Consider the following 44,936-nt stretch of genomic DNA (forward strand, 5'->3'; position numbering starts at 1 on the left):
AGAAGCCACCAAGCCTCAGCGCGTCGCAGCCACTACCGGCGGCGACTCTCCGTCCCCTCAAGCACGTAGATCGCGAAGTCGCACTGGAGTACTAGCCGGATGCCGGGCGGACGCCGAAAAGCCGCCGAGCGAGCGCCCGGCAGCCGCGGAGCGGTGGAACCCGATCGGACGCGGCCCTCGTGAGGTTCCCCGCCGCGCCCGACCGGGGGTCTGTGGCGGCCCTCAGGCCTCCGGGAAGTGGCAGGCCGCCTCACGCAGGCCCGTTCCGACCACCCGCAGCAGCGGCCGCTCCGTCCGGCACGCCTCCTGCGCCTTCGGGCAGCGCGGATGGAAGCCGCACCCGGCCGGCGGGTTGGCCGGGCTCGGCGGGTCGCCGAGCAGCACGATCCGCTCCCGGGCCCGCTCGGCGGCCGGGTCCGGCAGCGGTACGGCGGACAGCAGCGCCCGGGTGTACGGGTGCGCCGGGTTGCCGTACACATCGGCCTTGTCGCCGATCTCGACGATCCGGCCCAGGTACATCACCGCGACCCGGTCGCAGACCCGCTTGACCACCGAGAGGTCGTGCGCGATGAACACGTACGCCAGGCCCAGCTCGCGCTGCAACTGCTCCATCAGGTTGACCACTTGGGCCTGGATGGAGACGTCCAGCGCGGACACCGGCTCGTCGGCGATCACCAGCTTCGGCGAGGTGGCCAGCGAGCGCGCGATGCCGATGCGCTGCGCCTGGCCGCCGGAGAACTCGTGCGGGTAGCGGTCCAGATGCTCGGGGATCAGCCCGACCAGCTCGATCAGCTCGGCGGCTCGCTTGCGAGCCTCGGCCGCGCCCGCGCCCTGGACCAGGAGCGGTTCGGAGATGATCCGGGCCACCGTCTGGCGGGGGTTGAGCGAGGAGTACGGGTCCTGGAAGACCATCTGCAAGTGCCTTCGATGAGGGCGCAGTTGGGCCTGGGAGAGGCCGCCGATCCCGATGCCGTCGAGGGTGACGGTGCCCGAGGTCGGGTCGAGCAGCCGGACGATCATCCGCCCGGTGGTGGACTTTCCGCAGCCGGACTCGCCGACCAGGCCGAGCGTCTCGCCCGCGCCGAGGTCGAAGCTGACCCCGTCCACGGCCCGGATCGGCGCCCCGGCCCGCCCGGTGCGGCCGCGCCGCCCGGGGAACGTCTTCACCAAGTCCCGTACGGACAGCAGTGGTTGGTCGGTCACAGCGGTCACAGCGCTCCCTCCGGCACCAGCGGCAGGTGGCAGGCGGCCTGGTGGCCGGGGGCGAGCGGGCCGAGTACCGGGCGCTCGGCCAGGCAGCGGGCGTGCTCCTCGACGGACGCGGCGGTGGTGCGGGCGCAGCGCGGGGCGAAGGAGCAGCCGGGGGCGGGGACGATCAGCGACGGCGGGCTGCCGGGGATGGCCCGCAGCGGGGCGTCGTCGGTGTCGTCCAGGCGCGGCAGCGAGTCCAGCAGGCCGCGGGTGTACGGGTGCGCGGGCTGTGCGAACAGCCTTTCCACCGGGGCCTGTTCGGCCGCCCGGCCGCCGTACATGACGAGCACCTCGTGGGCGACCCGGGCGACCACGCCGAGGTCGTGGGTGATCATCACGACGCCGAGGCCGCGTTCCTGCTGGATCCGGGCGATCAGGTCGAGGATCTGCGCCTGGACGGTCACGTCCAGGGCGGTGGTGGGCTCGTCGGCGATCAGCAGCTCGGGTTCGCAGGCGAGCGCCATGGCGATCATGACGCGCTGGCGCATGCCGCCGGAGAACTGGTGCGGGTACTCGTCGACCCGGCGGGCCGGCTCCGGGATGCCGACCTCGGCCAGCATCTCCACGGCCCTGGCCCGTCCGGCCTTCCGGCCCGCCTTGAAGTGCACCCGGTAGTGCTCGGCGATCTGCTCGCCGACGGTATAGAAGGGGTGCAGGCTGGACAGCGGGTCCTGGAAGATCATCGCGATCCGCCGGCCCCGGACGGCGCCCAATTCCCGCTCCCCCAGCCCGTTCAGCTCCTGCCCGCCGAGCCGGATCGAGCCGGTGACGGCGGCGCCGCGGTGCAGGCCCATGACGGCGAGCGAGGTGACGGACTTGCCGCTGCCGGACTCGCCGACCAGGCCGAGGGTACGCCCGGCCTCGACGGTGAAGGAGATGCCGTCGACGGCCCGGACGGTGCCGCGCGGGGTGTCGAAACGGACCCCGAGGTCCTCGACTTCCAGGAGAGTCATCAGTACCTCACTCTCGGGTCGACGTACGCGTAGAGCAGGTCGACCAGCAGGTTCGCGGCGACGATGAAGGCGGCCGCGAGCAGGGTGACGCCGAGGATGACGGGCTGGTCCGAGCGGACCAGCGCGTCGTAGAAGAGCCGTCCCACCCCGGGCAGTCCGAAGATCGACTCGGTGATGACGGCACCGGCCAGCAGCCCGCCGAGGTCCATCCCGAGGATGGTCAGGATCGGCGTCATCCCGGAGCGCAGCCCGTGCTTGACCGCGACGGTCGTGGCGGGCAGGCCCTTGGCCCGGGCGGTGCGGATGTACGGCTCGGCCATCGCCTCGATCATCGAGTTCCGGCTCTGCCTGGCGTACATGGCCGCGTACAGCAGGGCCAGGGCGATCCACGGCAGCAGCAGGTTGGAGGCCCACTCGACGGGGTTCTCGGTGAACGCGTGGTAGGCCGGGTAGGGCAGCAGACCGGCCGTCCTGACGACGCCCCAGATCAGCATGATCGAGGTGAAGTAGACCGGCAGCGAGGCAGCGCCGACCGAGAGCACCATCAGCGTCTTGTCGGTCGCCCCGCCCTTGCGCAGCGCCGAGGTGACGCCCGCGCCCAGGCCGAGGACCAGCCAGAGCACGGCCGCGCCGACGGCCAGCGAGACGGAGACCGGCAGCCGGTCGGTGAGCAGGTTCCAGACCGGCAGCGAGTACTCGTAGGAGTAGCCGAGGCAGGGGAAGCCGCAGTGGGTGGCGCTGGGACCGCTGCCGTAGTCGCGCCCGGCGAAGATGCCGCCCACGTACGTGGCGAACTGCTCCCAGACCGGCCTGTCGAGCCCCATCGCGGCCTTGACCTCGGCGATCCGCTCGGGGCTGCAGGTCTTGCCGCAGGCGGCCACCGCCGGGTCGGCGGGCAACAGGTAGAAGATGGTGAAGGTGATCGCGCAGATCGCCAGCAGGATGCCGAGCGCGCCGAGCAGCCGACGGCCGAGGTAGAGGATCACGACCGGCCTCCCCGCGGGTCGAGGATGTCGCGCAGCGCGTCGCCGAGCAGGGTGAAGGCGAGCACGGCGAGGAACAGGAAGGCCGTCGGGATCAGGAAGTACGTCGGGTCGGTCTCGTAGAAGCTGATGCTCTCGGCGATCATCTGCCCCCAGGAGGGGGTCGGCGGGCGCACGCCCACGCCGAGGTAGCTGAGCGCGGCCTCGGTGGCGATCATGCCGGGGACCAGCAGCGTGGTGTAGGCGATGATCGGCCCGGAGACGTTGGGCAGGATCTCGCGGGTGAGGATGCGCCAGGAGCGGGCACCGCCGACCTTGGCGGCCTCGACGTACTCGCGGTGCTTGAGCGAGAGGGTCTGCCCCCGCACCACCCGGGCGATGCCGGGCCAGGTGAACATCCCGATCACCAGGGTGATCAGCAGGACCCGGTTGACGTCCTTGGCCACCGACATCATCGAGATCATGAAGATCAGCGACGGGAAGGACATGGTGAGGTCCATCAGCCGGGACAGCACGGTGTCGGTCCGCCCGCCGAAGTAGCCGGCCGCGATGCCGACCAGGGTGCCGGTCACCACGACCACGGCGGTGGCGGTGAAGGCGATCAGCAGCGAGACCTGCCCGCCGTGCAGCACCCGGGCGAACAGGTCGCGCCCGGTGGCGGGTTCGACGCCCAGCCAGTGCCGGGTGCCGATCCCGCCGAAGTCTCCGATCGGCAGTCCGCCCAGGTACGGGTCCACGGCGCGCTTGTCGAACTCCTCGGGGCTCCAGCCGCCGAGCGCGCTCAGCGGCCCGGCCAGGGCGACGAGCAGGACCAGCAGGGCGACGACGACCAGGCCGAAGCGGGCCGACCCCTTGGCCCAGAGCTGGTCCCAGACCAGCCGCCAGGGCCCGCGGCCGGAACGTTTCGCCGGGCCCGCCCCGACCGTGTCGGCCGTGGCCGTTTCGATGGTGGTACTCATCGGACGGTCCCTCAGCCCTGGCTCTTGGAGGGGTCCTTGAGGCCGATCGTGGCGAAGTCCCACTGACCGGTCCACACCGGGTGACCGAAGGCCCCGGCCACGTTCGTCCCGGCCAGCAGCGGGCGGCGCTGCCACAACATCGGCACGGTGGGCGCCTTCTTCATCAGGTCCTCGTTGAGCTGCACCCACGCCTTGTTGGCCTCGTCGACGTCGGTCATCGCGTTGATCTGGTCGATCCGGTCCTCGGTGGCCTGGTCGCGGAACTGCTCGACGTTGCCCTGGTTGCCCTTCTCCTTGATGGTGCGGCCGTCGAAGACCAGCGGCAGGAAGGTGGCACCGGAGGGGTAGTCCGGGCACCAGCCGACGATGGCGAGGTCGGGGGCGTTCTTGGTGTCGCCGATGGTGTCGTAGTAGACGGACGGGTCGGCGGTGGTGATGGTGACCTGGATGCCGACCTTCGCCAGCGACTGCTGCAGGGCCTCGGCCCGGGTCTTGTCGCCGGAGGAGACGGTCAGCGAGACCTTGAGGTCGGTCTTGCCGGCGTCCTTGAGCAGCTGCTTGGCCTTCTCCGGGTCCCCGGTGGCCGGGATCTTCAGCGGGTCCAGCCTGGTTCCGCCGGACAGCGCGGGCGGCAGGTAGGAGGTGGCCACGTCCCCCATCGCCGGGCCGCCGTTCGCGGTCACCTGGGCGTCCCGGTCCACCGCGTACATCAGCGCCTCGCGGACCTTGGGGTCGTCGAACGGTGCCTTGGAGGTGTTGGGGTACAGCATGTCGGTGCAGCCCTGTTGCTCGGCGATCAGCCGGGACTTCACATCCGCCTTGGGCAGCACCTTGGCGACCGACTCGGGCCGCAGGTTCATCCATTCGACCGCGGAGGCGTCCGCGCCCTCGCTGGCGATGATCCGGTCGTCCACCTGGCCGCCCTTGAGGCCCTCGGTGACCACGATCCGGTCCGGGTAGGCCTTGCGAACCGGATCGGTGGACTGGTCCCAGTTGGTGTTGCGGACCAGGACCAGCTGTTTGCCGCGGTCGTAGGTCTCGATCTTGTACGGGCCGGAGGAGAACGGCCGCAGGTCGTACTGGGTGCCCTTGTCCTGGGACTGCGGGACGGGGGCGAAGGTCGGCAGGGTCGCCGTGTACGAGAACTCGGCGACCGGGCGCTTGAGGTGGAAGACGATCGTCCTGTCGTCGGGGGTCTCGATGCTGGCCAGGTGCTCGCCGTTCAGCGGACCCTTGTAGTTCTCGCCGCCGGCCAGGTACTGCTGGGCGTAGTCGGGGCCGCCGGTGAGGTCCGGCGCGAAGGAGCGCTCGACGTTGTACTTGACGTCGGCGGACTTGATCGGCGTGCCGTCCTCGTACTTGACGCCGTCCTTGAGGGTGAAGGTCCAGGTCTTGCCGCCGTCCGAGGACTTGCCGAGGTCGGTGGCGAGGTCGGGGACGATCTCGCTGCCCGCCGCGCCGGGCTCGGCTTTGAAGGTGACCAGGGTGCGGTAGAGCAGCCGGATACCGAAGTCCATGTTCGGCATGGTCCAGTTGCGGGCCGGGTCGAGGTGGGCGAAGTCCTGGTTGGACAGCACGGTCAGGGTGCCGCCCTTGACCGGGGTGCCGCCGACGATCGTCCCCGACGCGGCACCGGGGGCCCTGGTGCTGCCGGCCGCGGCGTTGTCGCCGCCGCTGTCGCTCTTGTCGTTCTTGCAAGCCCCGAGGCCGAGGGTGAGGGTCGCCGCGAGGGCCGCCGCGAGGAGGGCATGGGTGCGCCTGGTCATGTGCAACTCCGCTGTGGGGGGGCCTGCTCTGGCCGCTCCGCTGTGTGACCCGTAACATAGTAATGTGAAATTGCACTGCACAAGAGGTGGCGCCGGTCGTTACCCAGCCGTGTCCGTGCGCCCTCACCTCCCCAGCCCCGCCTAGGAGTTCACCGGTGACCAACCCTCAGACCGGCCTCAACACCGGCAGCCACGACCTCCCGGTCTCCCCCGACCTGGACGCCTTCATGGGCGTTCGCTGGACCCCCACCCCGCTCCCCGCCGACCAGCGCGTCCCCGGCTACGACCGCTTCCCCGGCCGCCGGGACCGGCTCTCCGCCGCCTTCCCCGGCGAGCGGCTGATCGTCCCCGCCGGACGCCTCAAGGTCCGCTGCAACGACCTGGATCACCGCTTCCGCCCGCACAGCGCGTACGCCTGGCTCACCGGACTCACCGGCGAGGACCAGGCCGACCACGTCCTCGTCCTCGAACCGGCCGGCCCCGAGGGCCACGAACCGGTGCTCTACCTGCGCCCGCGCTCCCCGCGCAGCGGCGGCGAGTTCTACCGCGACCGCCGCTACGGCGAGTTCTGGGTCGGCCGCCGGCCCGACCTCGCCGAAGCCGCCCGACTCACCGGGCTGCGCACCGAACACCTCGACGACCTCGGCAAGTTGCTCACCGGACCACAGCCGCCCACCCGGGTACTGGCCGGCACCGACGCCCTCGTCGACTCCGCCACCGGGCGCCCCCGCGCGGACCTGCGCGACGGCGAACTCGCCGCCGTCCTCGCCGAGTTGCGACTGATCAAGGACAGGTGGGAGATCGGGCAGCTGCAACTCGCCGTCGACCACACCGTCACCGGCTTCGAGGACGTCGTCCGCGCCCTGCCCACCGCACTGCGCCACCACCGCGGCGAACGCTGGATCGAGGGCGTCTTCGACCTGCGCGCCCGCGCCGAGGGCAACGGCACCAGCTACACCACCATCGCCGCCTCCGGCGCCCACGCCTGCGTCCTGCACTGGATCCGCAACGACGGCGCCCTCGACCCGAACTCCCTGCTCCTGCTGGACGCCGGCGTCGAGACCGACACCCTCTACGCCGCCGACATCACCCGCACCCTCCCCCTCAGCGGCACCTTCACCCCGATCCAGCGCCAGGCCTACGACCTCGTCCTCGCCGCCCAGAGCGCCGGCATCGCCGCCCTGCGCCCCGGCGCCCGCTTCCGCGACTTCCACCAGGCCGCCATGCGCGTCATCGCCGAAGGCCTCGCCGACTGGGGCGTCCTCCGCGTCCCCGCCGACCAGGCCCTCGCCGAGGACAACGGCCTCCACCGCCGCTACACCCTCTGCGGCAGCGGCCACATGCTCGGCCTCGACTACCACGACTGCTCCCAGGCCCGCGCCGACCGCTACCTCGACGCCACCCTGGAGGAGGGCATGGTCCTCACCGTCGAACCCGGCCTCTACCTCCAGCCCGACGACGAAACCCTCCCCCTGGAGCTGCGCGGCATGGGCATCCGCATCGAGGACGACCTCGTCATCACCGCCGACGGCGCCCACCTGATGTCCGGCGCGCTGCCGAGGACGGCCGAGGCCGTCGAGTCCTGGATGGCGAACCTGCTCAGTTGAGGCCGGGACGGAGCGGACGGTCAGGCGACCTTGATCGTCCGCTCCCCCTGCCTGACGGCCACCTCGACCTCGCCGCCGATCGCGGCGGCGTACGCCCGCAGGTTGTCCAGGCTGTCCACCTGACCATGCTCGATCTGCGACACCCGCGCCTGGCTCACTCCCATCAGCCCGGCCACCTCCTTCTGGGTCAGCCCGGCCGCCTTGCGCAGCTCGGCGAGCTCGTAGCCGCGAATCCGCGCCAGCGTCTCCTGTCGGATCCGGGCTCGGTCCGCCTCCGCTTCCGGTGAGGCCAGCCACGGGTTGATCCGCTGCGCCTCAGCCCACACCTCGGTCCAGCTACGGCCCTTCATGCGCGTGCTCCCTTGTCCTTCTCACTGATGTACTGCTCGTAGCGAGCTTCCGCCAGCGGAATGTTGATGTCGTACCACCGGGACCAGTCCCCGTTCTTGTCGCCGACGTTAAGTTGTGTCTTATGCGTTACCGCGCGCTTCCCGCTCAATCCAGCCCTGCGGGGGACGGAACGCCTCGCCCGGCACGCGCCGGGCGCACTACCCCCGCGCGCTCCTCCACAGCTGCGCCACAATCTCCTCCGCCGGGCCCGTGCGCGCCAGCCGGTGGGCGGTGCCCGCCCAGAGGTGCATGGCATCCGTGTCCCCGCGGCCGGTGGCGGCCGCACGCAGCGGAGCGGTGAGGTGGTGGATCTCGGGGTAGGCGGGCGGGGCGTACGGGCCGTGGCGGTCGATGAAGGCGTTGCGCAGGCCGCGCGCCGGGCGGCCGGTGAAGGCGCGGGTGACGACGGTCTCCGGCAGTTCGGTGAGCGCGGCCCGGTGGGCGGCCGAGGCGCCGGACTCGTCGGAGCGCAGCAGCGCCGTCCCCAACTGCACCGCGATCGCCCCGGCCCGCAGCGCCGCCGCGATCGCCGGGCCGTCGCCCAGCCCGCCGGCGGCGATCAGCGGCATGGCGGTCACCGCCCGTACGGCGGGCAGCAGCTGCAGCAGCGGTGCCTCCCCCGGCAGGTCCGCGACCCGGTGGGTGGCGCGGTGCCCGCCGGCCTCCGGGCCCTGCACGCACAGCGCGTCCATCCCGACCGCCTCCGCCGCCCGCGCCTCCTCCGACGTGGTGACGGTGCCGATCTGCAGCGTCCCCGCCGCCCGCAGCGCCGCCGCCTCCGCGGCCGTCGGCAGCCCGAAGGTGTACGAGACCACCGGCACCGGGTCCGCGAGCAGCACCGCGAGCTTGGCCTCCCAGCCGTCCCGGTCCGGCCCGATCTCCTCCGGCAGCGCCACCCCCCACCGCTCGGCCTCCGGCCGCAGCCGCTCCCGGTAGGCGGCGACCGCCGCCGGATCCCCGGGCGGGGCCGGGACGAAGAGGTTCACCCCGTACGGCCGGTCGGTCGACTTCCGCACGGCGGCGACCTGTTCGGCCATCGCCTCGGCGCTCCGGTAGCCCGCGGCCAGGAACCCGAGCCCACCGGCCCGGTTCACCGCCGCCACCAGCTCCGGCGTCGAGACCCCGCCCGCCATCGGGGAGCCGATCACCGGCACGGCAAGCTCGTCGAGACGGACGGTCATCGGGGCGCTCCTCACACTGCTACGGGCACGGACCGTTCCCACGCTACGCCCAGCGGACCGGCCCCACCCCACGCTCAGCGGATCAGCCCCCGCCCCCGTGCCTCCCGTACCGCCGCCGTGCGCGAGTCGACCCCCAACTTGGTGTAGATGTGCACCAGATGCGACTTCACGGTGGCCTGGCTCAGGTGTAGTTGCTGGCTGATCCGTTGGTTGGTCAGCCCGTCCGCGACCAGCCCCAGCACCTCGGTCTCCCGTGCGCTGAGCGCCGCCGCGGGCGCCCGCATCCGCTCCAGCAGCCGGTCCGCCACGCTCGGCGCCAGCGCGCTGCGCCCGGCCGCGGCGGCCCGTACCGCCTGGGCGAGTTCCTCGGGCGGCGCGTCCTTCAGCAGGTACCCGGTCGCACCGGCCTCCAGCGCCGGCAGGGTGTCCGCGTCGCTGTCGTAGGTGGTGACCACCAGCACCCGCGGCGCGCCCGCCCGGGCGGTGATCGCCGCCGTGGCCTGGGCCCCGTTCATCGCCGAGCCGGGCCCGAACTGCAGGTCCATCAGCACCACGTCGACCCCCGGCTCGGCCGCCAGCTCGACGGCCCGCTCGGCGGTGGCGGCCTCCGCCACGATGGCGAAGTCCGGTTCGCTCTCCAGCACCGCCCGCAGCCCGGCCCGCACCACGGGGTGGTCGTCGGCGATCAGCAGCCGGATCACGGGCCGACCTCCGCGGTGACCGGCAGCAGCACCGCCAGCGCCGTGCCCTCCCCGGGCGCCGACTCGACGGTGAAGCTGCCGCCGAGCGCCCGCGCCCGGGCCCGCATCGAGGGCAGCCCGAAGCCGCCGTCCCCACCCGTACGGCCGGCGACCGCCGCCGGATCGAACCCGGCTCCGTCGTCGAACACGTCCAACGCCACCTCGCCCTCCATGTAGCTGAGTGTCACCTCGGCCCGCGAGGCCTTCGCGTGCCGCACGGTGTTGCCGAGCGCCGACTGCGCTATCCGCAGCAGCGCCACCTCCTGCGCGGCCGGCAGCCGGACCGGATCCCCGGAGACGTGCAGGTGGACGGGCAGACCGCTGTGCGCCGTGGTGGTCGCGCACAGCCGCTCCAGCGCGACCGGCAGCGGATCGCCGTCCAGCGCGGGCGGGGTGAGCGCCCGAACGAAGCGCCGGGCCTCGTCCAGGTTGTCCTGGGCGGCCTGCCGCGCCTGCTCGACGTACCCGGCGGCGGCCTCGGTGCGCTCGGGCAGCGCCCGCTGGGCGGCCCGCAGCAGTAGCTGGATGGAGCTGAGGCTCTGCGCGAGGGTGTCGTGGATCTCCCGGGCGAGGCGCTCGCGCTCGGCCATCACCCCGGCGGTGTGGTGGGCGGCGGCGAGGTCGGCGCGGGCGGCGGTCAGTTCGTCGATCAGCCGGCGCCGCTCCTCGCTCTCCCGGTACAGCGCCTGGTAGCCGAGCACGGTGGCGGTGGCGACGGCCGCGCCGAGCGCGGGCCCGATCGAGGCGGCGAGGCTGAAGCTGTGCTGGTGCCAGGACCAGGCGGCGATCGCCGCGGCCGCGGTCAGTCCGACGGCCACCAGCCCGCTGCGCCGCCCGAGCAGGTGCAGCTCCAGGAAGTACAGCGGGAACGCCAGCCACACCCCGTCCTGGGTGGCGACCAGCAGGCCCGCCCAGGTGCCGCCGAGCAGCGCCAGCCAGAGCCCGGCGGCCCGCCGGGAGGTACGGACGGCGGCCAGCCTCGGCCCGACGGCGTACCCGGCGGCCATCGCGGAGGCCGCGGCGGCGACGGCGGCCGGATCGCCGCCCCGGTCGACGAACACCGAGCGGGCGACGGCGAGCAGCAGCAGGCCCGCCACGAGCAGGTGCAGGCAGACCTGGAGGACGCGGGCGACGGGGGTGGTTCGGGATCGTTCGGTCGCCATCCCTCCAGCCTAAGTTCCGAGCCCGAGACCCGGCATCAATCAAAAGGTTGAACTCCGCTTCTGCCCTTTGATGCCCAGGAAACCATCCCCGGCGCGATGCCCGCGCGGCCCCTTCTCGCAGACCGTAGTGGAGGAAGCACCCGTCATCTGTTGGAAAGGTCCACCGTGTTCGTCGCCTGGAGGGATCTGAGGTTCGCCAAGGGGCGGTTCGCCCTGATGGGAACCGTCATCGTGCTGATCACCGTGCTGGTCGGCCTGCTGTCCGGGCTGACCGCCGGACTGGGCCGGCAGAACATCTCCGCGATCACCGGCCTGCCCGCCGACCACCTGGTCTTCGGCAAGCCCGCCGACGGGCAGAAGCTCTCGTTCACCGACTCCCAGGTCAGCCCCGAGCAGTGGCAGGCCTGGTCCCGTGAGCCCGGCGTCACCTCCGCCCAGCCACTCGGTATCACCACCACCAAGGCCACCGCCGGGCAGCGCACCGCCGCGCTCTCCGCCTTCGGCGTCCCGGACGGCTCCGACCTGGCCCCGCAGGGCGGCCGGATCGCCCCCGGCCAGGCCGTGTTGTCGAAGGCCGCCGCCGAGAACCTGGGCCACCTCGCCCCCGGCGCCGACTTCACCCTCGCCGGACACCGGCTACAGGTCGCCGTCGTCGACGGAGACGCCGCATACAGCCACACCCCGGTGATCTGGACCAGCCTCACCGACTGGCAGCAGTTCGCCCCCGGCGGCGCCGGCCACGCCACGGTCATCGCCCTCCACACCACGAAGGGCGTCGATCTCGCCGCCGCCGACGCCCGCCACGCCACCGTGACCCGCACCCGCGACGACGCCCTGGCCGCGATCGGCTCCTACACCTCCGAGAACGGCTCCCTCCAGCTGATGCGCGGCTTCCTGTTCGCCATCTCCGCGCTGGTCATCGGCGCTTTCTTCACCGTCTGGACGATCCAGCGCAGCGGCGACATCGCGGTACTGAAGGCCCTCGGTGCCTCCACCCGCTACCTGCTGCGCGACGCCCTCGGCCAGGCCGTCCTGCTACTGGCGCTCGGTACGGTCGTCGGCACCGCGATCGCGTCCGGCTTCGGCGCGCTGATCGGGTCCGCCGTGCCCTTCGTCCTGGACGCCCCGACCGTCCTCCTCCCGGCCCTCGTCATGATCGCCCTCGGCGCGATCGGCGCGGCCCTGTCCATCCGCCGGATCACCTCCGTCGACCCGCTGACCGCCCTGGGGAGCGCCCGATGAGCCTGACGCTCGACCGCATCACCCTCACCTACCCGGACGGCGACGGCCGGCTCACCGCCCTGGACGACGTGTCGCTGACCGTCCCCAAGGGCTCGATCACGGCCGTGGTCGGCCCGTCGGGCTCCGGCAAGTCCAGCCTGCTGGCGGTGGCGGCCACCCTGATCACCCCGGACTCCGGCCGGGTGGTGGTCGACGGCACCGACACCGCCGCCCTCAGCCGCGCCGACCTGACCGCCCTGCGCCGCACCAAGATCGGCATCGTCTTCCAGCAGGCCAACCTGCTGCCCTCGCTCACCGCCGTGGAACAGCTCCAGGTGATGGCCCACCTCGACGGCCGCTCCCCGCGCGAAGCCCTCCCCCGCGCCCTGGAACTGCTCGACTCCGTAGGCCTGCGCGACCAGGCGGGCCGCCGCCCCCACCAGCTGTCGGGCGGCCAGCGCCAGCGCGTCAACATCGCCCGCGCGCTGATGAACGACCCCACGGTCCTGCTCGTCGACGAGCCCACCAGCGCCCTCGACCACGAACGCGGCGCAGCGGTACTGGACTTGATCACCGACCTCACCCACCGCCGGGCCACCGCAACCGTCCTGGTCACCCACGACCGCACCCACCTGACGGCCGTCGACCAGATCGCCGAGGTCCACGACGGCCGCCTGACGCTGCCGACGGCGGTCTGAACTACTTCTTTGCGGTGAGCACATCGTCCACCGAAAGCGCCGCTGACACGCCAATCGACTCCGGCAGCGTGAACGACTGTCCAGGATGGTGGACAGCGTGCACCCGGTACTCGCCGTCCTGCGGGTCCGTGAGCACCATGACCCGCTGGTTCGTCCGGTCCACGATCACGTAAACCGGCACCCCGGCAGATGCATAGGCAGCGGGCTTCTTTTTCAGATCGTCGCCGAAATTGGAGGAGGTCACCTCCAGCACAAGGCGAAAGACTGCCGGGTCATAGCAGTTGTATTCGATCAACCGATCATCGCTGTGCGCGTCAAGGATCGCCAGATCGGGGATCGCGAAGTCAGACGGGCCGTCCGGCAGCCAAATGCCCACATTCTGGAAGACTTCGGCATCATCGTCTTCGAGACCGGCGGCGAACAGCAGGCGCATGATCTTGGTCAGCGATCGGCTGTGCTTGATGTTCGGCGGCGGCGTCACGGTGATCTGGCTCCCGATGATCTCGACCCGGTAGCCGGGAAGCTGGTTGGAGATCAGCTCTGCGGCTTCGAGCAGCGTCGGCTGCTGCACGGGCTCTTCCACTGCTGCGGCGGACATGGATTTCCTCCTGGCTGCCGATGTCGAGAGCATCATCGTAGAACGCGAGCGCCGCCCGACGCCCGATCTTCCGCCTTCACCCGAACGAGTGGTTTAGCCCTACCGAGCCCGCAACCGCAGCGCCGGCTGGTCCACCTCCGGCGCCTCGTCCTGCCCCGCCCAGAGCGACCGCACATGGCTGAGGTGCCGCGTCATGCACGCCTCCGCCGCGGCCGCGTCACCGGCCAGCATCAGGTCCAGCAGCTCCAGGTGTTCCTCCGCCGAGGAGACCAGCTCGCCCTTCTCGTCGAGCCGCGTGAGCCCGTAGAGCCGCGAGCGCTTGCGCAGGTCGCCGACCACCTCCACCAGCCGCGCGTTGCCCGCGAGCCCCAGCAGGTCGAGGTGGAACTGCCGGTCCGCCTCCAGGTAGCCGATCAGGTCGTGCTTGCGCGCGGCCGCGACGATCGCCTCGGCCTGGGGGCGCAGCCGCTCCAACTGGTCCTTGGTCGCCGTGCGGGTGACCCGGCCGACGGTCGGGACCTCGATCAGGGCGCGGATCTCGGTGTAGTCGTCCAGGTCGCGCTCGGTGAGCTCGGTGACCCGGAAGCCCTTGTTGCGGACGGCCTCGACCAGGCCCTCCCGGGCGAGGTCGAGCATGGCCTCGCGGACCGGGGTGGCGGAGACGCCGAAGTCAGCGGCGAGCGCGGGGGCGGAGTAGACGACGCCGGGGCGCAGTTCGCCGGAGATCAGGGCCGCCCGGAGTGCGTGGGCGACCTGGTCGCGGAGCCGCTCCTGCACGGAGATCAGGGTGCGGGATTTGAGCTCGGCCATGGTGTTCCTCCGGGTGGGTGCAGAACACCAGCGTACAATGTCACGTTACGTTGAGCGCGCAACAGTCCGCGATCCGAACACCCCGTCAACCCCGCCGAGGCTCATGGTGGCAGCGGCCGCCGGCCGTGGCAACGGCCGACGGCACACGATCTGCCACCGCATCGCTACCGGGCCCGCGACCCCGCCCGGAACCGGCCGACCAGCGTGGTCACGCTCGCCGCCCCGTCCCCGGCCTCGACGCCCCGCCGGAACGCCTCCGCGAGCAGCGCGGGCAGCGCGCCGTCGACCCCGGAGGCCTCCGCGGTCTGTCGGACGTGTTCGACGCTGGCGAGCCCCATCGCCAGCCGGTCGACGTCGCCGCGGTGGTCGCCGGCCGCGATCCGCGGCGCGTAGAAGGCCTGGAAGCCCGGCAGCGAGGCCGCCGTCGAGCTCAGGTACGGCAGGAACTCCTCGGCCGAGATGCCGTTGGCCTCGGCGATCGCGGTGGCGTGCAGGTAGCCCACCATCGAGGACCAGAACAGGTCCATCTGGATCTGGTAGTACAGCTGCGCCAGCCCGGGGTCGTCGCCCCGGTAGTCGGTCCCGGTCAGCACCTCCAGCGCGGTCCGGTGTCGCCGGAACAGCTCGACCGGCCCGCTGTAGAAGGTGGACGACTCCGGGCTGCCGATGCCCGAGGGCGGCACCTGCACCCCGCCCGTCAGATGCCCGGCCCCACGCTCGGCGAGCCACCTCGCCGCCTCCCGGGCCCGCTCAGGGGTGTCCGAGCTGAGGTTCGCGATCACCTTCCCGGCCACCACCGCCTCCACCGACTCCAGTACGGCGAACACCGCGTCGTAGTCGGTGAGGCTGAGCACCACCAGCTCGCCGGCCGCCACCGCCGCCTCCGCACTGGGCGCCAACTCCGCACCCCGGGCGACCAGTTCATCCGCCCGCGCGGCCGTACGGTTCCACACCGTGACGGCGTAGCCGGCGTCCAGGTACACCCCGGCCATGGCCTGTCCCATCGGGCCGAGCCCGATCACCGTCACGGACGCCTTCGACTGCCGCTCGGCGGAAAGCCCCACGGAAAACTCAACGGACATACGGATACCCCCCTAGAACGAACGCTCTATCCAGCGCCGGGGGCGACGCTAGCACAGCTCTGGAACGAACGCTCTATTCAGGAGGTCGACTAGGATGCCCCCGTGAAGACCCCCGAGAAGACCACCCCCGTCGGTACCCGCGAGCGAATCGTCCGGGCCACCTCCCGGCTACTGCAGCGCCAGGGTTACGAGGGCACCGGGATCAAGCAGATCTCCCGCGAGGCGGAGGCCACCCTCGGCTCCGTCTACCACTTCTTCCCGGGCGGGAAGCAGGAGTTGGCCGCCGAGGCGATCCGGCACGGGGACCAGGAGTTCGCCGTGATCCTGCGCGCCGGGCTCGGCTCGTCCGAGGACCTGACCGAGGCGATCACCGCCTGCACCACGCTGCTCGGCCGCGAACTGCGCACCTCCGACTGGCAGGACGGCTGCCCGATCACCACCACCGCGCTGGAGACGGTCGGCCGAGCCCCGGTGATCGAGCAGTCGGTCGCCGCGGCCTTCGCGAACTGGCAGGCCATCGTGGAGGAACGCCTCCGCGCCGCCGGCATCGGCACCGAGGACGCCCGCGAGCTGGCCGGTACCGTCATCAACACCCTGGAGGGCGCCGAACTCTCCGCCCAGGTCGCCCGCAGCGAGGAACCGCTGCACGTCGCCGGCAAGCACCTGGCCCGCCTGCTCTCGACCTACCGCTGAAACACGGAAAGAAGCCGGCCCGACGGGGGATCCCTTCCCGTCGGGCCGACTCCGGCTTCCTCGGCGACTGAACCTCAGGCTCGTCGGAAGTCCCGGTACACCTCCGCCGCCACCGCCAGGTCCTCCCAGGCCATCCCGACGCTCTTGAAGAACCGCGGCCGCCCGCTCGGCACCGGCGCGTCCCCGCGCACCAGCTCGGCCAGGTTCCACACCTGCCGTCCCGCCACGCCCGCCATGACCAGATCCCCGGCTTCCCTGGCCGCCGCCGTCCGCGCCTCGACGTACAGCTCGGCCCGCCCGACCAGCACCTCGTCCACCTCCCGCGCGTCCGGCTCGTGCGAGCCGACCGCCGCGACGGCCGCGTGCGCGGGAACCAGCGCGCCGTCGAACAGCGGCGCCCGCGCGGTGGTGCAGCAGACCACCACGTCGGCACGCCCGACCGCCTCCGGCCCACCCACGCCGGCCGAGAGCCCCAGCCCCCGCCCGTACGCCACCAGAGCGGAAGCCCGCCCGGGATCCCGCGCGACCACGGTGAGCCGACGCAGCGGCCGGACGGCCAGCAGCGCGTCCAGGTGTCCGTACGCCTGCGGCCCGGAGCCGAACACCACCAGGTGCTCGGCCTCCGGCACCGCAAGCCGCGCCAGCGCCGCCGCCGTCACGGCGGGCGTGCGCAGGGCTGTGAGGGCCGCGCCGTCCAGCACGGCCAACGGCTGCAGGGTGGGCCCGTCGAGCAGCAGGTAGCTGCCGGTGATCCGGGGCAGCCCGAGCGCCGGGTTACCGGGCGCGACCCCGGCGATCTTGACGCCCGCGTACGGCCCGGCGGCGGCCGGCATCAGCAACAGCTCCCCCGCCGGCACCGGCACGGCCGACCGGGCGGGCGCCGCCTCCGGGTCGAACCCGTCCAGCAGCACCCGCTCGATCGCCCCCACCGCCCCGGCGGGCCCGACCCCGCCGGTGCCCGGCACGGCGTACTGGAGCGGCTCAGCCGCCGCACCGGACAGCTCGGCACCACGCAGCACGGCACCGCTCACAGCAGGAACCCCGTCCCCAGCGAGTCCCCCGGCTCCAGGACGAACCGGTGCTCCCCCGTGCGGAACGCCGTCCCGCCGACCTCGGTGACCACGCCATCCCCCAGCGGGTCACCCCCGGCGAGGACCCGCCCGGTGAAGACCGTGCCGATGATCGACTCGTGCCGCAGTTCCTCCCCCGGCGCGAGCCGCCCCTCGGCGGCGAGTACGGCGAGCCGGGCGGAGGTGCCGGAGCCGCAGGGCGAGCGGTCGATCTGCCCGTCCGCGAACACGACGACGTTCCGCTGGCTCAACACGTCGTCAGCAGCAGGCAGTTCGTCGTACAGCACCACCCCGTACACGCCCGACAGCCGCGCGTCCGTCGGATGCGCGACCACCTCCGAGCCGGCCAGCAGCGCCCTGATCTCCCTTCCCACGGCCGTGAGTTCGGGCAGCAGACCCGGCTCCACCGCGAGCCCGAGCGCCGCCGCCGAGACGGACGCGTAGCACGCCCCGGAGTGCGCCACCGCGACCTCGACCACCCCGCGCGAGGTGGTCACCGGCAGCTTCAACGCGCTGACCCGGCTGGGCACATTGCGGAAGGTGACCCCGGTGGTACGCCCGCCGGCCCGGTGCACCAGGGCGGTGACCCGCCCGGAGGGCACGTCGATCCGCACCCGGGCCACGCCGTCGGCGGGGGCCGGGACCAGACCGGAGTCCACCGCCCAGGCGCCGAGCGCGATGGTGCCGTGCCCGCAGGCCGTCGAGTAGCCGTCCTTGTGCCAGAACAGCACGCCCAGGTGAGCCTCGTCGTCGTCCGGCGGCACCAGGAACCCGCCGTACATCCCGGCGTGCCCGCGCGGCTCCCGGACGAGCAGCTGCCGGACGGCATCCAGCGCGCTGGGCCGGGGCGCGGTGGCGCCGCCGCCCGCGCCGAGCGCGATGGCCCGGCGCTCGGCGACGCTGTCGCCGGGGATCGTCGGCGCACCGTCCAGCACGATCCGGAACGGCTCACCGGCCGCGTGGTAGTCGACGGCCCGGACGTCCATCAGGTTGCGAACGTCCATCAGGCCGCGGACATCCGTCAGGCCACCGCCGTCCATCAGGCGCCCCCGCCCGGCAGCACGCTGACCGTCCGGCTCACGGTGTAGAAGTCCAGTGCGGCCCGGCCCTGTTCGCGGTCGCCGTGGCTCGCGCCCTTGGTCCCGCCGAAGGGCAGGTGGAAGTCGACGCCGCTGGAGGGGGCGTTGACCCGGATCATGCCCGCGTCCAGCCGGTCGGCGGCGGCCAGCGCCACGTCCAGGCTGCGGGTGTGCACCGAGGTGGCGAGGCTGTGCGGGGTGTCGTTGGCGAGCGCGATCGCCTCGTCCAGGTCGGCCGCCGCGTGCAGCACCGCGATCGGACCGAAGAACTCCTCGCGCGCCAGGGGGTGTTCGCCGGGTACGTCGGTGAGCAGGGTCGGCTCGACGTACCAGCCGGCCCGCTCGGGGATCCGTCCGCCGGTGAGCACGCTCGCCCCGGCCGCGACGGCCGACGAGACCGCCCCCATCACCCGTTCCCGCGCGGCGGCGTTGATCACCGGCCCGCACACCGCGTCGTCCACCACCGCCAGCGCCTTGACCAGGGCCTCGCGCAGCGGCTCATGAGCCGCGCCGACCGCGATCACCCGGCTGGTGGCGGTGCACTTCTGCCCGGCGTACCCGGCGACGGCGGCCGCGATGTGGGCGGCGGCCAGCTCCACATCCGCATCCGGTAGCACCAACGCGGCGTTAAGCCCGCCGAGTTCGGCCTGCACCGGCACCCCGCGCCCGGTCGCCGCCCGCACCACAGCCCGCCCGACCCCGGTGGAGCCGGTGAAGGACACCACGTCCGCCGCGTCGACCAGCGCCGCGCCCTCCTCGGCCCCGCCCGGCAGCACCGTCAACACGTCGGCGGGCAACCCGGCCAGCTCCGCCAGCCGCAGCGCGCACGCCGTCGCCTCAGGCGCGGGCTTGAGCACCGCCGTGTTCCCGACCGCCAGCGCCGGCGCGGCCTTCCAACTGGGGATCGCCAACGGGAAGTTCCACGGCGCGATCAGCCCGGCCACCCCGTACGGGCGCCGCCGGGTGAACAGCAGCCCGGGCCCGGCGGCGGTCTCGTGCACCTCCCCGGACGGCGCGTACGACGCCTGCGCGTAGTACCGCCAGATCGCCGCCGTCCGGGCCACCTCGCCGCGCGCCTCGGCGAGCGGCTTGCCGACCTCCCGCACGATCAGCGCGGCCAGCTCCTGCGCGTGTGCCTCGACGGTCTCGGCGATCCGCCCCAGCGCCGCCGACCGGGCGCCCGCCCCGGACCCGAGCCAGCCGGCCTGCGCGGCCCGGGCCCGTCCGACGGCGGCCCGCACGGCCTCGGCGCCGGGCGCCTCGACGGCGACCACGAGGTCGCTCGGATCGGCCGGATTGTACGAGGTGATGGTCACAACTAACAGCCCTTCGGAGCGGGTTCGGAATGGAGCGTCAGAGCAGGAAACCCGCCGGGAACGGGTCGGCCGGGTCGAGGAAGTACTGGGCGGTGCCGGTGATCCAGGCCCGTCCGGTGACGGTGGGCACCACGGCGGGCCGCCCGGCCACCTCGGTCTCCTCGACCAGCCGCCCGGTGAAGGTCGTCCCGATGAATGAGTCGTTGCGGAAGTCCCGCCCCAGCGGCAGCTCGCCGCGCGCGTGCAGCTGCGCCATCCGCGCCGAGGTACCGGTTCCGCAGGGCGAGCGGTCGAACCAGCCGGGGTGGATGGCCATCGCGTGCCGGGAGTGCTCGGCGGTGGAGCCGGGGGCGAGCAGTTGGACGTGGTGGCAGCTGTGGATGGACGGGTCCTCCGGGTGCACCGGCCGGTCCGGGCCCGCGTTGACGGCGGCCATCAGCGCCAGGCCGGCGTCCAGGATGTCCTGCTTGCGCTCACGCTCGAACGGCAGCCCGAACTCGGCGAGCGGCAGGATGGCGTAGAAGTTGCCGCCGTACGCGAGGTCGTAGCCGACCGCGCCGTACCCGGGCACCTCGATCTTGCGGTCCAGCGCTACGGAGTACGAGGCGACGTTGCGGATGGTCACCGCCTTGGCGGCGCCGTCCTCGACTAGCACCTCGGCGACCACCAGCCCGGCGGGCGTGTCCAGCCGTACCGTGGTGACCGGCTCGACCACCGGCACCATCCCGGTCTCGACCAGCACGGTGGCCACCCCGATGGTGCCGTGCCCGCACATCGGCAGCAGTCCGGAGACCTCGATGTAGAGCACTCCGAAGTCGGCGTCCGGCCGGGTCGGCGGCTGCAGGACGGCACCGCTCATCGCGGCGTGCCCGCGCGGCTCGTACATCAGCAGGGTGCGGAAGTGGTCCAGGTGCCGCTGGAAGTGCACCCGGCGCTCGGCCATGGTGGCGCCGGGGATGACGCCGAAGCCGCCGGTGATCACCCGGGTCGGCATGCCCTCGGTGTGCGAGTCGACGGCGTGGAACACGTGACGGCTGCGCATGGCTCACAACTCCCGTTTGGTAGCAGTTGGTTGAGGCCGGCTGCCGCCGCAGCCGGCCGGGCGGTCACGGACTACGCGAGCCCCTCTGCCAGCGCCTTCTCGGTGGCCGCGCGCACGGCCGCCTCGACCTCCGGCGCCAGCGGCTGCCGGGGCGCCCGGACCGGACCGCCGGGGCGCCCGGCGATGTCCATGGAGAGCTTGATGGCCTGGACGAACTCGGTCTTGGAGTCCCAGCGCAGCAGCGAGTGCAGCGACTTGTACAGCGGCAGCGCGATCTCCAGGTTGTGCTCGACGGCCGCGCGGTAGAGCGCGACCGAGGCCTCCGGCAGCGCGTTCGGGTATCCGGCGATCCAGCCGACCGCACCGGCCAGCGCCAGCTCCAGCAGCACGTCGTCGGCCCCGATCAACAGGTCCAACCCGGGGGCCAGCTCGGCGAGTTCGTACGCCCGGCGGACGTCCCCACTGAACTCCTTGACCGCCACGATCGAGCCCTCGCCGTGCAGTCGGGCGAGCAGCGCGGGCACCAGGTCGACCTTGGTGTCGATCGGGTTGTTGTACGCGACGACGGGCAGGCCCGCCTTGGCGACCTCCGCGTAGTGCGCGCGCACCGAGTCATGGTCGGCCCGGTAGGCGTTCGGCGGCAGCAGCAGGACGGAGCCCGCCCCGGCCTCGGCGGCCTGCTCGGCCCAGCGCCGGGACTCGGCGCTGCCGTACGCGGCGACCCCGGGCATGACCCGGGAGCCGTCGCCGGCCGCCTCGATCGCCACCTCGACGACCCGGGCGCGCTCCTCGGCGGTGAGTGTCTGGTACTCGCCCAGCGAACCGTTGGGGACGACGCCGTCGCAGCCGGACTCGATCAGCCAGCGGACGTGCTCGGCGTAGGCGTCGTAGTCGACGGAGAGGTCCGGGCGCAGCGGGATCGCGGTGGCGACCATGACGCCGCGCCAGGGACGGGTGGTGTCGTGCGGGGTGATGGACACGTTGAGCTCCTTGGTGAGGTGTGACATTTTATAAATGGGAACAGGCCGGAGACAAGAGTCACCGCCCCGCGCGTTCGACGAACTGCCGGACTGCCGGACTAGCCGTCACCCGACGCCGAACCCGAGGCCGACGCCGGTCCCCCCGCCGCCAGCTGCGCCAGCGGCACCGGGCAGGCCAGCGGCCGCCGATCGGCCCCGGGCTCCGCGGCACCCGACAGACAGGCCACCGCCGGACCGCACATCCGCCCCTGACACCAGCCCATCCCCGCCCGGGTGAGCAGCTTGACGGTCCGGGGATCGCCTGCGCCCAGCTCCTCCACCGCCTCCCGGATCCGCGCGACCGGCACCTCCTCGCACCGGCACACATCGGTCTCCGGCCGCAGCCACCCGGTCCAGCCGCCCCCCGGCCGGTGGGCGGTCGCCATCAGTTCGGCGAAGGCCCGCAGCCGTGCCCGCCGGCGCCGCAGCGCGGGCTCCGGCAGCGCCCCGGCGATCGCGTGCGCGGCCAACTCCCCCTCGACCAGCGCGAGGTCCGCGCCGCCGACGCCGTTGGTCTCCCCCGCCGACCACAGCCCCGGCACCGAGGTGCGCAGCTCCGCGTCGACCCGCAGCGCGACCGCCCCGTCCGGCCCGGTCAGGGTGTCGGCGCCCAGCTCGGTGGCGAGGTCGATCTGCGGCAGCAGCCCGTGCCCGACGGCCAGCGCGTCGCAGTCGATCCGCCGCTCGGTGCCGGGGCGCGGCCGCCAGTCGGCGTCCAGCCTGGCCACCGTGACCGCAGTGACCCGGTCCGTCCCGTGTGCTTCCACGACGGCGCTGCGCCGCCGCAGCCGGACCCGGTGCCGCAGCAGCGCGCTGCCGTGCCCGGCGCCCTCGACCAGCTTGGAGGGGACGGCCGCCAGCACGCCGGGGCGCCGGGCGTACCCGAGGTAGTCGCCCGCCTCGACCACCGCCGGGACCTCCGCCCCGGCGCTGACCAGCGAGGAGGCCGCCGCGAGCAGCAGCGGCCCGCTGCCGGCCACCACGATCCGCCGCCCGGGCAGCACCAGCCCGGCCTTGAGCATCGCCTGCGCGCCGCCCGCGGTGACCACCCCGGGCAGGGTCCAGCCGGGGAAGGGCAGCTGCCGCTCGTACGCCCCGGTGGCGAGCAGCACCGTCCGGGCCAGGACGGTGTCCCGGTCGGTGGCCCGCGGCCCACGGGTGACGTGCACCGCGAAGCCGTCCCCGGTCCGTTCCAGCGCCCAGACCTGATGGCCGCCCCGGAACTCGGCCCGCTCGGCGGAGTCGAGCCGCGAGGCCAGCCCGGTGTAGGTCGACCAGCCGTGGTGTAGCCGGTCCGGACGGGCCGCTCCCAGTCCGGGCGCGGGGTGCCGGTAGTACTGCCCGCCGGTGCTCTGCCCGCCGTCCAACAGGACGCAGCTCAGCCCGAGCTCGGCGGCGGTGACGGCGGCGGCCAGACCGGCAGGCCCGGCCCCGACCACCGCGAGGTCGTAGCGGGAGTCCCGGGGGTCACGGGGGTCACGGGGGTCAGACGGCGAGGTCGGCACGGCCGTGGCCCTCCTGGGTGGTGACGACGGTGCCCGGCTCGGCGGGCAGCAGACAGGTGCGCTGGTTGGGGCGGCCGTCCACGGTGGCCAGGCAGTCGAAGCAGGCACCGATCCCGCAGAACGCCCCGCGCGGGCGCCCTCCGATCCGGGTGGTGCGCCAGGCGAGCACGCCGTCGGCCCAGAGCGCGGCGGCGATCGACTGCCCGGACAGGGCGGGGACGGGCCGCCCGTCGAACTCGATGTGGTGGGCGGGCCCGGGCCGGGCCTCGACCAGCCCGGCTGGGGTGCGGGGACGACGGGTCACGGCTTCTCCAAGGAGTCTGACGCGGCCGGGAACCGGTCCGCACGGAACGGCGCGAGGTCCAGCTCCGGCTGCTTGCCGGTCAGCTGCTCGCTGATCAGCAACCCGGTGGCCGGCGCCAGCCCGATCCCGGCGCCCTCGTGCCCGCAGGCGTGGTGGAGCCCCGGCACCCGGGGGTCGGCCCCGACGGCGGGCAGGTGGTCCGGCAGGTACGGGCGGAAGCCCCGGTAGACGCGCATCACGGCGACGTCCGCGAGCACCGGGAACAGCGCCGCGGCCTGGCCGGCCAGTCGGCGCAGCACCTCCTGGGAGAGGGTGCGGTCGAAGCCGACCCGCTCCCGGCTGGCCCCGATCAGCACCGGCCCGCCGGGGGTGCCCTCGACGACGGCGGAGGTCTGCAGCCCGGCCGAGCCGCTGGCGACGTCGGCCACGTAGTCGGCGGCGTAGACCTTGTGCCGGACGATCCTCGGCAGCGGCTCGGTGACCAGCACGAAGCCGCGCCGGGGCAGCACCGGCAGGTGCACTCCGGCGAGGGCGGCCAGCTCGCCGCCCCAGGTGCCGGCCGCGTTGACCACGGCGGGCGCGGCCAGCCGGCGCCGGTCGGTCCGTACGCCGCGCACCGCGCCGTCCGGTCCCCGGTCCACGGCCGTCACGCTCTCCCCGGTGATCAGCTCGGCGCCCATCCCGCGGGCCTCGCGCAGCAGGTGGGCGGCGGCCAGGGCGGGCTGGACCTGGGCGTCCTGGGGGTAGTGGAAGCCGCCGGCCAGCCCGGGGGCGAGGTGCGGCTCCAGTTCGCGCAGCCGCTCGGCCGGGACCTCCTCGGCGGCCACCCCGGCCGCGGCCTGCCCGGCGGCGAAGGTCCGCAGCGCCTGCTGCCCGGCCGCCGTCGAGGCGACCACCACGCCGCCCTTGGGCTCGTACTCCACGGCCGGACCGAGGTCCTCGGCGAGCTCGCGCCAGAGCCGGGTGCTGAGCAGGGCGAGTTCGAGCTCGGGCCCGGGTTCCTTGTCGGAGACCAGCAGGTTGCCCTCGCCCGCCCCGGTGGTGCCCCCGGCCACCGGCCCGCGGTCGACGACGGCGACGGCGAGCCCGGCACGGGCGGCGTAGTAGGCGCAGGCGGCGCCGACGACTCCGGCGCCGACCACGACGACGTCCAGGGGAGGTCTCTGGGTCTTCAGCACGCCAGTAATATGTCACATGCCATCAACGCTGCCAAGACCGCCCCGAGCGACAGGGCGCCAAAAAGCCCCGGCCCGCCGCGGGAGGCGGCGGGCCGGGGCTTCACGAGGCCTACCGGCTCAGGTGATGTCGTCCATCTGCTCGTGCCGCCCGGACGACACCGGCGCGGCACTGGCCGTCGGCGCCGCCGAGGCGCTCACCGACTCCGCACCGTCGACCTCCTGCACCGTGAGGTCCAGGTGCGAGGCCTCCTCGTCGTCCAGGTCGGCGTCCGGGTTGTTGCGCCGCTTGCGCCGGTCGTTGAGCAGCGCGACGGCCACCGCGGCGAAGTACAGCGCCCAGATCGGCATGGCCAGCAGCAGCATGCTGACCGGGTCGGCGCCCGGGGTGGCGAACGCGGTGAACACGGTGATGCCCATGACCATCCCGCGCCACCAGCTGAGCAGCCGCTTGCCGGTCACGATGCCGACCATGTTGAGCATCACCAGCAGCAGCGGGAACTCGAAGCCCAAACCGAAGACCAGCACCATGCGGGTGGCGACGTCGAAGTAGTCCTCGGGCGGCAGGATCGGCGTCGTGTCGCTCGGGGTGAACGAGATCAGCATCTCGACCATGGTCGGCATCACCCAGATGGCGCAGGCCACACCCGTCAGGAACAGCGGGGCGCCGCAGGCCATGAAGATGACCGCGTACTTCTTCTCGTGCCTGTGCAGGCCGGGCGCCACGAAGGCCCACACCTGGTACAGCCAGACCGGGACGGCCGCCACCACGCCCGCGGTCAGCGCGACCTTCAGCATCCAGTTGAAACCGGCGGTGAGGCCGATGTTGGACACCTGGGCGCAGCGCCCGTGGTAGTTGCCCGAGTTCTGCTTGTCGCACTGTGGCAGCGGCTCGAGCAGGAAGTGCTCGATCTGCTTGTGGTAGATCGCCGCGATGATCGCGAACAGCACGATCGCCAGGACCGACTTGACCACGCGGTTGCGCAGTTCCCGCAGGTGGTCGGCGAGGGCCATCCGCCCCTCAGGATCCTTGGGCGCCTTCTTCGGCACCTTGGAGAGCTTGCTCAACCCCGGTCCTCAACTCGTGCGTCGAGGCCCGCCGGTCGACGGGCCTCCATGGTCGTGTACGTCGCGTGCGTCGCGTACACCACGTCCGTCACGTACGTCGTGTACGTCACGTACGCCGCGCTCAGTGCGGGCGGTCGTCGGGCGCGGACGGCCCGGCGCCCGGCTCGGCCACCGGCCGGGCCGTGGCCGACGCGCCCGGAGCCGTCTGGATGGTCTTGGCCGACGACCGCGCCGCACCGTCCACCCGCGGCGCGGCCGGCGGCGCGCTCCCGGCCGGATCGCCGTCCGAGCGCATCGCCTTGGTCTCGCTCCGCAGGATCCGCAGCGACTGCCCCAGCGAACGCGCCAGGTCGGGCAGCCGCTTGGATCCGAACAGCACGATGGCGAACACCACGACCACCACGATCGCGGTCACCGACAAGCGCATGCGCCGACCACCTTCAGCCTCCACGGCCCGACAGGCCGCCCGCCGCGGATGGTAACCGCTGCGGATGACGCCCCGACGACGGCCGCCCGAACAGGACAGCGGCTCCCGGTTCGCAGTTCAGGAGCCACCTGAGAGCGTAACCCGCCCCTACCTCGGTACAGCAGCCCCCGTACCGCCGATGCCCCGGGTGTGCTAACCGACATTCCGCCTAACGGTTCGGAACCGCCGAGGCCAGGTCCTCCGCCGCCTCGGTCAGCGCCCGCGAGGCCGCGTCCACGCCCTTGGCCAGCGCCCGTACGTCCACCCAGAGCCGGATCGCGAGGACCCCGAGGACCAGCAGGCCCGCGGTGGCGAGCAGGACGGCGGCGACGAGCATCCAGGACATGCGCCCCACCCTATCGCCAGGTGCGCGTCACCCCTCGGCCGGGACGAGCCGCATGGTGCGGACCCCCGCCCCGGTGAGCGCCTCGACGATCTTCTCCCCGGCCGGCTTGCGCACCGCCGCCCCGCAGAGCGGGCAGCCGAAGCTGTAGTGCGCCTGCGCCGGGGTCCGACCGAGGGTCAGCCGGAACTCCTCGGCCGGGAGCTCCACCTTCTCCCGGCACTCCGAGCAGTACACCTTGAATCTGGTCCCGGGCTCCACCGGTCAGACCTGCCCCTCCCCGTAGGCGGCCAGCGCCTCCCGCGCGGCCGAGCGCGCCTGCTCGGCCAGCTCGGGCGGCGAGACGATCCGGCCGTCCCGCCCCAGCCGCAGCGCCAGCGGGCGCAGCTGGGAGGGGTCGGCGCTGCGCAGGGTGATCCGCAGCCCGCCGTCGGGCAGCTCCTCGGCACGGTCGTGGGTGTAGTACTCGGCCACCCAGCGTCCGCCGGAGGAGACCTCCACGACCACCTCGGGGTCGTCCGCCGCCGGGTTGACCAGCCCGCCGCTCAGGTCGCGCGGCTCGCGCCGGGGCGGGTCGGCCGGGACGTCCAGGACGCGGATCTCGGCGACCCGGTCCAGCCGGAACATCCGGTGGTCCTCGGAGGTGCGGCACCAGGCCTCGAGGTAGGTGTGGCCCTCGGTGAGCAGCCGGATCGGGTCGACCTCGCGCTCGGTCATCCCACCGCGCCCGTGCGAGTAGTACCGCAGCCAGAGTCGGCGGCCCTCGCTGAGCGCGCGGTCGATGTCGGCGAAGACGTGGCTCTCGGCCTCGAAGGTCACGCCGACCCGGGCACTGCCCTCGGCGCTCTCCCCGGCCGCGTTCTCGATCTTGGCGACGGCCCGGGTGAGCGCCTCCCGGTCCCCGGCCCGCAGGCCCGGCAGCCCGGCCACCGCACGGGCGGCCACCAGCAGCGCGGTGGCCTCGTCGGCGGCCAGCCGCAGCGGCTGGGCCACGTCGTCGACGTTGTGCCACCAGATCCGCTCGCCGTCGGTGTCGATGTCGAGCAGGTCGCCGCCGCGGAAACTGGTGCCGCACATCGGCAGCACGTTGAGGTCCCCGATCAGCTCGCGCTCGCTGATCCCGAAGGCCCGGGCCACCTCGGCGACCTCGGCCCCGGGCCGCTCGCGCAGGTAGGTGACCAGCGACAGCATCCGTCGCGTCTGGTCGATCGCATTACTCATGCCCGTACGTCCTCCGAGTCCAGCCCCGCGACCGCCCGCAGCCGGTCGATCACATCCGCCCGCAGCTCCTCCGGCCCGAGCACCAGCACGTCCGGCCCGAACTCCGCGAGGTCGGCGCCCAGCCCGTTGCCGTACGGGATCTCCAGCTCGTCCCAGCCCTCGTCCACCCGGCTGCTGTTCAGCGCCTTGGTGCGCAGCGGGAAGCCGGCACCCCGGCGGACCCGGACGGTCGCGGTGGCGGTGGCGCCCTCCCCGGCGAACTTGGCCACCGTGGCCCGCACGTCCACGTGCTCGGGCACCGTCCCGAGGAAGGCCCCGCTCTTCGCCTTCACCTTGCCGGTGATCCGGCTGAGCCGGAACACCCGGGCGTCGCCCCGGTCGCGGTCGTACCCGGCCAGGTACCAGTGCCCGCGCCAGCACTCCAGTGCCCACGGCTCGACGCTGCGCTGCTCGACGGCGGCGGCCCCGGCCTTGCGGTACTCGAAGGTCACCGGACGGCGGTCCCGGGCGGCGGTGAGCAGCGGCTCGAACGCGGCCTCCCGGGCGGGGATGCGCGGCTCCAGGGCGGTCCGGCCCTCGGCCTCGCTGAACGGCACCCCGGCCGCGCGCAGCTTCTGCAGCGCGCCGCTGGCCGCACCGGACATCTTGGCCTGCTGCCAGACCCGGGCGGCCAGGGTGAGCGCGGCGGCCTCCTCGGCGTCCAGCGCGATCTCGGGCAACCGGTTGCGGTCGGCGCGGGCGAGGTAGCCGAGCTCGCCGTCCAGGGCGCTCTCGTCGACGTCGATCACCAGGCCGAGCTCGCGCAGGTCGTCCTTGTCCCGCTCGAACATCCGGTTGAAGGCGTCCTCGCTGCTGTTCTGCCAGGCTTCGCGGTACGCCTCGATGGATTCCCGCAGCTCCTTCTTGGAGAGCGGACGTCTGGTGTTCATCAGGCACAGGGCGAGATTCATCAGCCGCTCTGCCTTGGCGATCGCCATCGCTGACCCTTCCGGTGTGCCGCGCCGCGCGCGGGGTGCGCCAACCGGGCGATCCTCACCCGGCGGGACCGACCGTACCGGTAGCGGTACGCACTGCAAAAGCCGCGTCCCACGCCTGATCCCCACGACGTGCCGTTCGGGCCCGGACACGGCCTCGGGCCGGGCCCCCGGAGGGGTCCGGCCCGAGGTCACGGCAGGCTCAGACGGCCAGCAGGTCGACCACGAAGATCAGGGTCGAACCGGCCGGGATGGCCGGGGTCGGCGACTGGTTGCCGTACGCCAGGTGCGAGGGGATGGTCAGCTCGCGGCGGCCGCCGACCTTCATGCCGACGACGCCCTGGTCCCAGCCCTTGATGACGCGGCCGCCGCCCAGCGGGAAGCGGAACTCGTTGGGGCTCCGGTTCCAGCTCGCGTCGAACTCCTCGCCGGTCTCGAAGGTCACGCCGACGTAGCGGACGCTGACGTTCTGGCCCTTCTTGGCCTCCGCGCCGTCGCCCACGACGATGTCACGGATCTGCAGCTCCGTCGGGGCGTCGCCGATCGGGAAGTCGATCTCAGGCTTCTCGTTGAGGTTGACGCTCACAGTCCCTCTTCTCACGTTCGCGTTGCTTACACGACCAAGCGGCAGGCACCCGCACCCGGTCCGTTCCTGGACCACGGTACGGGCGCCCGCCGCCCGTCGGGCTCCGGCCACGCGGCCGGGCCCGAAGGTCACACGCCCTCTATTGTCACCCGAAAGTGGATCAGCCCTGACCGGCGTCCAGAATGTCCACCACGAAGACCAGGGTCGCACCGGGCGGGATGTCGCCCTGGCCCTTGTCCCCGTAGCCCAGCGAGGCCGGGATCACCAGCTCGACCCGGCTGCCGACGGTCTGGCCCACCAGTCCCTGGTCCCAGCCCTGGATGACCTGGCCCCCGCCGACCGGGAAGGAGAACGCCTGGCCCTTGCTCAGCGAGGAGTCGAAGACCTTGCCGTCCTTGAAGAGCGCGCCGGTGTACTGGACGACGACCTTCTCGCCCTTCTCCACCGCCGGCCCGGTGCCCTTGATCAGGACGTGGGTCTTCAGCTCGGTCGGGTCCTTGGCGCCCGCCACCGGGGTGATGTCGGCCGGCTTCTTGCCGTTGTCCTTGACCTGCGGGAAGTCCGCCGGCGGCGGGGTGACGGTACCGCTCACCACGGCGTCGGGCGCATTGGCGTTGCGGACGTCGATCACGAAGATCAGGTCGTCCTTGGCGCCGATCGACATGTCCGGCTTGCCCTGCGAGCCGAAGGCGGCGGCCGGCGGGGCCACCACCAGCAGCCGGCTGCCGGCCTTCTTCCCGACCACGGCCTGGTCCAGCGCCGGGATCAGCGCGTCGGTGCCGGCCTGGAAGATCTGCGGCTTGCCGTTGTTGTCGTACGAGCTCGGGATGTCCTTGCCGGTGTTCCAGTCCTTGGCGGTGTAGTCCACCGAGGTCCAGGAGTTCTTGTCCACCTTGGGGCCGGTGCCCTCGGACAGCACCTTCACCACGAAGGAGCCGTCGGACTTGTCGCCCGGCACCTGGATGTCGGCCTTCTTGCCGAAGTCACCGGTGACCGTCGGCAGCACCTTGGCGCTGTCCTTGATCGGCGGCACCGGCTCGGCGCTCGGCGTGGGCGGCGCGGTCTTGGCCGCGTCCGGCTTGGCGGCCGCGGCGCTGTCCTTGGAGTCGTCCTTGTTCACCAGGTAGAGCGTGATGCCGCTGCCGACCAGCAGCACGGCCAGCACCGTGCCGAGGATCACTCCCAGCCTGCCCACGCTCGGCGGGTTCTCGTCGTACCCGGCCTCCGAGCTGTCGGCCTTGCGCACGTTGCTGGCGAAGATCTGCGGGGCGTCGTCCGTCGTGGTGCCACCCGCGGCGCGCGACTTCTCGCCGGGCTGCGCCCAGCCGGCCTGCTGCGCCAGGATCGCCGGGGGAACGACGATCGACTCGCGATCCCCGGCAACCGGGCCGCCGGGACGAGAGGCGGCCGGGTCACCCGCAGAGCTGTCGTTCGCCGCGGTGCCGGCCCCGCCCGGGCTCGGCGTCTTCTCAGTCATGACTCCCCATCCATCTCGCCACGAGGTCTTCCAGGTCTGCGCCCGGCGTGCTGACCGCCGGCCTGCCGCCGCACCGCCCGCCCCGGACCTCGGCGCCGGGCGGCGCCTGTCACAGTGCGAGGGCAGTATGACAGCTCAGGATGAGGGCGGACGCTTCGTTGTACGAGCGTCCGCCCAAGCGTACGGAATCCTGCGGGTGACTTCCTAGAGCGCCCGCTAGACGGCTTCCAGGATGTCGATCACGAAGACCAGCGTGGAGTTCGCCGGTACCGCGCCCTGCGCCTGGTCCTTGTACCCGAGCGCCGGCGGCACCACCAGCTGGATCCGGCTGCCCACGGTCTGCCCGACCAGGCCCTTGTCCCAGCCCTCGATCACGCTGCCGGTGCCGATCTGCACCGCCTGCGCGCCACCGTGCGTCCAGGAGGCGTCGAACTGCTGCCCGTTGCTCCACAGCACCCCGGTGTACTGCACCACCAGGGTCTGCCCGGTCTTGACCTGCTTGCCCTCGCCCTTGATCAGCACCGCCTGCTGCAGGTCGGTGGGCGCGGCCTGCCCGGGCGGGATGGTGATCGTCACCGGCGCCTTGCCGTTGTCCTTGACCTGCGGCATCGTCGCGGCGGGCTGGGTCATGTTCCCGGTCAGGGTGGAGTCCGGCGGCAGGCTCTCGACGATGTCCAGCACGAACACCACGGTGTCCCCCGAGCCCACGCCCAGCTGGCCGGAGCCCTTGTCCGCGAAGGCCGCCGCCGGCGGGGCCACCACCAGCAGCCGGGTACCCACCTTCTTGCCGATCACGCTCTGGTCCAGCGCCGGCACCAGCTGCCCGCTGCCCGCCTGGTAGAGCTGTGGCTTGCCGTTGTCGTCGTACGAGCTGGGCAGGTCCTTGCCGGTGGTCCAGTCCTTCGCCGAGTAGTTGACGGTCACCCAGTCGCCCTTGTTGACCGTCGACCGATCGCCTTCGACCACCGTGTTCACCACGAACTGGCCGCTCGGCTGCTGACCCTCGGGGATGGTGATGGTGGCCTTGCTGCCGAAGCCGCCACCCGAAAGAGTGGGCATCGGCGAGGCCTCGGAGACCGGCGTGGGCACCGTCGGCGCGGCTGTCGCGGTGGACGGCGTGGCCGGGCCGGCCGCCTTGGTCGAACTACTGCAGGCGACCGCGAGCAGCAGCGGCAGGGTGAGAAGCAAACCGGCGGTGCGGCGCACGGTGGTCCTAACTGTCGATCGAAGTCGGCTCTCGTGACTCGACGGACAGCGTATGCCCGGCACGCGTCCGGCCCCGGTAGACACCACCGGGGCCGGACGCGTCAACGTGATCATGGCGCCTTGATCACGTTCGGGGCTCTACATCCCCGCGATCAGCTTCTCCACCCGCTCGTCCACCGAACGGAACGGGTCCTTGCACAGCACCGTGCGCTGCGCCTGGTCGTTCAGCTTCAGGTGCACCCAGTCCACCGTGAAGTCCCGGCGCTGCTCCTGCGCCCGGCGGATGAAGTCCCCGCGCAGCCGGGCCCGGGTGGTCTGCGGCGGGATCGACTTGGCCTCGAAGGTCTTGAGGTCGGTGGTCACCCGCTGCGCCTGGCCCTTGCCCTGGAGCAGGTAGAACAGGCCGCGGCGGCGGTGGATGTCGTGGTACGCGAGGTCGATCTGGGCCACCCGCGGGTTGGACATGCTCATCTGGTGCTTCTCGCGGTAGCGCTCGATGAGCTTGTACTTCATGATCCAGTCGATCTCGGTGGCCACCCCGTCGAGCCGCTCGGTGCGCACGGCCTCCAGGGTGCGGCCCCACAGGTCGAGCACCCGGGCGATGGTGCCGGTGTTGATCCCCTTGCGGTCGGCGAACTCCAGGGCCTTGGAGTAGTACTCCTCCTGGATGTCCAGCGCGCTCGCCTCGCGGCCGTTGGCCAGGCGCACCTGGTGGGTGCCGGTGAGGTCGTGGCTGACCTCGCGGATCGCCCGGATCGGGTTCTCCAGGGTGAGGTCGCGCATCACCACGCCGGCCTCGATCAGCCGCAGCACCAGGTCGGTGGCACCGACCTTGAGCAGCGTGGTGGTCTCGGACATGTTGGAGTCGCCGACGATCACGTGCAGCCGGCGGTAGCGCTCGGCGTCCGCGTGCGGCTCGTCCCGGGTGTTGATGATCGGACGGGAGCGGGTGGTCGCCGAGCTGACGCCCTCCCAGATGTGCTCGGCCCGCTGGCTGACGCAGTACACCGCGCCGCGCGGGGTCTGCAGCACCTTGCCCGCGCCGCAGATCAGCTGGCGGGTCACCAAGAACGGGATCAGCACGTCGGCCAGCCGGGAGAACTCGCCGTGCCGGGCCACCAGGTAGTTCTCGTGGCAGCCGTAGGAGTTGCCGGCCGAGTCGGTGTTGTTCTTGAAGAGGTAGACGTCCCCCGCGATGCCCTCCTCGTGCAGCCGCCGCTCGGCGTCCACCAGGAGTCCTTCGAGGATGCGCTCGCCCGCCTTGTCGTGCGTCACCAGCTCGACCACGTCGTCACACTCGGGGGTGGCGTACTCGGGGTGGGAGCCGACGTCGAGGTAGAGCCGGGCGCCGTTGCGCAGGAAGACGTTGCTGCTGCGGCCCCAGGAGACGACCCGGCGGAACAGGTACCGCGCCACCTCGTCCGGCGACAGCCGCCGCTGCCCGCGGAACGTGCAGGTCACGCCGTACTCGTTCTCCAGCCCGAAAATCCGGCGGTCCATGAGCACCTTCTTTCGAGGGAAACCACCGACCTCAGCCAGTGGTCGAATCGAATCCTGAAACTGGCATCGCGGAGCGACACAGCGTAGTGGCCTGATCACCTGCCGTCAGGCAGCGGGCAGGGCTTGTCCGGGGCCAGCCGTCGGGCCGGCTTGAAGCCCCACGGCTTCCAGCCGTTGGGGAGGAGCCACGAGCACTCCTATCTGGCCAGTCGGAGTTCTCTCAACCTCCGCAGGCCTCGCAGGCGTTGCGGGGGCATTTGGGTCCCGTACAGCGGCGGGCAGCGCCGCCGTACGGGATCCATCCAGCGCTACTCGTCCGACGGCGGGGTGGCCGCCGGGTTCTCCTCGTCGTCCGCCTCGGCGGACTGGTCCCCGTCGAGCAGCCGGCCGAGCTGGTTGCCGAGGATCCGCTTGAACTTGCGCTGCTGGAACCGCTGGCGGTCGAGGACCGCGACCTCCAGCTGCTCCGGGGTGAGGGTGCGCGGGCTGCCGCCGTTGGGGTCGCGGGCGAGCGAGTCCACGGCCACCTTCACCGCCTCGGTCAGGCCCAGGCCGACGCGGTGGCGCTGGCCCAGGTAGTTGCCGATCGAGTCGGCGTTGCCGCCGACCACGACGTAGTTCTTCTCGTCGACGACCGAGCCGTCCGGGGTGAGCCGGTAGATCTGGTCGTTGTCGGCGGTGCGGCCGACCTCGGCCACGATCAGCTCGACCTCGTACGGCTTCTCGCCGACCGAGGAGAAGATGGTGCCCAGGGTCTGGGCGTACACGTTGGCGAGGCCCCGGGCGGTGACGTCGGCCCGGTCGTAGGAGTAGCCGCGCAGGTCGGCGTAGCGGACGCCCCCGATGCGCAGGTTCTCGAACTCGTTGTAGCGACCGACCGCCGCGAAGGCGATCTTGTCGTAGATCTCGGAGACCTTGTGGAGGGCCCTGGAGGTGTTCTCCGCGACGAAGACGATGCCGTCGGCGTAGGTGAGCACGACCACGCTGCGGCCGCGCGCGATGCCCTTGCGGGCGTACTCCGCGCGGTCCGCCATGGCCTGCTGGGGCGAGACGTAGAACGGTGTCGACACCGGCGGTCGTCCCTTTCCTGTGAGGTGATGGCTAGATCAGCGGGGCCTGCGGGCCGTTGGGGCGGGTCAGGCGCTCGTCGGTGATGGCGACGGCGGTCTGCGCGACCTCCGCCTCGGTGAGCCGGCGGAAGCCGTCCTCGGTGATGAGCGAGACGATCGGGAAGATCTTCCGCGCCAGGTCCGGGCCGCCGGTGGCGGAGTCGTCGTCCGCCGCGTCGTAGAGCGCCTGGACGACCAGGGTGACGGCCTGGTCGGCCGTCAGGTCGTCGCGGTAGAGCTTCTTCATCGAGCCGCGTGCGAAGACCGAGCCCGAGCCGGTGGCGGCGAAGCCGCGTTCCTCGGAACGCCCGCCGGTGACGTCGTAGTTGAAGATCCGGCCGCGGCCGCGGTCCAGGTCGTAGCCCGCGAACAGCGGCACGACCGCGAGGCCCTGCATCGCCATGCCCAGGTTGCCCCGGATCATGGTGGTGAGCCGGTTGGCCTTGCCCTCCAGGGAGAGCGTGGTGCCCTCGATCTTCTCGTAGTGCTCCAGCTCCAGCTGGAACAGCCGGACCATCTCGACCGCGAGGCCTGCGGTGCCGGCGATGCCGACCGCGCTGTACTCGTCGGCCGGGAACACCTTCTCGATGTCGCGCTGGGCGATGACGTTGCCCATGGTCGCCCGGCGGTCACCGGCGATCACCACGCCGCCGTCGAAGACCGCGGCCACGATCGTGGTCCCGTGCGGCGCCTCAACCACGGCGCCCTCGGGGAGCCCGGCCCGGCCGGGGAGCAACTCCGGCTTGTGCTCGGCAAGGAAGTCGAGGAACGAGGATGACCCCGGGGTCAGGAAGGCAGCCGGTAGACGCCCGGTGCCACGAGTGTTGGCTTCCACACGATTCCTTCCAGGTAGCTTGAAGCGCGCAATGCCCGCACCCTACCCGCCGACGATCACTGTCCACGCCTGGAGGGGCCGGTGCCGGGCGGCCGGGCGGCCGATGCCACCCGACCGCCCAGGACGGTCGCGACCGTGAATTCCCGAATACCGGGGACGGGCTATTGCCCACCCTTCTGAACGAATCCCCGCACGAAATCCTCGGCATTCGACTCGAGGACCTCGTCGATTTCGTCCAGCACCGCGTCGACGTCGTCGCTCAGCTTTTCCTGGCGCTCCTTGAGGTCGTCGGAATTCTGGGTTTCCGCGACCTGCTCCTCTACCTCCTCGGAGGAGCGGTTTGCCCGCTGCTGGCCGCCGCCGGTGTCCTTGCTCGCCATTTCCCTCACCCCGCTCGAATCGTCTGGCACGGTTTGGCCGGTCGGTCGTTGCCGGTTGGCACCGACCCTATACACAAGGTGCGACTGCCGCTCCCGGTTTGCTGGTGACGCTTCCTGTCCAACACCCGCTGCCACCCCGGATGATTCCCATTCGGCGGACGTTCACCCATGGTGATCGAAAAGTTACCCGCCGGACAGGACGCGGAGCAGGTCCTCCGCCGTGCGGCAGCGGTCCAGCAGCTCCTTGACGTGGTTCCGGGTGCCGCGCAGCGGCTCCAGCGTGGGCACCCGCTGCAGCGAGTCCCGGCCCGGCAGGTCGAAGATCACCGAGTCCCAGGAGGCCGCCGCGACGTGGTCCGCGTACTGCTCGAGGCAGCGCCCGCGGAAGTACGCCCTGGTGTCCTCCGGGGGCTTGGAGACGGCCCGCTCGACCTCCTCCTCGGACACCAGTCGCTCGAACCGGCCACGGGCCACCAGACGGTTGTAGAGGCCCTTCTCGGGCCGTACGTCGCTGTACTGGAGGTCAACCAGGTGCAGCCGCGGGTTGTCCCACTCCAGTGCGTCCCGGCTGCGGTAGCCCTCCAGGATCTCCCGCTTGGCGATCCAGTCCAGTTGCCGGGAGAGCGACATCGGGTCGCGCTCCAGCCGTCCGAGGACGTCCTCCCAGCGCGTCAGCACGTCCACGGTCTGCTCGTCGGCGTCGGTGCCGAAGCGGTCCTCGACGTACTTGCGGGCCAGTTCGAAGTACTCGAGCTGGAGCTGGACGGCGGTGAGCTTGCGCCCGTTGCGCAGGGTGATCAGGTGCTTGAGCGTCGGGTCGTGGGAGACCCGGTGCAGGGTGCGCACCGGCTGGTCGACGGCGAGGTCGGAGGCGATGAAGGAGTCCTCGATCATCGACAGGACCAGCGAGGTGGTGCCCAGCTTGAGGTAGGTGGAGATCTCGGAGAGGTTGGCGTCCCCGATGATCACGTGCAGCCGGCGGTACTTCTCGGCGTCGGCGTGCGGCTCGTCCCGGGTGTTGATGATCGGCCGCTTGAGGGTGGTCTCCAGGCCGACCTCGACCTCGAAGTAGTCCGCCCGCTGGCTGATCTGGAAGCCGTTCGCCGAGCCGTCCTGGCCGATGCCGACCCGGCCGGCGCCGGCGACCACCTGCCGGGAGACGAAGAACGGGGTGAGGTGGCGGACGATGTCGGCGAACGGCGTCGCCCGCTTCATCAGGTAGTTCTCGTGGGTGCCGTAGGAGGCGCCCTTGTTGTCGGTGTTGTTCTTGTACAGGTGGATGGTCTGCCCGTTGGGCAACTCCAGTGCGCGCTGCGCGGCCGCCGCCATGATCCGCTCGCCGGCCTTGTCCCACAGCACGGCGTCGCGCGGGTTGGTCACCTCGGGCGAGCTGTACTCGGGGTGCGCGTGGTCCACGTAGAACCGGGCCCCGTTGGTGAGGATCACGTTGGCGAGGCCGATGTCCTCGTCGGTCAGCTGGCTGGCGTCCGCCACCTCGCGCGCGAGGTCGAAGCCCCGCGCGTCGCGCAGCGGGTTCTCCTCCTCGAAGTCCCAGCGGGCCCGCCGTGCCCGGTGCATCGCCGCCGCGTAGGCGTTGACGATCTGGGACGAGGTGAGCATGGCGTTGGCGTTGGGGTGCCCGGGCACGGAGATCCCGTACTCGGTCTCGATGCCCATCACGCGCCGTACGGTCATGCGGCCCTCCTTGCCCGGTGCGCCGCCCCCGACGGACGGAACACGCTGACGTACCGCTGAACAACACCGGCGCCGGCGATCTGCCCGCGGACGGTGGGTCGAGCCTAGAACCCGGCGCCGACCGGCGGGCCCCGAGACGCGCCGTCCGGCTGCGGGGCCGCGAGGCGCCACAGCCGGACGGTGTGCGTACAGCTCCGGGGACCGCAGTCGGCCCGGGTAACCGCGTCTTACAGGTACTGCCCCGTGTTGGCGACAGTGTCGATGGAGCGGCCGGACTCGGCGCCCTGCTTGCCGGTGACCAGCGTGCGGATGAAGACGATCCGCTCGCCCTTCTTGCCGGAGATGCGGGCCCAGTCGTCCGGGTTGGTGGTGTTGGGCAGGTCCTCGTTCTCCTTGAACTCGTCCACGCAGGCGGCGAGCAGGTGGGAGACGCGCAGACCGCGCTGACCGTGGTCGAGGAAGTCCTTGATGGCCATCTTCTTCGCGCGGTCGACGATGTTCTGGATCATCGCGCCGGAGTTGAAGTCCTTGAAGTACAGGACCTCCTTGTCACCGTTGGCGTAGGTGACCTCCAGGAAGCGGTTCTCCTCGGTCTCGGAGTACATCCGCTCCACGACCGACTGGATCATCGCGGCCACCGTGGCCTCGACGGAGCCGTCGTGCTCCTTGAGGTCGTCCGGGTGGAACGGCAGCGAGTCCTTGAGGTACTTGGAGAAGATGTCCTTCGCCGCCTCGGCGTCCGGGCGCTCGATCTTGATCTTGACGTCCAGGCGGCCGGGCCGCAGGATCGCCGGGTCGATCATGTCCTCGCGGTTCGAGGCGCCGATGACGATGACGTTCTCCAGGCCCTCCACGCCGTCGATCTCGGCGAGCAGCTGCGGGACGATGGTGTTCTCCACGTCCGAGCTGACGCCCGAACCGCGGGTGCGGAACAGCGACTCCATCTCGTCGAAGAAGACGATGACGGGCGTGCCCTCACCCGCCTTCTCCCGGGCCCGCTGGAAGACCAGGCGGATCTGCCGCTCGGTCTCGCCCACGTACTTGTTGAGCAGTTCGGGGCCCTTGATGTTGAGGAAGTAGCTCTTCCCCTGGGGGCGGCCGGTGACCTCGGCGACCTTCTTGGCCAGCGAGTTGGCGACCGCCTTGGCGATCAGCGTCTTGCCGCAGCCGGGCGGGCCGTAGAGCAGCACACCCTTGGGCGGGCGCAGCTCGTACTCCTTGAAGAGGTCGGCGTGCAGGTAGGGCAGCTCGACCGCGTCGCGGATCAGCTCGATCTGGTTGCTCAGGCCGCCGATCTGGCGGTAGTCGATGTCCGGGACCTCCTCGAGGACCAGCTCCTCGACCTCGGCCTTCGGCACGACCTCGTACACGTAGCCGGAGCGGGGCTCCAGCAACAGGGCGTCCCCCGCCCGGACGGTGGCCCCCCGCAGCGGTTCCGCGAGGCGCACCACGCGCTCCTCGTCGGTGTGGCCGAGGACCAGGGCCCGCTCGCCGTCCTCGAGGATCTCCTTGAGGGTGACGATCTCACCGATGCGCTCGAAGGCCATCGCGTCCACGATGTTGAGAGCCTCGTTGAGCATCACTTCCTGGCCGCGCCGCAGCTCGTCCAGGGCGACGTTCGGGCTGACGTTGACACGGAGCTTGCGCCCGCCGGTGAAGATGTCGGCGGTGCCGTCCTCGTTCGCTTCGAGGAAGGTGCCGAAGCCGGCCGGGGGCTGTGCCAGCCGGTCCACTTCCTCCTTGAGGGCCACGATCTGGTCGCGGGCCTCGCGCAGGGTGGAGGCGAGCCGTTCGTTCTGGGCGGTCACGCCGGCCAGGTTGGTCTGGAGCTCGACGATCCGCTCTTCGAGGATTCTCGAATTGCGCGGCGAGTCGGCGAGCTTGCGGCGCAGCACGGCGATTTCCTGCTCAAGGTACGAGACCTGAGCGGCCTCCTCGGAACCACGAGCGGGCCTGCCGGTGCTGCGGTTGTAGTCGTCATCGTGGGTTGCCACGGTCCTCACCTCCTCCGGGGAGCTGGACGCTTCCAGACCCTACCTGGGACCAGGGGTCCGTAAACCCCTAGATCAAGAAAGATGGAACGGGCGTGTCCGATCTTCGCCCCAGCGTGCTTCCCCTCTGCTAAGGGGATACCCACCGCGCACCTCTCAAAGCAGGCCAGATGTATCGTCGAGCGAAGCGATATCCGATCGCGACCACAGTGTTGGGTCCGATCGTTGTACGAATGGCGGGATTGCTCCAGGAATAGGGGCGACCCGGGACAGAAACGGCAGGGGACCATGTCGGTGACCGAGCAGACGGCGGCGACCGAGGAGCTGGAGGTGTGGATCGACCAGGATCTGTGCACCGGCGACGGCATCTGCGCCCAGTACGCACCCGAGGTCTTCGAGCTGGACATCGACGGGCTGGCGTACGTGAAGGGCCCGGACGACGAGTTGCGCCAGCAGCCCGGGGAGACCGCCCCGGTGCCGCTGACGCTCCTTCAGGACGTGGTGGACTCGGCGAAGGAGTGCCCCGGCGACTGCATCCACGTGCGCCGGGTCGCCGACCGGGTCGAGGTGTACGGCCCGGACGCGGAGTGAGTCGCTAGGCCGGGCCTCAGGTCCGGCTGACCGGGGCGGCGGACTGGGTGCGTTCCCAGCCGCCGCCCTTGTGCGTCCAGCTGAGGTCGAGTGAGATGTCGGGCCGGAAGCGTGGCACGTCCTCGCTCGAATACCCCTGCGCGTGGCCGGTGATGGCGCCGTCGGAACGCACCGCGAGCCGGTTCAGGGTGAGGTTCTCGCGCTCGGTCAGCAGGGTGGCGACCACCGTCGGGCGCTTGTCGGCGCCGAAGCCGAGCAGGTAGACGGAGTCCGGCGGAGTGCCGGTGTCGGTGGCGCAGTGCGCGGCGACGACCGTGCCCGGCCGTCCGTCACCGAGCTCTGCGGGCACGCTGAGCACCGTCTTGACCGGGAACGGGCCGCAGTCCATCGGCAGTTGGGCCTTGGCCGGGTCGGGGGCGGCGCTCGCGGCGAGGGCCTCGGGGGCGCCGCCGCGCACGGGCACCGGGGTGCCGGTCGCCGTGGAGGTGGCGAGGGCGGCGGACACCACCGCGCCGCAGCCGGCCAGGGCGAGGGCCCAGTGCCACGGGCCGGAGCGCGCGTGCCCGGGCCGGGTGCGGTCCTTCGGTGTCTGCTGTCCAGCCGTCGCCGTCGTCCCGACCGCGGTCTCCACCAGGCGTCCCCTCCAGAGTTCCAGGAGCTGGTCTGCGTGCGCGAGCATCGTCCCACACAGTGCCCACGGACTCCCGGCCGGGGAGCCGAAGGGCGTGCCGACCGCAGCAGGAAGGGGTGGTGCGCGCTTCTACGCTCGCACCACCCCTTCTTCAGGTACGGACTCAGCCCAGGTCGGGCTGCTCGGCCTCGGCGTCGCGGGCGGCCTTGCGGGCCGCGGCGCGCTCCTGCAGGGTCGGCTCGGGCGCCCCGCTGTCGTAGTCCTCGCCGTAGGCGCCCTTGGCCGGGCGGCGGCGGCGCAGCGGCGGCTCGACGCCGTCCGCCAGGCGGCGGGCGGTGAGCAGGAAGCCGGTGTGGCCGATCATCCGGTGGTCCGGGCGGACGGCCAGGCCCTCCAGGTGCCAGGTGCGGACCATGGTCTCCCAGGCCTGCGGCTCGGTGAAGGTGCCGTGCTCGCGCAGCGCCTCGACGGTCCGGGACATCTGCGTGGTGGTGGCCACGTAGCAGCAGATGAGGCCGCCGGGCACGAGCGCCTTGGAGGCGACGTCCAGACACTCCCAGGGTGCCAGCATGTCCAGGATGATGCGGTCGACGTCGGTCTCGACCAGGTTGTCCTGGAGGTCGCCGACGGTGAGCTTCCACGCCGGGTGCGGGCCGCCGAAGTAGCGCTCGACATTGCCCTGGGCGATGTCCGCGAAGTCCTGGCGGCGCTCGTAGGAGGCCAGCATGCCCTGCTCGCCGACGGCGCGCAGGAGGTACATGCTGAGCGCGCCGGAGCCGACGCCGGCCTCGACGACGCGGGCGCCGGCGAAGATGTCGGCCATCGCCAGGATCTGCCCCGCGTCCTTGGGGTAGATCACGGCGGCGCCGCGCGGCATGGACAGGACGTAGTCGGGGAGCAGGGGGCGCAGCGCGAGGTACGGGACGTTCCCCGTGGTGCGCACGACCGTGCCCTCGGAGGCGCCGATCAGCTCGTCGTGGGGGAACGCACCCTTGTGGGTGTGGAACTGGTTCCCGGCCTGGAGCGTGAACGTGTAGTGGCGACCCTTGGGGTCGGTCAGCTGGACCTGGTCCCCGACCTGGAAGGGCCCGCGTCGGCGGGCGGCACCGGTCGGTTCGGACATGCGGACAATCCTAAGGGAAGCGCGCCGTCCTGCCTTACCAGGCCCCGAGCTGGGTACGGGTCAGCGGCCGGTGACGGCTGCGGTCAGGCGCTGCTCGATGTCGGTGAGCGCGGCGACGCCGTACACCCGGCCGTCCGGCTCGACCACCAGGTACTCCCCCGCCGGGGTGGCCTGGATGGCCCGCAGCAGGGCCTCGCCGCGCAGGTCGGCGTCGAGTCGCAGCCCGGGTTCGAGATCGCGGGCGAGCGGGCCGACGGCCACCCAGGGGCGGCGGTGCTCGGGTACGGCCCGTACCGCGGACTCGCGGACGATGGCGATCGGCTCGCCCCCGCCGTCCACCACCACCACCGCGCCGGCCTGCGCCTCGCGCGCGCGGCGCATCGCCTCACCGAGCGGGGTGTCGGCGGTGACCTCGACGGCCCGGCGGGCGAAGTCGCGCAGCCGCAGCTCGGGCAGCACCTCCTTGAGCCGGGCGTTGCGCAGGCTGCCGGTGGCGCCGTTCCAGATGATCGCGGCCAGCACGGCGGCCAGCACCGCGTCCACCAGGGTGTCGGTGGTGGTGCGCTCGACCCCGCGGGAGGCGCTGACCAGCGGCAGGCCGAACAGCACGACGACCGCCAGCACCCGGCCGACCCAGGCGGCGGCGACGGTGCCGGTCATCGCCTTCCCGCTGATCGCCCAGACCACGGCGCGCAGCATCCGGCCGCCGTCCAGCGGCAGACCGGGTAGCAGGTTGAAGGCGGCGACGACCAGATTGGAGATCATCAGGCCGGTGAGCAGCACCCCGGGCACGGTGGACAGCTCGACGGCGCGCAGCGCGAGGTAGAAGACCCCGCCGAGGACCAGCGAGAGCAGCGGGCCGACGAAGGCGAGCCAGAACTCGCGCCAGGGGGTCTCGGCCTCGTTCTCGATCTCGGAGACGCCGCCGAAGAACTGCAGCTGGATCCGCCGCACCCCGAGCTTGTAGCGCAGCGCGACCAGGGTGTGGGCCAGCTCGTGCACCAGCACGGAGGCGTAGAAGGCGACCGCGAAGAAGAAGGCCAGCAGGTAGCGGACGCCGCTGCCGAGCTCGGGCAGGACATCGCCGAGCTGTCCGCCGAACACCCACGTGATCAGGGCGGCGATGACGAACCAGGAGGGGGTGACGTAGACGGGCACGCCGAAGGGGCGCCCCATCAGAAGGCCGCCGCCGCGCTCCGGTGGCTGCCCGCCCGGGCGGCCACCGTCCTGCGGTGGCTGGTCGGAGGTCTGCTGCCCCCTGGTGTCGCTCACCGTGTTCCCTTCGGTCGTCCCACCGTCGTGCCCCCGGTGCGCCCACGCTACGTGATCGCGGCCCTCCGGCGCCGCGCGCCCCTCTGTCAGCCTTCATACCCACTGGACCGGCCCCGGATCGGCGGTCTGGCAGCCCGGTGGCAGCGGGATGACAGCAAAGGGCAATAGGGTCGTAGCCATGCAGCAGACCGACACCAGCAGTGCCGCCGAAGCATCGGTGCGCCCGGCGGCGCCCCCGACCGGGCTGTCCCCGTCGCGTGCGGGGGACTTCCTCACCTGTCCCCTGCTGTACCGGCTGCGGGTGATCGACCGGCTGCCCGAGCCGCCGAGCGCGGCGGCGACCAGGGGCACGCTGGTGCACGCGGTGCTGGAGCGGCTGTTCGACAGCCCGGCGACCGAGCGGACGCCGGAGCGGGCGCTGGGCCTGCTGCGCCCGCAGTGGGAGCGGCTGCTGGGCGAGCGCCCGGAGCTGGGCTCGCTGTTCCCGGACGATCCGGACGGCGCGGCACTCACCCGCTGGCTGGCGGACGCCGAGAAGCTGGTCGGCCAGTGGTTCCGGCTGGAGGACCCGACCCGGCTGCACCCCGTGGAACGCGAGCTCTACGTGGAGACGGCCCTGGAGTCGGGGCTGCTGCTGCGCGGCTACATCGACCGGGTGGACGTCGCCCCGACCGGTGAGGTCCGACTGGTGGACTACAAGACCGGCCGGGCGCCCTCGCGGGACTTCGAGGGCAAGGCGATGTTCCAGATGAAGTTCTACGCGCTGGTGGTGTGGCGCTGGAAGGGTGTGATCCCCAAGCGACTCCAGCTGGTCTACCTCGGCGGCGGCGGGGACGTGGTCAGCTACGACCCGGACCAGGCCGACCTGCTCGCGGTGGAGCGCAAGCTGCAGGCGCTGTGGGAGCGGATCAGCCACGCGGTGGCCACCGGGGACTTCCCGGCCACCCGCAACCGCCTCTGCGACTGGTGCGACCACCAGGCCAGCTGCCCGGAGTTCGGCGGCACCCCGCCGCCGTACCCGCTGCCGCTGGCGCGTACATCGGATGAGAGCGATCCCACGGGGGATCCGATGAGCAAGGAGTCCTAGTGACGATCAGGGTGCTGCTGGTCGACGACCAGCCGCTGCTGCGCACCGGTTTCCGGATGATCCTGGAGGCCGAATCCGACCTGGTGGTGGTCGGGGAGGCCGGCGACGGTCAGCAGGCGCTGGACCAGGTCCGGGCGTTGCAGCCCGACGTGGTGCTGATGGACATCCGGATGCCCCGGATGGACGGCGTCGAGGCGACCCGCCGGATCGCCGGCCCGGGGCGGGACGGCCCGGCCAAGGTGCTGGTGCTGACCACCTTCGACCTGGACGAGTACGTGGTGGAGGCGCTGCGCGCGGGCGCCAGCGGCTTCCTGCTGAAGGACGTCCCGGCGGAGGAGCTGGTGCAGGCGATCCGGGTGGTCGCGGACGGCGCGGCGATGCTGGCGCCGAGCATCACCCGCCGACTGCTCGACATGTACGCCACCAAGCTGCCCTCGGGCGACGAGGCGCCGCCGCAGGCGCTGAGCGCGCTGACCGAGCGGGAGTTGGAGGTGCTGAAGCTGGTGGCGCGCGGGCTGTCGAACGCGGAGATCGCGGCCGAGCTGTTCGTCAGCGAGACGACCGTGAAGACCCACGTCGGCCATGTGCTGACCAAGCTGCAGCTGCGCGACCGGGTGCAGGCGGCGGTGTACGCCTATGAGAGCGGGCTGGTGCGGCCCGGCACCCTGTAGCGCCCGGTCGAAGCCTGGGAGAAACGTGACGGCGGCCCGCCCGCTTCCCCCCCCCACCCCCAAGAGAAAAGGAGGGGCACCCCCCCCCTCGGCCTCCCTTCTTTT

The 44,936-nt window shown here is 72.2% G+C and carries 45 protein-coding genes; 7 read left to right on the forward strand and 38 right to left on the reverse strand.

All coding sequences use genetic code 11. The features are described from left to right. Positions 1 to 222: 222 nt before the first annotated feature. The 5 genes from ACFQ87_RS11505 to ACFQ87_RS11525 are packed head-to-tail and all read right to left on the reverse strand — an operon-like array spanning position 223 to position 5,912. Positions 223 to 1,245, reverse strand: coding sequence for an ABC transporter ATP-binding protein (locus ACFQ87_RS11505; protein WP_380610610.1), 1,023 nt, complete (start codon positions 1,243 to 1,245; stop codon positions 223 to 225). Next, entirely contained in the window at positions 1,209 to 2,204 is a 996-nt protein-coding gene (locus tag ACFQ87_RS11510; protein ID WP_380610451.1) for an ABC transporter ATP-binding protein, read from the reverse strand. Before ACFQ87_RS11510 ends, ACFQ87_RS11505 begins: the two co-directional genes overlap by 37 nt. Then, the gene (locus ACFQ87_RS11515; protein ID WP_380610452.1) at positions 2,204 to 3,190 is read right to left on the reverse strand and encodes an ABC transporter permease; all 987 of its coding nucleotides are present in this window, start codon (positions 3,188 to 3,190) and stop codon (positions 2,204 to 2,206) included. Before ACFQ87_RS11515 ends, ACFQ87_RS11510 begins: the two co-directional genes overlap by 1 nt. Further along, on the reverse strand, positions 3,187 to 4,146 hold the full coding sequence (locus ACFQ87_RS11520; RefSeq protein WP_380610453.1) for an ABC transporter permease: 960 nt from the start codon (positions 4,144 to 4,146) through the stop codon (positions 3,187 to 3,189). The genes ACFQ87_RS11515 and ACFQ87_RS11520 overlap by 4 nt, the downstream gene beginning before the upstream one ends. 11 nt (positions 4,147 to 4,157) lie before the next feature. Beyond that, positions 4,158 to 5,912 (reverse strand): ABC transporter substrate-binding protein, encoded by a 1,755-nt coding sequence (locus ACFQ87_RS11525; RefSeq protein ID WP_380610454.1) that lies wholly within the window; start codon positions 5,910 to 5,912, stop codon positions 4,158 to 4,160. Between the two features lie 155 nt (positions 5,913 to 6,067). Between ACFQ87_RS11525 and ACFQ87_RS11530 the strand changes: the two genes are divergently transcribed. Further along, positions 6,068 to 7,519, forward strand: coding sequence for an aminopeptidase P family protein (locus ACFQ87_RS11530; protein ID WP_380610456.1), 1,452 nt, complete (start codon positions 6,068 to 6,070; stop codon positions 7,517 to 7,519). Positions 7,520 to 7,539: 20 nt separating this feature from the next. On the opposite strand, the gene ACFQ87_RS11535 is transcribed toward ACFQ87_RS11530, so the two are convergent. The 4 genes from ACFQ87_RS11535 to ACFQ87_RS11550 form a co-directional block, all read right to left on the reverse strand. After that, positions 7,540 to 7,869, reverse strand: a complete 330-nt coding sequence (locus tag ACFQ87_RS11535; protein WP_380610458.1) for a helix-turn-helix domain-containing protein — start codon at positions 7,867 to 7,869, stop codon at positions 7,540 to 7,542. 198 nt (positions 7,870 to 8,067) lie between these two features. Further along, on the reverse strand, positions 8,068 to 9,090 hold the full coding sequence (locus tag ACFQ87_RS11540) for a nitronate monooxygenase (RefSeq protein ID WP_380610459.1): 1,023 nt from the start codon (positions 9,088 to 9,090) through the stop codon (positions 8,068 to 8,070). A gap of 74 nt (positions 9,091 to 9,164) precedes the next feature. Further along, positions 9,165 to 9,791 carry a response regulator gene (locus ACFQ87_RS11545; protein WP_380610460.1) on the reverse strand — a complete coding sequence of 209 codons (627 nt, stop codon included), beginning with the start codon at positions 9,789 to 9,791 and terminating at the stop codon, positions 9,165 to 9,167. Further along, positions 9,788 to 10,993: a sensor histidine kinase gene (locus ACFQ87_RS11550; RefSeq protein WP_380610461.1), complete on the reverse strand. Its 1,206-nt coding sequence runs from the start codon at positions 10,991 to 10,993 to the stop codon at positions 9,788 to 9,790. Before ACFQ87_RS11550 ends, ACFQ87_RS11545 begins: the two co-directional genes overlap by 4 nt. A gap of 165 nt (positions 10,994 to 11,158) precedes the next feature. On the opposite strand from ACFQ87_RS11550, the gene ACFQ87_RS11555 reads away from it, so the two are divergent. Then, positions 11,159 to 12,235 carry an ABC transporter permease gene (locus ACFQ87_RS11555; RefSeq protein ID WP_380610611.1) on the forward strand — a complete coding sequence of 359 codons (1,077 nt, stop codon included), beginning with the start codon at positions 11,159 to 11,161 and terminating at the stop codon, positions 12,233 to 12,235. After that, positions 12,232 to 12,912, forward strand: coding sequence for an ABC transporter ATP-binding protein (locus ACFQ87_RS11560; RefSeq protein WP_380610462.1), 681 nt, complete (start codon positions 12,232 to 12,234; stop codon positions 12,910 to 12,912). The genes ACFQ87_RS11555 and ACFQ87_RS11560 overlap by 4 nt, the downstream gene beginning before the upstream one ends. Before the next feature lies 1 nt (position 12,913). Here the strand turns inward: ACFQ87_RS11560 and ACFQ87_RS11565 are convergent, their stop codons facing one another. The 3 genes from ACFQ87_RS11565 to ACFQ87_RS11575 form a co-directional block, all read right to left on the reverse strand. Continuing rightward, entirely contained in the window at positions 12,914 to 13,510 is a 597-nt protein-coding gene (locus ACFQ87_RS11565; RefSeq protein ID WP_380610463.1) for a Uma2 family endonuclease, read from the reverse strand. A 99-nt stretch (positions 13,511 to 13,609) separates the two neighbouring features. Further along, entirely contained in the window at positions 13,610 to 14,320 is a 711-nt protein-coding gene (locus tag ACFQ87_RS11570; RefSeq protein ID WP_380610464.1) for a GntR family transcriptional regulator, read from the reverse strand. A 164-nt stretch (positions 14,321 to 14,484) separates the two neighbouring features. Further along, positions 14,485 to 15,402 (reverse strand): NAD(P)-dependent oxidoreductase, encoded by a 918-nt coding sequence (locus tag ACFQ87_RS11575; RefSeq protein ID WP_380610465.1) that lies wholly within the window; start codon positions 15,400 to 15,402, stop codon positions 14,485 to 14,487. Positions 15,403 to 15,504: 102 nt separating this feature from the next. Between ACFQ87_RS11575 and ACFQ87_RS11580 the strand changes: the two genes are divergently transcribed. Further along, positions 15,505 to 16,095, forward strand: a complete 591-nt coding sequence (locus ACFQ87_RS11580; RefSeq protein WP_380610466.1) for a TetR/AcrR family transcriptional regulator — start codon at positions 15,505 to 15,507, stop codon at positions 16,093 to 16,095. Positions 16,096 to 16,169: 74 nt separating this feature from the next. On the opposite strand, the gene ACFQ87_RS11585 is transcribed toward ACFQ87_RS11580, so the two are convergent. The 23 genes from ACFQ87_RS11585 to arc all read right to left on the reverse strand — a co-directional run bounded on the left by ACFQ87_RS11585 (position 16,170) and on the right by arc (position 39,459). Then, on the reverse strand, positions 16,170 to 17,126 hold the full coding sequence (locus ACFQ87_RS11585; RefSeq protein ID WP_380610467.1) for an ornithine cyclodeaminase family protein: 957 nt from the start codon (positions 17,124 to 17,126) through the stop codon (positions 16,170 to 16,172). Beyond that, positions 17,123 to 18,169, reverse strand: coding sequence for a proline racemase family protein (locus ACFQ87_RS11590; protein ID WP_380610468.1), 1,047 nt, complete (start codon positions 18,167 to 18,169; stop codon positions 17,123 to 17,125). Before ACFQ87_RS11590 ends, ACFQ87_RS11585 begins: the two co-directional genes overlap by 4 nt. 35 nt (positions 18,170 to 18,204) lie before the next feature. Further along, entirely contained in the window at positions 18,205 to 19,560 is a 1,356-nt protein-coding gene (locus ACFQ87_RS11595) for an aldehyde dehydrogenase family protein (RefSeq protein WP_380610469.1), read from the reverse strand. A 37-nt stretch (positions 19,561 to 19,597) separates the two neighbouring features. Beyond that, a complete protein-coding gene (locus ACFQ87_RS11600) occupies positions 19,598 to 20,602 on the reverse strand; it encodes a proline racemase family protein (protein ID WP_380610470.1) in 1,005 nt (334 codons plus the stop codon). 71 nt (positions 20,603 to 20,673) lie between these two features. Further along, entirely contained in the window at positions 20,674 to 21,609 is a 936-nt protein-coding gene (locus ACFQ87_RS11605) for a dihydrodipicolinate synthase family protein (protein ID WP_380610471.1), read from the reverse strand. A gap of 71 nt (positions 21,610 to 21,680) precedes the next feature. Then, entirely contained in the window at positions 21,681 to 23,126 is a 1,446-nt protein-coding gene (locus ACFQ87_RS11610) for an NAD(P)/FAD-dependent oxidoreductase (RefSeq protein WP_380610472.1), read from the reverse strand. Beyond that, a complete protein-coding gene (locus tag ACFQ87_RS11615) occupies positions 23,107 to 23,430 on the reverse strand; it encodes a (2Fe-2S)-binding protein (RefSeq protein ID WP_380610473.1) in 324 nt (107 codons plus the stop codon). The genes ACFQ87_RS11610 and ACFQ87_RS11615 overlap by 20 nt, the downstream gene beginning before the upstream one ends. Continuing rightward, positions 23,427 to 24,608, reverse strand: a complete 1,182-nt coding sequence (locus ACFQ87_RS11620; protein ID WP_380610474.1) for an NAD(P)/FAD-dependent oxidoreductase — start codon at positions 24,606 to 24,608, stop codon at positions 23,427 to 23,429. Before ACFQ87_RS11620 ends, ACFQ87_RS11615 begins: the two co-directional genes overlap by 4 nt. 117 nt (positions 24,609 to 24,725) lie before the next feature. After that, complete coding sequence (gene tatC / locus ACFQ87_RS11625; protein WP_380610612.1) at positions 24,726 to 25,619, reverse strand: twin-arginine translocase subunit TatC; 894 nt, start codon at positions 25,617 to 25,619, stop codon at positions 24,726 to 24,728. A 175-nt stretch (positions 25,620 to 25,794) separates the two neighbouring features. Beyond that, positions 25,795 to 26,100: a Sec-independent protein translocase subunit TatA gene (tatA, locus tag ACFQ87_RS11630; RefSeq protein WP_380610475.1), complete on the reverse strand. Its 306-nt coding sequence runs from the start codon at positions 26,098 to 26,100 to the stop codon at positions 25,795 to 25,797. A gap of 208 nt (positions 26,101 to 26,308) precedes the next feature. After that, entirely contained in the window at positions 26,309 to 26,485 is a 177-nt protein-coding gene (locus ACFQ87_RS11635; protein ID WP_380610477.1) for a hypothetical protein, read from the reverse strand. Between the two features lie 27 nt (positions 26,486 to 26,512). Beyond that, on the reverse strand, positions 26,513 to 26,743 hold the full coding sequence (locus ACFQ87_RS11640) for a hypothetical protein (protein ID WP_355669931.1): 231 nt from the start codon (positions 26,741 to 26,743) through the stop codon (positions 26,513 to 26,515). A 3-nt stretch (positions 26,744 to 26,746) separates the two neighbouring features. After that, positions 26,747 to 27,703 (reverse strand): WYL domain-containing protein, encoded by a 957-nt coding sequence (locus tag ACFQ87_RS11645; RefSeq protein WP_316520336.1) that lies wholly within the window; start codon positions 27,701 to 27,703, stop codon positions 26,747 to 26,749. Next, a complete protein-coding gene (locus tag ACFQ87_RS11650) occupies positions 27,700 to 28,680 on the reverse strand; it encodes a helix-turn-helix transcriptional regulator (protein ID WP_380610478.1) in 981 nt (326 codons plus the stop codon). The genes ACFQ87_RS11645 and ACFQ87_RS11650 overlap by 4 nt, the downstream gene beginning before the upstream one ends. Before the next feature lie 199 nt (positions 28,681 to 28,879). After that, positions 28,880 to 29,263, reverse strand: a complete 384-nt coding sequence (locus ACFQ87_RS11655; RefSeq protein ID WP_350523841.1) for an FKBP-type peptidyl-prolyl cis-trans isomerase — start codon at positions 29,261 to 29,263, stop codon at positions 28,880 to 28,882. A 160-nt stretch (positions 29,264 to 29,423) separates the two neighbouring features. Further along, positions 29,424 to 30,740: an FKBP-type peptidyl-prolyl cis-trans isomerase gene (locus ACFQ87_RS11660; protein WP_380610479.1), complete on the reverse strand. Its 1,317-nt coding sequence runs from the start codon at positions 30,738 to 30,740 to the stop codon at positions 29,424 to 29,426. Positions 30,741 to 30,956: 216 nt separating this feature from the next. Beyond that, positions 30,957 to 31,946, reverse strand: coding sequence for an FKBP-type peptidyl-prolyl cis-trans isomerase (locus ACFQ87_RS11665; protein WP_380610480.1), 990 nt, complete (start codon positions 31,944 to 31,946; stop codon positions 30,957 to 30,959). 138 nt (positions 31,947 to 32,084) lie between these two features. Then, positions 32,085 to 33,446: a Pup--protein ligase gene (gene pafA / locus ACFQ87_RS11670; protein ID WP_380610481.1), complete on the reverse strand. Its 1,362-nt coding sequence runs from the start codon at positions 33,444 to 33,446 to the stop codon at positions 32,085 to 32,087. A gap of 308 nt (positions 33,447 to 33,754) precedes the next feature. Next, on the reverse strand, positions 33,755 to 34,516 hold the full coding sequence (gene prcA, locus ACFQ87_RS11675; protein ID WP_380610482.1) for a proteasome subunit alpha: 762 nt from the start codon (positions 34,514 to 34,516) through the stop codon (positions 33,755 to 33,757). Positions 34,517 to 34,547: 31 nt separating this feature from the next. Next, positions 34,548 to 35,390 (reverse strand): proteasome subunit beta, encoded by an 843-nt coding sequence (gene prcB, locus ACFQ87_RS11680; protein ID WP_380610483.1) that lies wholly within the window; start codon positions 35,388 to 35,390, stop codon positions 34,548 to 34,550. Between the two features lie 161 nt (positions 35,391 to 35,551). Continuing rightward, positions 35,552 to 35,770 carry a ubiquitin-like protein Pup gene (locus tag ACFQ87_RS11685; protein ID WP_030286125.1) on the reverse strand — a complete coding sequence of 73 codons (219 nt, stop codon included), beginning with the start codon at positions 35,768 to 35,770 and terminating at the stop codon, positions 35,552 to 35,554. Positions 35,771 to 35,953: 183 nt separating this feature from the next. Then, entirely contained in the window at positions 35,954 to 37,465 is a 1,512-nt protein-coding gene (gene dop / locus ACFQ87_RS11690) for a depupylase/deamidase Dop (protein WP_380610484.1), read from the reverse strand. Positions 37,466 to 37,692: 227 nt separating this feature from the next. After that, on the reverse strand, positions 37,693 to 39,459 hold the full coding sequence (gene arc / locus ACFQ87_RS11695) for a proteasome ATPase (protein WP_380610485.1): 1,767 nt from the start codon (positions 39,457 to 39,459) through the stop codon (positions 37,693 to 37,695). 285 nt (positions 39,460 to 39,744) lie between these two features. On the opposite strand from arc, the gene ACFQ87_RS11700 reads away from it, so the two are divergent. Then, complete coding sequence (locus tag ACFQ87_RS11700) at positions 39,745 to 40,047, forward strand: ferredoxin (RefSeq protein WP_355669943.1); 303 nt, start codon at positions 39,745 to 39,747, stop codon at positions 40,045 to 40,047. Between the two features lie 16 nt (positions 40,048 to 40,063). Here the strand turns inward: ACFQ87_RS11700 and ACFQ87_RS11705 are convergent, their stop codons facing one another. From ACFQ87_RS11705 to ACFQ87_RS11715, 3 genes are all read right to left on the reverse strand, one after another. Further along, positions 40,064 to 40,726 (reverse strand): hypothetical protein, encoded by a 663-nt coding sequence (locus ACFQ87_RS11705; protein ID WP_380610486.1) that lies wholly within the window; start codon positions 40,724 to 40,726, stop codon positions 40,064 to 40,066. A 115-nt stretch (positions 40,727 to 40,841) separates the two neighbouring features. Next, positions 40,842 to 41,801 carry a tRNA (adenine-N1)-methyltransferase gene (locus ACFQ87_RS11710; protein ID WP_380610487.1) on the reverse strand — a complete coding sequence of 320 codons (960 nt, stop codon included), beginning with the start codon at positions 41,799 to 41,801 and terminating at the stop codon, positions 40,842 to 40,844. 60 nt (positions 41,802 to 41,861) lie between these two features. Beyond that, positions 41,862 to 43,073 (reverse strand): site-2 protease family protein, encoded by a 1,212-nt coding sequence (locus ACFQ87_RS11715; RefSeq protein ID WP_380610488.1) that lies wholly within the window; start codon positions 43,071 to 43,073, stop codon positions 41,862 to 41,864. Positions 43,074 to 43,251: 178 nt separating this feature from the next. Between ACFQ87_RS11715 and ACFQ87_RS11720 the strand changes: the two genes are divergently transcribed. Next, a complete protein-coding gene (locus ACFQ87_RS11720; RefSeq protein ID WP_380610489.1) occupies positions 43,252 to 44,160 on the forward strand; it encodes a RecB family exonuclease in 909 nt (302 codons plus the stop codon). Further along, on the forward strand, positions 44,160 to 44,831 hold the full coding sequence (locus ACFQ87_RS11725; protein ID WP_350523854.1) for a response regulator transcription factor: 672 nt from the start codon (positions 44,160 to 44,162) through the stop codon (positions 44,829 to 44,831). Before ACFQ87_RS11720 ends, ACFQ87_RS11725 begins: the two co-directional genes overlap by 1 nt. Positions 44,832 to 44,936 lie beyond the last annotated feature (105 nt).

Source organism: Kitasatospora sp. NPDC056531 (genome assembly GCF_042794375.1).
In the GTDB taxonomy this organism is placed as follows: Bacteria; Actinomycetota; Actinomycetes; order Streptomycetales; family Streptomycetaceae; genus Kitasatospora.

Excerpts from the sequence above, each read along its gene's own strand:
- ACFQ87_RS11660 (WP_380610479.1), bottom strand. The coding sequence starts at position 30,740 with ATGACTGAGAAGACGCCGAGCCCGGGCGGGGCCGGCACCGCGGCGAAC.
- ACFQ87_RS11590 (WP_380610468.1), bottom strand. The coding sequence starts at position 18,169 with ATGGACGTTCGCAACCTGATGGACGTCCGGGCCGTCGACTACCACGCG.
- ACFQ87_RS11705 (WP_380610486.1), bottom strand. The coding sequence starts at position 40,726 with ATGCTCGCGCACGCAGACCAGCTCCTGGAACTCTGGAGGGGACGCCTG.
- ACFQ87_RS11600 (WP_380610470.1), bottom strand. The coding sequence starts at position 20,602 with ATGCGCAGCCGTCACGTGTTCCACGCCGTCGACTCGCACACCGAGGGC.
- ACFQ87_RS11560 (WP_380610462.1), top strand. The coding sequence starts at position 12,232 with ATGAGCCTGACGCTCGACCGCATCACCCTCACCTACCCGGACGGCGAC.
- ACFQ87_RS11720 (WP_380610489.1), top strand. The coding sequence starts at position 43,252 with ATGCAGCAGACCGACACCAGCAGTGCCGCCGAAGCATCGGTGCGCCCG.
- ACFQ87_RS11710 (WP_380610487.1), bottom strand. The coding sequence starts at position 41,801 with ATGTCCGAACCGACCGGTGCCGCCCGCCGACGCGGGCCCTTCCAGGTC.
- ACFQ87_RS11575 (WP_380610465.1), bottom strand. The coding sequence starts at position 15,402 with ATGTCCGTTGAGTTTTCCGTGGGGCTTTCCGCCGAGCGGCAGTCGAAG.
- ACFQ87_RS11570 (WP_380610464.1), bottom strand. The coding sequence starts at position 14,320 with ATGGCCGAGCTCAAATCCCGCACCCTGATCTCCGTGCAGGAGCGGCTC.
- ACFQ87_RS11525 (WP_380610454.1), bottom strand. The coding sequence starts at position 5,912 with ATGACCAGGCGCACCCATGCCCTCCTCGCGGCGGCCCTCGCGGCGACC.
- ACFQ87_RS11565 (WP_380610463.1), bottom strand. The coding sequence starts at position 13,510 with ATGTCCGCCGCAGCAGTGGAAGAGCCCGTGCAGCAGCCGACGCTGCTC.
- ACFQ87_RS11650 (WP_380610478.1), bottom strand. The coding sequence starts at position 28,680 with ATGGCGATCGCCAAGGCAGAGCGGCTGATGAATCTCGCCCTGTGCCTG.
- ACFQ87_RS11535 (WP_380610458.1), bottom strand. The coding sequence starts at position 7,869 with ATGAAGGGCCGTAGCTGGACCGAGGTGTGGGCTGAGGCGCAGCGGATC.
- ACFQ87_RS11510 (WP_380610451.1), bottom strand. The coding sequence starts at position 2,204 with ATGACTCTCCTGGAAGTCGAGGACCTCGGGGTCCGTTTCGACACCCCG.
- tatA (WP_380610475.1), bottom strand. The coding sequence starts at position 26,100 with ATGCGCTTGTCGGTGACCGCGATCGTGGTGGTCGTGGTGTTCGCCATC.
- pafA (WP_380610481.1), bottom strand. The coding sequence starts at position 33,446 with ATGGACCGCCGGATTTTCGGGCTGGAGAACGAGTACGGCGTGACCTGC.
- ACFQ87_RS11540 (WP_380610459.1), bottom strand. The coding sequence starts at position 9,090 with ATGACCGTCCGTCTCGACGAGCTTGCCGTGCCGGTGATCGGCTCCCCG.
- ACFQ87_RS11550 (WP_380610461.1), bottom strand. The coding sequence starts at position 10,993 with ATGGCGACCGAACGATCCCGAACCACCCCCGTCGCCCGCGTCCTCCAG.
- ACFQ87_RS11520 (WP_380610453.1), bottom strand. The coding sequence starts at position 4,146 with ATGAGTACCACCATCGAAACGGCCACGGCCGACACGGTCGGGGCGGGC.
- tatC (WP_380610612.1), bottom strand. The coding sequence starts at position 25,619 with ATGGCCCTCGCCGACCACCTGCGGGAACTGCGCAACCGCGTGGTCAAG.
- dop (WP_380610484.1), bottom strand. The coding sequence starts at position 37,465 with ATGACCGTACGGCGCGTGATGGGCATCGAGACCGAGTACGGGATCTCC.
- ACFQ87_RS11700 (WP_355669943.1), top strand. The coding sequence starts at position 39,745 with ATGTCGGTGACCGAGCAGACGGCGGCGACCGAGGAGCTGGAGGTGTGG.
- ACFQ87_RS11605 (WP_380610471.1), bottom strand. The coding sequence starts at position 21,609 with ATGTCACACCTCACCAAGGAGCTCAACGTGTCCATCACCCCGCACGAC.
- ACFQ87_RS11685 (WP_030286125.1), bottom strand. The coding sequence starts at position 35,770 with ATGGCGAGCAAGGACACCGGCGGCGGCCAGCAGCGGGCAAACCGCTCC.
- ACFQ87_RS11645 (WP_316520336.1), bottom strand. The coding sequence starts at position 27,703 with ATGAGTAATGCGATCGACCAGACGCGACGGATGCTGTCGCTGGTCACC.
- ACFQ87_RS11635 (WP_380610477.1), bottom strand. The coding sequence starts at position 26,485 with ATGTCCTGGATGCTCGTCGCCGCCGTCCTGCTCGCCACCGCGGGCCTG.